Origin of the sequence: Pseudoalteromonas sp. FUC4 (genome assembly GCF_008370255.1) — a bacterium.
In the GTDB taxonomy this organism is placed as follows: Bacteria; Pseudomonadota; Gammaproteobacteria; order Enterobacterales; family Alteromonadaceae; genus Pseudoalteromonas.
Genome location: NZ_SEUI01000001.1, coordinates 1 through 57,671, shown reverse-complemented (window position 1 = coordinate 57,671; position 57,671 = coordinate 1). Strand labels below are relative to the sequence as shown.

Sequence of the window (57,671 nt, the reverse complement as noted above, 5' to 3'; positions counted from 1 at the left end):
CAGCTTCAAGTAAACGATCGCGCTCCAGCAGTAAATCAATTTCCAGTGTGTCACGTAGCTTTTGCTCTGAGCAGCCATCTACAAGTAAGCTTAGACCCTTTGCAGCATACGCATCTGGGTGAGCCAGCGCTTCATTTTCAAGTGCTAAATAACCTTCTTGACGCGCTTTATGAGACCATCGTTTAACTTGCTCTATTGCGTCTTCAATATCGTATTGTGGCGCAACAAAAACCCACGTGCTCATATTTAGCATTTTTTTAAAGGTACTTGCTGATGTTTGCAACATAACAGCACCAAGCGTGCCGCCTAATACAATTATAAGGGCTGGACCATTAAATAAAGCAGAAACCACGCCGCCTTCTAAAGAATACCCTAAACCTATTGCACCTAGTGCTACAAGTAGCCCAAATATTGAGAGTTTATCCACAACCTACCTCTCTTTTTATGCACGCTGCAACATCACTCAGTGCTAAGCTTTCACTTGAAAGCCCCGCATTAGTAATTGCTTGAGGCATACCATAAACAACGCAGCTTTTCTCATCCTGCGCCCAAATAGTTGCACCCGTTTGTTTCAACATTCTCGCACCATCGCGACCATCTGCGCCCATACCTGTTAAAACAATAGCAAGTACATCACCTTGATATGCCTTAGCTGCACTTGCAAAAGTTACATCTACGCTCGGTTTATAACTGATTCTCTCACTATGATCTTCAAATACGCGCAGAGTTCTATTACCGCCACGCCCTTCTACCATCATCTGCTGTCCACCGGGTGCTAAATAAGCAGTTCCTGGCTGTAGGCGGTCACCTTGTTGTGCTTCTTTAACTTTTATTTGGCACAGCCCATTTAAGCGCGCTGCAAATGCAGGTGTAAATGCAGCGGGCATATGCTGAATAAGTAAAATAGGATGAGGAAAATTAGCTGGCAATTGAGTCAGTATAGTTTGCAGTGCAACAGGGCCACCTGTAGAGGTACCAATAGCTAAAAGTTGATATTGTTTTCCACTCGCTCGCATTGAGGCCACATTTGTACTTGTCGATGCAACTGGCGTAGCTCTTTGAAAGCTTCTATCAGGCTGCCTGATTTGAGTTGTTGATGTGCTTGCTCTTTGCGAGAGTGAACTTACTGTTGGCTTGGTTGAAATGACTGGTTTAGCTGGTGTTGCAGCTCTAAATGTTCGCGGTAAACGTCTTCGCCCTATATCTTTTACTTTACTTTGCAAAAGCTTAATTGCGTCTTCGTTATTGCGTGCAATGTCTTCGAATTTTTTCGGTAAAAAATCCATCGCGCCAGCATCTAGCGCATCAAACGTTGCTGTTGCGCCATCACGTGTAAGTGATGAAAACATTAAGATGGGCGTTGGATTACTCGCCATTATCTCTTTAACTGCACTAATACCATCAAGCACAGGCATTTCGACATCCATAGTGATCATATCAGGACGTAGTTGAGCTGCTTTTTCAACAGCCTCTCTGCCATTCACAGCAAAGCCTATAACTTGTATGTCGCTATCTTGTTCAAGTATTTCGCTAACCCTACGACGAAAAAAGCTTGAATCATCAACAACTAAAACTTTAACGGCCATTTAACTCTCTTATTAAATTTATATGTAGGTATATATTTAATATACCTACTTTATTATCAGCCTGCGTAATGTTTTAACATGTTTGGAACGTCTAAAATCAGTGCAATGCCACCATCTGAAGTTATCGTAGCACCCGCCATACCTGGCGTGCCTTGAAGTAATGCATCAAGTGGTTTAATTACAACTTCTTCTTGACCAATTAATGAGTCAACAACAAAACCTATTTGCTTGGTACCAATTTGGACAATAACTACGTGGCCATTTGCTTTTCGCTGAGAGCGATCTGAGCCCTTTACTAACCAGTGCTCAAGGTAAAATAACGGTATTGCCTTTTTACGCACAATAATTGTTAATTGCCCATCAACGACATTTGTCTTAGTTAAATCTAAGTTGAATATTTCACTCACACCGGCAAGTGGTAACGCAAATGTTTGTGAGCCAACAATCACCATTAAGGTCGGTAATATAGCCAAGGTAAGTGGTACTTTTATTTCTAAAATAGTACCTACGCCTAACTCAGATTGAATACTTACTGAACCGTTCAATTGGGTGATTTTAGTTTTCACCACGTCCATACCTACACCACGACCTGAAATATCAGATATCTCTTCTTTTGTAGAAAAGCCGGGTGCAAAAATCAAGTTATACGCTTCGGTGTCAGAAAGTCGACTCGCTTGGTCATGATCGAGCACGCCTTTACTAATTGCTATTTTTTTCAGCTTTTCAGCATCCATACCAGCGCCATCATCTTTAATGGTTAGCAAGATATGATCGCCTTCTTGAGACGCTGATAGAGTAACATTACCTGTTCTAGACTTACCTGCTGCCTCACGAACAGCAGGCATTTCAATACCATGGTCAACTGAATTTCGAACTAAATGCACAAGCGGATCGGCAAGTGCTTCCACCAAATTTTTATCTAAATCGGTTTCTTCACCAACAAGTTGTAAATTAATATCTTTATTTAAGCTGCGCGCTAAATCACGTACCACGCGAGGGAAACGACCAAATACCTTTTTAATTGGCTGCATTCGTGTTTGCATAACTGCACCTTGAATATCAGCAGTTACTACATCAAGATTAGAGATAGCTTTACCCATCGCCTCGCTATCAGAGTTAGTCGCAAGACTCACTAAGCGGTTTCGCACAAGGACTAACTCACCGACCATATTCATAATCTGGTCAAGTCGTTTTGTATCTACACGAACGGTAGTTTCTGCTGCAGGCGGCGCTGATTTTTTTGCCGCTGCGGGCGCTGCTTTCACAACAGGCTTTTCTACCGGTTTAGAAACAGGTGCTTTGGCAGGCTCTGGTTTTTTTACAGGCTCACTAGCTTTAACAACTGGTGTTTCAGGAATACTGGGCTGATTCACAGCTGGCGTGCTTTCTATTGATTTAGGTGCAGTACCTTTACCATGAAGTTCATCAAGGAGTGCTTCAAACTCGTCATCACTAATTTCATCATCTGATGAATTAACCGTGTTTGAGACTGATTTTGCTGGTTCTACAGGTACTTTGCTAGCAACATCACCAAAACTGCCGACTCCATGTAACTCATCTAATAAGTTATCAAATTCATCATCAGTAATGTCACCATTAAAATCATTGCTGCTTGCTACTGGCTTCTCAATTACAGGACCTTGTCCTTTACCGTGTAGTTCATCCAGTAAGTTTTCAAATTCGTCTTCAGTTATTTCATCAATTTCAGCATCGCTAACCAAAGGCGTTCCGCTAAATAGTCCATCAAATGCAAACGGATCTTCGTCATCAACTATGGCCGTATCAACTACTTCGTTTTGAGGTTGTTCAACTTCATTGTTCGAAGATACACCGTTACGCCCATCTTCTGTTGGAGGTAGACCTAAAATATGAAGGGTATGAAGTAATTCAGGATCTGCAGGTTCTGGTTTATCCCTATTCTGGATAGTAGCGAACATTTCATTAATGGTGTCGAGCGCTTGTAAAATAACATCCATTAATTCTGAATTGACCGTCCTCACGCCTTGACGTAATAAATCAAATACGTTTTCAGCACCATGACAAGCATCAACAAGTTCTGTCATAGCTAAAAAGCCTGCACCACCTTTTACAGTGTGAAAGCCTCTAAATATAGCGTTTAGTAACTCTGTATCTTCTGGATTATTTTCCAGTTCAACCAACTGTTCAGATAAAAGCTCTAGGATTTCTCCTGCCTCTACGAGAAAGTCTTGTAAAATATCTTCATCGACTTCAAACATGCAGTTACTCTCCTCTTAGAAGCCCAAACTTGATAAAAGATCATCGACTTCATCTTGATCAGATACAACATCGTTACGCGATTCTTTATCAATAATAGGGCCTTCAGGACCTGCTAAAGTTTGTGTGGCAACTGGTTCTTTTATTTTTTGTTGTTCTACTTTATTCACTGTGCTGTCACTATCATCTTGTTCAGCAAACGCTGTTAAAAGATGAAGTAGGCTTTCTTCTACTTCCCTAACAAGTTCTATAACACGGCGAATAACTTGGCCTGTTAAGTCTTGATAGTCTTGAGCCATTAGTACATTTGTCATTAAGCTTTGAAGCTCATCTGTTTTATGATGAGAGTTATTCATAAATTTATCGATACTGTGACAAAGTTGTTTAAACTCACCCAACTCAATTTCGCGGCTCATTAAACGATCCCATGTCGGTTTGATATGAGATATTTCATCTGCTAATTGCTGGGCTATAGGAAGACTCGCTTCCACTGCATCCATTGTTTTATTAGCCGCGCTTTCTGTCATTTCTATAACATAATTAAGCCGCTTTTTAGCATCTGGAATAGCATCGGTTGTTAAATCAGTTAAACGAGTATCAAGATCAAAACTTTTAAGGGCTTCGTGCAATTGACGGGTCAACTTTCCAACTTCAGCAAATAATTCAGACTGCTCTTGCGAGGCAGTCTCTAAAATCAACTGATTTGCTTTATCTTGCTCATCATTTTCTAAAAAAACAACGAGCTGACGAGCTTGTTCTAACGTTATTTGAGGTGCAGCTGGTGCTGGCATAAGCCTCTCCCCCATCATTAGCCTAAGCGTTCAAATACTTTTTCTAACTTAGTTTTTAATGTTCCAGCCGTAAAAGGCTTAACAATATAACCATTAACACCAGCTTGCGCTGCAGCTATTATTTGTTCTTTTTTAGCTTCTGCCGTTACCATTAATACAGGGATATGTTTTAACTTATCATCTGCACGAATTGCCCTTAAAAGGTCAATACCTTGCATTCCAGGCATATTCCAATCCGTAACTACAAAATCAAACACTTGATTTTGTAGCATAGGCAAAGCCGTAGAGCCGTCATCAGCTTCTTGAACGTTAGTGAAACCTAAATCACGTAACAGGTTTTTTATAATGCGTCTCATCGTTGAAAAATCATCAACTACAAGAATTTTCATGTTTTTATCCAAAACATCCCCCAGTGAGGTATTAACCTTTGTTTACTTACTACTAATTTATCCAGTCATTGATTTTAGCTTTGAGCTTAATCATCGCCTGACCATGTATCTGACTTACACGCGATTCACTTACATCGAGTATATGTCCTATTTCTTTTAAATTCATTTCATCGTTATAGTACAAAGAAAGCACCATTGCATCACGCTCTGGTAATGATTTAATTGCACTTAGCAAAGACTCATTAAACCGATCATTTTTAACATTATTGAAAGGCTTATCTTGCGCTAAATCTTGGCCTACGGGAGTAATAACATCCTCATCAACACCAAGGTCTTCAATACCTAGTATTTTACTTGCATTCACATCATTTAAAATATGATGGTACTCATTGAGTGAAATTTCAAGTTTTTCAGCAACTTCTGTATCTGTTGGTTCGCGATTAAGACTACTTTCGAGCCCAGTAATTGCTTCTGCAACTTGCCGACTTTTACGGTGTACTGAACGAGGAGCCCAATCACCACGGCGCATTTCATCAAGCATAGCACCGCGAATACGAATGCCAGCAAAAGTTTCGAAGCTTGCGCCTTTTGTTGCATCAAAGTTTTTTGAAGCTTCTATTAAGCCTATCATTCCTGATTGAATTAAATCATCAAGCTGAACGCTAGGTGGTAATCGAGCAATTAGATGGCATGCCACTTTTTTGACAAGTGATGCATGCTTCTCAACAATCACATTTAAGTTTTGTGTTGATTGATATCCCATAGCTCTATTCACCAATATTGTCATAATTAGCCGTTTACTAGTTTCTCAATGAAAAACTCTAAATGCCCAGATGGTTGGTTTGGTATTGGCCATTTAACTGCTTTTGTTGCCAGCGTTTTAAACGCAAGAGCGGCTGGCGAATTAGGAAATAGCTCTACTATTACTTTTTGACGACGCGTTGCTTTGCGCATATTTTCGTCATAAGGAACCGTTGCTACTAGCTCCATTGACACATCTAAAAAGCGATCGGTAACCTTAGATAGCTTTGCAAATAATTCAGTGCCTTCACGCATACTGCGGACCATATTGGCAACAATTTTAAATTTATAAACGCCATGCTCACGGCTTAATACTTTAATAAGTGCGTAAGCATCCGTGATTGATGTTGGTTCATCGCACACTACAACCATTACATCTTGTGCTGCTCGAGAAAAGCTCAGCACCATGTCTGAAATACCAGCGGCCGTATCTACAATTAAAATATCAAATTCGGTATTCAATTCGCTAAACGCACGAATTAGTCCAGCATGCTCCGATGGTGATAACTCAACCATACTTTGCGAACCCGATGTAGCGGGTACAATTTTAATACCAGCAGGACCTTCAACTAAAATTTCGTCAAGCTCACATTCACCAGACAAAACATGTGACAAATTACGCTCTACACGTAAACCAAGCATCACATCACAATTAGCTAAACCTAAGTCAGCATCCAGTACTAGTACTCTATTACCTTGCTGCCCTAGTGCAATAGCGGTATTTAGAGAAACATTTGTTTTCCCCACCCCACCTTTACCACCGGTTACAGCGATAACTTTAACGCCGTTGTTATTGTTTTGACTCATTTTGCGCAGGCCGCTTGCTTGATCTAATACTGTGTTAATCATACATCCCTACTGTACTTGGCGCCACTGCTTGATGCCTTGAATGTTGTGCTTTTGTTCTTTTTAAATATAATTGCTCAGCCTTTTTTACTAGTTTTTCAGCATTTGCAACACGAATATCTTCTGGTACTCGTTGTCCGTTAGTAAGATACCCTATTGGAAGGCGATTTTGAATGGCAATACTAATAATCTCACCCAAACTTAATGATTCATCTAACTTGGTGAAAATACAACCACTTAAATGTACTTTTTTAAAGTGGCGTACAGTTTCTTGTAATACATTCATTTGCGCTGTGGCACTGAGTACCAGGTAGTTGCGAATGTCCACACGCTGGTTGCGCATCAATGTATTTAACTGCTCAGTTAAGCGTAAATCTCGTTGGCTCATACCTGCCGTATCAATTAACACTAGACGTTTATTTCGTAAATGATATAAAACTTCAGCTAACTCATTAGCATCTTTAACTTGTTTAACACCACAACCAATAATACGGCCGTAAGTTGCAAGCTGCTCATAAGCACCAATTCTGTATGTATCCGTGGTTATTAAGGCCACTTTATCAGCGCCATACTTTTGTGCACCTAACGCTGCAAGCTTAGCAACTGTCGTGGTTTTGCCCACACCTGTTGGACCCACTAACGCATATACACCACCTTGGCGAAGTATTTCGTTATTGGTTGTTTGCATTTGATCCTCAACCATTGTTAGCAATGCTTTCCAACCTTGTTGACGAGATACATCGTCAGGTACAAAACATGCCATTTGCTGCGCGACTTCTTTATCAATACCCATGCCAACCAAACGGTCAACCATACAAGCACGAGTTGGGTCGCGACGTGCCATGTCTTGCTGCATTAAACCCGATACTTGATGTTCTAATAATTGACGAATTGCGTTCATTTCTTCACGCATTGTTGTCATTTCTTCGCTTTCATTATTTTTATTTTGTGGGCGAGTAGTTACCGGGCTATCTAAATCATCAAAGTCACGGTCTAAATCATCAAAACCTAAGCTATCGGCTTGAGTTTGTGGACGTGTCTGGGCTTCATCATCACGTGCAAACATATTTTTAGTACGTGGCTGCGCAGCAGGTTCTTGATAGTTATCAGTAGTATCAATACCCGATTGTGAAAACATAGATGCTAGTTCAGGAGAACGTGGACGCGGTGATTGACGCTCTAATAATGCTTGTAAGCTGTCAGCCACTTTTGCTTGAGGCTCAGGTTTGGCACGCTGAGGCTCTGGTTTTATAAAATTATGCATGCTTTGCTGTGGCGCTTGAGCACGAGGCTCAGCAGTACGTTGTGGTTGCACTGCTACTTTAGGGGTTGCTTTGTCATAATCAACTGCCGCTACAATTTCTACACCGTTAGCTAGCTTTTTATTTGACATAATAACCGCATCAACACCTAACTCATCTTTAACTTCTTTAAGTGCTGTGCGCATATCTTTAGCAAAAAAACGTTTAATCTTCATGGTTTAACCCCTGTTAAAATCTTATTGTTGGCCTACCGAGCTTACAATCTTGATCTGTCTTTCATCTGGTACCTCTTGATAAGACATCACTCTCAATCCTGGAATGGTGTACTTAACAAAACGAGATAACACAGTGCGTAACATTCCTGACGTTAGCAATATAGAAGGTTCCCCGGCCATTTCTTGATTTTGATGCGCTTGTGTTAATGACACTTGAAGTCGCTCTGCAAGTCCTGGCTCAATACCGGCACCTTCATCGCCTGCATTTTGTAATGACTGATGCAACATCTGTTCCAACTCAGGCGCCAAGGTTATGACGGGGATTTCTGATGACATACCCACCGCATCTTGAACAATTAATCTACGCAGAGAAATACGCACTGCAGCGGTTAATACATCAGGGTCTTGGCTGCGCGGACCATATTCAACAAGGGTTTGAACAATTGAGCGCATGTCGCGAATAGCCACCCCTTCATTTAATAAATTTTGTAGTACTTTTACAATTGCAGTTAATGGTAATACATCGGGTACGAGTCCCTCGACTAAACGAGGGTGACTTTTAGCAAGCATATCAAGCAAGTTTTGAACTTCCTCATGCCCTAGTAATAACGCTGCACTGTTGGTTAATAACTGGCTAATATGGGTTGCAACAACAGTGGCAGAATCAACTACGGTATAACCGAGTGATTGCGCTTCATCTTTTTGATCGGGTTTTATCCATACTGCATCAAGGCCGAACGCAGGGTCTTTAGTGTCAACGCCTTTAATTGGACCAAATACTTGCCCTGGATTAATCGCTAGTTCGTCGCCATGTTTGAGCTCGCTCTCACCGGTTGAAACACCCATTAACGTTATTCTGTAAGCATTAGGGTCAAGCTCTAAATTATCGCGAATATGCACAGGCGGCACCAAAAAACCAAGCTCTTGAGAAAGCTTTTTACGTACTCCTTTAATACGATTAAGTAGCTCACCACCTTGTGATTGATCTACCAACGGAATTAATCTGTAACCGACTTCTAAGCCAATTACATCAACCTGTTGAACATCATCCCAACCAAGTTCTTTTTGCTCTTGTTTATTAGCAACACCCGTAGCTGCACTTCCACCATTAGCGGCCTCTTCAGCTTCTGCGGCAGCGGTTTTTAATTTACTTTGCTGTGTGTAGTAAGCTAAATAACCCAGTAATGCTCCTAAACTTAAAAAAGCTAAATGCGGCATACCTGGCACAATACCCATGATGATCAAAATACCTGAAGCAATAAAGAGTGACTTTTCGTTACCAAGTTGTTTCTTGAATTGGTCACCCATATTGAGCGATTCATTTTGGCGTGTTACAACAATTGCAGTACCAATAGAAAGCAATAAAGAAGGAAGTTGAGCAACTAAGCCATCACCAATGGTAAGTAATGTATATACTTCCATGGCATCGCCAAAGCTCATATTGTGCTGAATCATACCTACAAACAAACCACCAACAATATTGATGATTAATATAACAATGCCTGCAATAGCATCGCCTTTCACAAATTTACTCGCACCATCCATTGAGCCGTAAAAATCAGCCTCACGGGTTACTTCCTCGCGGCGGTCACGCGCTTGCTCAGCACTAATAAAGCCAGCGTTTAAATCGGCGTCAATGGCCATTTGTTTACCTGGCATTGCATCAAGGGTGAAACGCGCAGATACCTCCGATATACGCCCTGCACCTTTAGTAATTACAACAAAGTTAATGATAATAAGGATTAAAAATACAACCAAACCAACAGCATAGTTACCACCAATAACAACGGAGCCAAACGCTTCAATTACTTTACCAGCTGCATCACCACCATTATGACCTTCAAGTAATACAACACGAGTACTGGCAACGTTAAGCGCTAAACGCATAATCGTAGCGATTAATAATACTGAGGGGAATATACCAAATTCAACCGGTTTCATCGTGTAAACAGTCACGAGTAAAACCACTAACGCGAGGGCAATATTAAACGAGAAAAGGATATCGAGTAAAAATGGTGGTAACGGTAAAATCACCATTCCCAAGGCAGCAAGCACCAGCAAAGGAGTACCTACCCCTTTGGCATAGTCTTTTTTATCTTTGTTAAGTTGTTGTAATACCGCTTTAAAACTCATAATCCTACAATTTCAAAAAATTGACACTACGTAGAATTTGCAATAACTATTCCAAGTTACTCAGTTAACGGTTTAATACTTATAGTCGTCAGGGATTGGGAGCTTATTATTAAGTTTAGTTGGACGTTTTCCGCGCCCTTTATTAAAGCGTTTAAGCTGAAATACATACGCTAAAACTTGCGCTACAGCGGTAAATAGCTGATCAGGTATTTGCTCTCCTACTTCAGCTGTATGATAAAGCGCTCGGGTCAACATGGGGGATTCTAAAATAGGTACTTCGTTACCTATTGCTACTTTACGAATTTGCATCGCCATTTCATCAATACCTTTAGCAATTACAATAGGCGCTCCTGCGCGCTCTGTATCGTATTTTAATGCTACTGAGTAATGGGTTGGATTGGTAACGATAACATCAGCATCTGGGACATCTTGCATCATACGGTTTTGCGACATTTGCCGTTGTGTTTGTCTAATACGCGCTTTTATTTGTGGGTCACCTTCGGAATTTTTATACTCATCTTTGATTTCTTGCATTGTCATTTTAAGTTGTTTGTTATGGTTGTAACTTTGAAATGGCGCATCAATGGCGGCAATAACAATTAAAGTGCACGAAAGGCCTAAAAACATCCACCCTAAAATATCTAAGGCATGAATAATATTTCCCGGTGCACTTTCTAAACTTAAATGCAGTATTTCATCAAAATAAGTATTAATTAAAAATACTGCAAAACTTGCAACCAAGCCAAATTTTAAAAGTGACTTTACAAGCTCAATAGCCGCTTGCGGGCCAAACATCCGCTTAAAGCCCTTCATTGGTGACATTTTACTTGCTTTAGGTGCAGCAGCCTCCCAGCTAAAGTTAAAACCACCGAGTAATGTGTTACCAATAAATGCAGCTAACACTATAATTAACACAAACATAGCCATGGGAAACATTAACGCGTCTGCAACCTCTCCCCATACAGCAAACATTTTAGTCGTATCAAAGGCTTCGTTACGATTTAAGCTAAGTGTGCGGCCCATTACGTTGTATAAACCTTTACCAATTTCGGGGCCATACATTAAAAGCGATATAGCCGAAAAAATAAGTACAAACATAGTACCTAGCTCTTTTGAGCGCGCAATTTGGCCTTTCTTTTTAGATTCTTCAAGCTTTTTGGATGTGGGTTCTTCTGTTTTTTCTTGTCCTGAGTCTTCAGACATACCTTTCTCCTAAGGTGAACAACCAACTAAAGTACACATAAGCTCAACCATTTTTAACCACTGAAACTCAAATTGAGTAACAAAGTTACCTAGTGTTGCCCAAATAATAATAAGCCCAGCCACTAAGGTAAACGGAAAACCAATAGAGAAAATATTTAATTGCGGTGCCGCGCGCGTCATAATGCCAAACGACATATTAATCACGAGCATAGCTGTAAGCGGAGCAAGGGAGAGTACTAATGCTGTAGTAAACATCCAGCCACCCCACGTCACTATGTCCCAGTAATGGTCTACAGACCACCACGTGCCATCAATAGGTAGCACTTGGAAACTATGCACCACCATTTGAATCATCATTAAATGACCATTAAAAGCAAAAAATAAAAGAGTCGCTAAAATAAGAAAAAACTGACCCACGGCGGGTACACTTGCACCATTAGAGGGGTCAATAACCGAAGCAAAACCTAAACCGGTTTGCATAGCGAGTATTTGACCTGCCAACACAAAGGTATTTAATAAAAGTACAGATGCAAACCCAATGGCAACACCAATCATCATTTGTTGGATAACAACTAAAATCATCTCAAACGAAAACAAATTAGTGAAGGTAGCAGGCGGCAGAACAGGCACAACAACAAGGGTTACCACAACCGATAAACCCATTTTTATTCGCGTAGGCACATTTTTAGCACCTAAACCTGCCATAATCATAATCATTGAGCTAATGCGTACCAGCGGCAACAAAAAATCGCTCAACCATTGAATAACGACAGCAAAGGGGTATTCCACATTTAACCTGCAATTTCAGGAATAAGTAATACTAGACGAGTAAAAAAGTCCATTAGCTCTTGAGTTAGCCAATGCCCACCAACAATAAGCGCACTTATGGTAATCAATAAACGAGGTAAAAAACTTAATGTTTGTTCATTGATTGACGTAGCAGCCTGAAACACCGCAACCACTAAGCCAATAATTAAGCCTGGTACTACAATTGCAGACACCAATTTAATAACTAAAAATAGTGCGTCACTAAGAATATCAACAAAAATTTCCGGTTCCATGTTGTACTCCTATTGTTGAATCATATTGATGCATTGCATACTAAGTCCCTAAACCAAAGCTTTTAGCTAGAGTCCCCATCACTAAGCTCCAACCATCAACAAGTACAAATAGCATTATTTTAAACGGCAAGGACACTATCATGGGGGAAAGCATCATCATACCCATCGCCATTAAGACCGAAGCGACCACTAAATCAACAATTAAAAATGGGATAAAAAACATAAACCCGATTATAAATGCCGTTTGCAGTTCGCTAGTTACAAAGGCCGGTATTAACACTATTAATGGCGTATCTTGTGGCGAATCGAGCTGATCGTAACCTGCGATTTTAGCGAACGTTTCTAAATCTTTTAAACGCACCTGTGAAAGCATAAATGCTTTCATTGGCTCTTTAGCCAGCTCTAAAGCTTGTACTGAAGTAACCTGCTCATTTAAGTAAGGCTCTATAGCTTGCTCATTTACCTGCTGGTAAATAGGCGACATTATAAAAATACTTAAAAAAAGCGACATACCTAATAACACTTGGTTTGACGGTGTTTGCTGCAAACCTATTGCTTGGCGCAAAATGGCGAGCACAACAATTATACGGGTAAAAGAGGTCATCATAATTATGGCAGCCGGTATAAAGCTCAACGCCGTCATAATTGCTAAAACTTGCAACGTTACTGAGTAATCTTGTGTGCCATCAGCGTTTGTTGTAATAGTAAGCGCATCAATTCCTTCTGCACTTACATTTGGTACAAACACCATAGCAAAAATAATAAGCAGCCACTTTGTCATAGGTTTAATTCTTTTTATTTTGGTTTGATTGCGGGTTTAAAAGTTTACCAAATCGTTTAGCGAGTTCAGGTAGTTCTTTTTCACTTAATGGGGTTTCTAACTTGTGTAAGTAATTAATACTGTGGGGAGTTACACCAAGTAAATGCTGAGCATTATCTATCTCAACAACCATCAGACGCTCGCGAGAACCTAAAGGTAGGCTTCTGACTACTTTAAATTCATCGCTGTTGGCTAAATTTGGATTGAGCTTTTTAACAAAAAATGCCAACACAATAATAAGTACTAGCACCATAACAAGCGACAGCACCATAGAGAGTATATCTCCAGTGGGTGTTGCCACATCTGCTTTTGAAAAAACGGCACTCGTTAAAGCAACTAATAAGCTCATCGTAATTTTTTGATCCGCTCTACTTGGCTTATCACATCAGTTAAGCGAATACCAAACTTGTCGTTTACTACAACTACTTCGCCATGAGCGATTAAAGTACCATTAACTAGCACGTCTAGAGGCTCACCAGCAACACGGTCAAGTTCAACAACAGAGCCTTGGTTGAGTTGCAGTAAGTTACGAATATTAATTTTAGAGCGCCCTACCTCCATTGAAATAGTAACGGGAATATCTAAAATAGTGTCGAGTTTTCGTTTTTCATCGCCACTCATTTCGTGCTTTGAATCACTTAACTCATCAAGCTCTGCAACGTGTGCTTCGCCACTATCATCCGGACCTTCAGCTTCTGCTAATGCTGCTGCCCATTCGTCCATTGTGTCTTGATCATCGCTCATACTTTTAACCTTTTAATCAATTACCAGTCTAAGTCTACACCGTCAGAGAGGTGCAAATCATCTTCTAGTTCTGCTAATTCTGCATCTGAGTCAATTTTCTTGCCGCCTTTGGTAAATACATGCAGCTCAGATTTAACTGAATCAGGTCGTTTAATTTTTTCACTAATTTGCAGCGCAACATTATCGCGAGAGCGACCCATTTTAGCTCTAAATGTAGGTAGTTCTTCAACAAATACGGTTATATGCTCAGGCATTTCAACCGGGATGATATCACCAGTTTTGAGTTCCATAATTTGCTTTAAGCTTAAATCAACTTCAAGTAACTGAGTTGATATTTCAACCTCTACATCCATTATTTCATCACGAAGTGCTTTGCTCCAACGCAAATCAGTATCTTCAGTATCAGATTGAACACCCGCATCTAACAGTTCTCGAATCGGCTCAAGCATTGAGTAAGGTAAAGCGATATGAAAATCCCCACCGCCACCATCAAGCTCGATATGAAAAGAGCTAATAACCACAACCTCGGTTGGGCTTACAATGTTTGCCATTGCTGGGTTTACTTCAGAATCGAGATATTCAAATGATACATCCATAACCGGTGCCCATGCTTCTTTGTAATCTTCAAAGATTATTTTAAGGAGCATTTGTACAATTCGACGTTCTGTAGGAGTAAATTCTCGGCCTTCTATTTTTGCATGGTAACGCCCGTCACCACCAAAAAAGTTATCTACCAAAATAAACACAAGTCGTGCTTCCATGGTAATCAGGCCAGTGCCTTTTAAAGGTCTAAAACGCACCATATTCAAACTGGTAGGAACAAATAGAGTATGAATATACTCGCCAAATTTAATCATTTGTACGCCGTTAATAGACACCTCGGCGGTGCGACGCATCATGTTAAATAGGCTAATTCGCATATGGCGAGCAAAGCGTTCGTTAACAATTTCCAGCGTCGGCATACGACCACGCACGATCCGATCTTGCGAAGAAAAATCGTACTGGAGCGTACTTCCCCCGCCATCTTCACCTTCGTGTATATCTTCCTCTTCAACGTCATCAACGCCATGTAATAGCGCATCAATTTCGTCTTGGGATAATAAATCGCTCACGCTAGCCCCTTATTGCATTACAAAGCCGGTAAACAATACCCGCTCAATTACTTTACTGCCTTCAACATCCATTAAGGCTTTTTGTACCTTTTCAAGTGCAGAGAAACGAAGTGTTTCTTTACCACTACTTGTACTTAACTCATCAGCTGTTGTAGTAGAAAACACGCTTAGTAGCGTCCCTTCTATAAGCGGAATATGTTTCTTGGCTGTTTCTTCATTTACTTCACCGCGTACTAATAACTGCACTTTAATTTGCACAATTCTGTCGCGGCTTGAGCCAGGTACGTTAAAGACAAATGGGCGTGGCATAGCAACATATAAAGCACTGCCCATTTCTGCTGAATCACCCGCTGCAGCAGAAGGAGCATACGTAGACATTGCAGTCTCTGCATCTAAGGTTTCAACTAGCGTATCCGAACCCGATATAAAAAAGTAACCCGCAGCCCCACCTATAATAAGTAGTACCGCTACTATAATTATTATTAGTTTCTTTTTACTTTTACCGGTTTCTTCAATTTCTAAACTTGCTTCTTCAGCCATCATGATTCCTTTAATTGCAAAGGTACTTGCTTGTTTTAACTATTATAATAGCAGCACTTAGGCATAGTAATCTATTGATGATGAAGTTTGTTGTCGAGAACTTTGTGCAGTATTATTTGCTTGCTCGTTATTTTCATCATTAACCGACTTATTATTAGCCAAATTACTTTGAGTTCCACCCTCACTTTGATCAGAGGTTTCACTACCTGATTGCCCATAAGAGATAGTGCTTTCACCAAGCTCTAGCCCCTGTTGCGCTAACATTTCACGCAAACGCGGCATTGATTGCTCAAGTGCCTCTTTAGCTTGTTGGCTTTGTACTACAAAGTTTATGTGTGCCTGTTCTGCATCGCTACGAATACGAATTTGCATGCTACCCATTTCAGGTGGATCAAGGCGAATTTCTGCTTCTTTATTATTAATGCTCAGCATTGAGCTAACGCGATCCTGTAGTAATTTAGCTGCATCACTTTTAACAATATTAATTGCCTGCATAACACCTGGGTCAATACTTACCTGCTTTACTTGTGATGTACTTTGTAATTGTTGAGTTTGTATTATTTGGGTATCAAGTAAGCTTTGATCATAACCCAATGAATCGTATTGGCTTAATGTACTCGGTTGCTGAGTATTTAAAGCGGCTGTAATTTGTGTAAATACTTGTGCTACGCGCGCCGTTGTTTGCTCTGCAGTAATATTTTTCAGCCCATCTTTTTGCATCAGCTCAGATGACTTTGCTACGCTTTCATCCTTTATAGAAGCTGTAGCAACCTTACTTAGTACAAAGTTTTCACTTGTCGATATTTTTGAGCTAACTTTTTGCGTGTCATTTACAGTACTTTGAGTGTCAGGCGCTACAAACGTTTTTGAGTCTGATTTTGCTGTATCAGCCAAACCTATTTCAATTGAAGCTTTTAATTCATTAACTGTTTGCTTAAGCACTGACAACTGCTCGCCTTTAGGCTGCTCAGCTTTAATATAAGCGTTTAATTGTGTTAACAAGCTTTGCTTTTCAGTGGTATTAAGCGTATCAATCTCAGAACTAAAAGACTGTTTAACTACGTTACCCTGTGCTTCTTCATTATCAGTAATAAATTGCGCAAGCATTTGTTTAAGGTTGGCAGTGCGATCAGTAGTCGCACTATTAGTCGAGCCGGCATTGTCTAATGTCTTAATTTGCGCATTAAGTTGCGAGCGCTGCTCAGGCGTTAAACTAGTAATAACGTTATTAGCTTTAATTAAGCTCGTATCCTTATTCATTAAAGTATCTATTGCAGCAATTTCTTCACTTTCAGATGTCTGTGAACTTGCTTGTATCATTTCTGCTTCAGCTAATAGGGAGGTCGCTGAAGATGGGGTTACTGGCGTAGGTACTGGTGTTGGCAACCCTATATTTTTTGAGTTTTTATCAACGGGTTTGCCTTGAGCTAATTGATTTTTTATATCCATTGAAATTAATTCAGCATCATCAACTATAGGGCCAATACTGTCATCAGGCTTTTTATTTATAGGATTTAATGGCTGTTCAATAGCTTCGGCAACACCACTTTTATGATACTTGCCTTCATTTAATGGTAACGAGTTCAAAGGTAGTGAGTTTGAGCTATCAATTTTTGGCCCCTTTAAGTCCGCTGTTTTAGAGTCAGCATTATCTAACTCTGTACTTTCAGTTGCTTCAAAAGGCTTATTAATCGAAGTGCTCATTGCTTGTGCTGAATTAATCTGGTTAAGCATCTCAACAGATACAAAAGTAACGTCGTCTGCTGTGTCTTCATCTCGCTTTGCACTCAGATTATCATTTTCTTCTTTTTGTTTATGCTTTGGAATGGCAATCGAATTTTCGGCTTTAGAATTTTTATTGCCTTTTAACAAAGGCTCCATAGAACTATGCGCTTCGTTTAGTTGGCTTAAAAAATCATCGCCTAAATTTCCTTCGCCATTAGCTAAGCTATTGTCTTTAAAAGCTAACAGTGAATCTTTTTCAGAAGAAACTAAAAACGAAATGTTATTCATCGCCATAAATCACCTAATACCATTACGGCAATATGCCACCGCATATCGCCAAAAGTTAAATCCCACTAAGTAATAAAGCAATTAACGTGCCTGAATTACAAAGCTTTACGACGTTGAAAAAACTGATTAGCTGAAAATTCATCTAACATTTTTTGCTCATTTTTTGCCATTAACGCATTTGCTTTGAGTTTTTGATTTTCGATTAATTTGGCGACTGCTTTAGCTTTAATTTGCTGCTTAAGCCACAGCGTTTTACGTTGAGTAACAACTTGTTTAGCGGTATTTACTGTACTTGCTTGTTGGCGAATTGCCTCTTCAATTTTAGCTATAAAAGCATGGTACTGCCCAAACCCTGCACTAGATAAACCCGACTTACCTTTTAGGTGTAACTGTTGAGAGTATTCAAGTCTAAAATCATTTAACCCTTGTAACTTTTGTTGATTTGCTTGCAAGTTTTGATTGGCTTGCAAGTAACTCATACGTAAGTTTTCTTCTTTATCATTTTCAATTTTGAGTAATAAATCGAGTTTGTTTTTAGCCATTATGCTTGTCCTAGTAACAGAGCAAGACCTTGCAGGCCATCATCGTAACTAATGACATCTCGCATACCTTGTTGTAAAAATGCATTTACTCTTGGCATCATGTTTATAGCTTGGTCGAGCATTTGATCGGTCCCTTTTTGATAGGCACCTAAAGTAATCATGTCTTTGTTTTGTTGATACATTGAATACACTTGCTTAAGCACTCGGGCTTGTTGCATGTGTGGCTCAGAAACAACTTGAGGCATAACACGCGAAATCGATTTTTCTATATCTATAGCGGGATAGTGCCCGCTGTCTGCTAAATCACGCGATAGTACAATGTGGCCATCTAATATCGCTCGCGCTGCATCAGCAATCGGATCTTGCATATCATCGCCTTCACTCAACACCGTAAAAAAGGCAGTAATTGAACCTTGCCCTTCACCGCCATTACCAGCACGCTCCACCAGCGCAGGCAATTTAGCAAACACCGAAGGCGGATAACCTTTTGTAGCGGGCGGCTCACCAACAGCAAGTGCTATTTCACGTTGCGCCATTGCGTAACGTGTTACCGAATCGAGTAACAATAATACGTTTAAACCCTGATCTCTAAAATACTCTGCAATAGTTACAGCGCTCTCACAGCCTTTTAAACGCATTAGCGGTGATGAATCAGCTGGGGCTGCAACAACAACTGAACGTTTGCGTCCTTCTACACCGAGGATTTCTTCAATAAATTCTTTTACTTCGCGGCCACGTTCACCGACTAAGCCAACCACAATTACATCGGCTTCGCTACCTCGGGTCATCATACCGAGAAGTACTGATTTACCCACACCTGAACCTGCAAACAAACCCATACGTTGGCCTTGCCCTACTGTAATTACCGAGTTAATAGCACGTACACCTACGTCCATAGGCTTAGTGATTGGTCTTCTTGAAAGCGGGTTTATAGTGTTTTGCGCAAACTTTAAATGATGCTCAGCATTAATTTTACCAAGGCCATCTAGCGGTCGACCTAAGCCATCCACCACGCGGCCTAATAAGCTCATCCCTACAGGCAAACCTAAGTTATTAACTTGGGGAATAACACGTGCACCAGGAAGCACACCAGAAATGTGGTCGTTAGGCATTAAGTACAAAGTTTGATCGTTAAAACCGACTATTTCGGCATCTACAAAGCCGTTCATGGTTTCTATTTTACATTGGCTACCAACGGGTGCACGTAAACCTCTAGCCTCAAGGGTAAGGCCAACAACACGCGTTAAAATACCGGCCACAGCAGGCGCTGGGGTTTTAATATGTTGTTGATATTGAGATAAGCGTTCGCTTAAAGGTACACGTTGAGTTGACATAACACGCCAATAAAATAGTTAGATACCACTATTATGCAAAAAACTATCCAACGTTTCTTTGACACGTGTTTTAAGGGTCATGTCGAGTGACGATTGCGCTGTTTTAACTTCACAACCACCGCGCTCAAGAGTGGGCTCTGCCATTAACTGCCAGTTATTATCAATAATGGTTTGTTCGCCGTAGCTCTCTTTTATGAGTTCTAAGTCTTCGGGGTTTAAATGGATTCGTACTTTTTCTTGCTCCGCATTAAGTGAATCAATACTTTGTTTTAACGTATGTAAAATCACATCAGGCGATGTTTTTACTTCTTGATAAATAACAGCTTCCGCTAACATGCTAGCAAGTTGTACTAATTGCTTCTCGGCTTGTTCGTCTACTTTATCTAGCGGCGTAGTTAGCCCCTCTAAAATGTTTTTTAAACTTGTTAACTGCTCTTCAATTAAAGGTTTTACATCTTCAAGGCCTTGTTTTTTACCTTGCTCTAGCCCTTCTTTGTAGCCAGCTTCTTTACCTTCACCAACGCCTTTTTCAAAGCCATCTATGTAGCCTTGCTCATGACCTTGTTTAAGGCCCTCTTCGTACGCGTCTTGTCTAATGCGTTCAAGCTCAACCATGGTAAGCGCAGGGAGTTCTGGTTCTTGTGGCTCATCAACTGGCATTTCTTCGGCTAATTCTTTTTTGTACAACTCACTAAGCGGTGTGCCGTAAGCTGTAGAGCGATTACCAAAGCTGCTTTCATCTGGTGCTACATCTGGAATAGCCCAATTTTTTAATAATTCATCTGCTTCATCAGCCCGAAGTGTGCGTCCTTTGAGTTTGCTCATAGTTTACAGGAACTCCTCGCCACCGCCGCCGCCCAGCTGAATTTCACCCGAGTCAGACAAACGACGCGCTGTTGATAAAATCTCTTTTTGCGCCGCTTCTACTTCGCTTATACGTACCGGTGCCATAGCTTCTAAGTCATCAGCAAGCATTTCGGCTGCACGCTTAGACATATTACCCAGTATTTTATCTTTAAGTGCATCATCAGCACCCTTAATTGCTTTCATTAGTACGTCTTGTTGTACTTCTCGTAGGATTGCTTGAATACCACGGTCTTCAACATCCATTAAGTTTTCAAACACAAACATTAAGTCTTGAATTTGCTGCGACATCTCTTCATCATGTTCACGAATAGAGTCCATTAACTGCCCTTCAACGTTAGTATCAAGGTAATTCAAAATATCTGCGGCAGCCTTCAACCCACCCATTTTAGCAGCTTGCGCACCTGCTTGGCCGGCAAATTGTTTTTCCATTATTTCGTTTAGCTCTTGCAGTGCTGCTGGCTGAACTTCTTCAAGGTTTGCAATACGCATGGTTAAATCTAAGCGTACTTTTTCAGGAAACTGAGAAATAATTTCTGCTGACTGCTCTGGTTCTAAATATGATAATACAATGGTTTGAATTTGCGGATGCTCATTGCGAATAATACTAGCGACCTGCTTAGAGTCCATCCATTTTAATGAATCCAAGCCTTTAGCACCTGAGCCCATAACAATTTGGTCAATAAGACTAGCGGCTTTGTCTTCACCAAGTGCTGCTGTAAGCGCTTTTTTAATAAAGTCTTCCGACTGAAAACCAATGGTACTAAAGCTTTGAATTTGTTCTATAAACAAGTTGTGTACAGCGCTAATTTTAGCTTGAGATAAATCCTGTAGCCCAGCCATTGCCATACCCACTTTTTGCACCTGTTTAGGCTCTAAGTGTTTAAGGATTTGCGCGGCATCTTCTTCTGATAAACTCAAAAGTAATATAGCGGCTTTATCTACCCCATCTAGCTTATCAACATCAAAAGCTGCTGGGAGTTGTTTTTGTTCTTGATCAGTCATCTTCTGTTAACCACGCTTTCACTACTTGTGATGATAGTTCTGGTTCGTTAGCTACAAGGGCACGAATTGCTTTAAGTAAATCTTCGTCGCCATGTAAATCTGGTAACTGCAGTGTACCATCACTTGAGAAACCAACCGAAGCAGAATCAAAGTCTTTATTTAGCATATCAAGTGTATTGTCGCCAATATCTACGCCCGAGCTTAATGCATCGTCATCGTACTCTTCTAGTGTATCGTCTGGGTAAATTAAGCGTTTAAGCATTGGTTTAACTACTGCCATTATCAATACAATGATAACTAAGGCTCCCAATACAAGGCGGGCTATTTTCATAAACCAATCTTGTTCCCACAGCGGCACTTCTATGGCTAAATCTGTTGCTTCGCGTACAAACGGCACTGTAACTACTTCAAGCGCATCGCCACGTTGCATATCAAAACCCACACCACCTTGTAGTAAGCGACGAATATTTGACAATGCCTCTACCGAGCGCGGAGTCATGGTTGTTTCGCCGTTTTCTCCCACTTTAGGAATGTAGTCAACAGCAACCGATACACTTATTCTGCGTATTACACCACTTTGCTGGCGCTTATGCGAAATGGTTGTATCGAGTTCATAATTACGTGTTGCTTCTTTGTGGCTACGTGTTGGTGACGTAGCAGTACCTGCGCCGCCTTGTCCTGCAACTTCAGGAATATTTGAGTTAAGCGGTGGCTGATTTGTAAGCGCACCAGGAATACCAACAGCTAGGCCGCCAATGTTATTTTCTTCAAATGTGGTTTCGCTTCTAACCGCTGGTAGATCTGGGTTATAACGCTTTTGAGTTTCCTCAACTGAGCTAAAGTCCATGCTCAAATCAACTTGGGCCGTGTAGTTTGCAAGCCCAACAACCGGTATTAAAATACTATCTATTTTTTCAAGGTACTCTTGTTCGCGCTTACGCTCTAAATCGTATTCTTTACGAGAGCGTGCTGCTAATGAGCTTTGCGAACCTGAATTTAATAGTCGACCGTTTTGGTCGGTAACCGTAACGCGTGCTGGCTCTAAACCTTGCACTGCTGAGGCAATCATATCAACAACAGAGTCTACTTCTTCACGGTCAAGTGAGCGACCACGCTTAAGCGTCAATACAACGGTAGCTGATGGTTTTTTCTCTCTACGGGCAAATACATTTTCTTTAGGAATGGCTAACAATACTTTGGCGCGAGTAATGTTATTTAGCTCTTCAATAGTGCGTGCTAATTGCTGTTCACGACCATGCTTTAAGCGTTCACGCTCTAAGCGTTGGCTTACACCAAAGCCCATATCTTGCATAATTATATCGGAACCCGACGCAGGACCTTGCTCTAACCCTTCGCGGGTCATTAACAGTTTAATATTTTGGTATTCACTTTCGTCAACCGATACAACGTTGCCATCGAGTTGATATTCAATTTGTTGTGCATCTAAAAAGTCTAATGTTTGAATAAGCTCTTCTGTTTGCATTTTGCCTAACGGGCGCATATCTGGCTGACGAGCCCAAATAATAATGAAAATCGCGATGGCTAAACAAATAGCCAATGCTATAACCAATGTTACTTGGCGCAATACATCAACGCCATTTAAAGCACTTAAATAGCCTGATTTTTGTTCTTGTTGATCATCACCACCACTTTGGTCGATACCGCCACCAGCAAGTGCTAGGTCTGTAGATTGGTTAGATTGCGCCACAATAATTCTCCACTACCTAATTAAACAGGCATGTTCATGATTTCTTTATAAGCTTCAACAAGTTTATTACGAACCTGTACTGTAGCCTCAAAAGCAACTGACGATTTTTGAGAAGCAATCATCGCCTCAGCAAGCGATACACTTCGGTCCCCCATTTCAACCGCTTTTACTTTTTGACCCGCATCTTGCTGTAAACCATGCACTGTATTTAGTGCATCACTTAGCATGTCGCCAAACTGGGAAGTAGAAGTAGGCTGAATTTGAGTCGGCAACTTTTCAATTTGATTATTACGGCCGGCTTCTAAAGCCATTGATTGCATTTCTTGAAATGCAGCACTGTTTTGAATTTTCATAATTTATCTCTGACACGCAGTGAACTCTTATAAGTAATAAAGCACAAAGCGTGCCAAGTAATTAATCATTTAAATACAAAGAGTTAACTTGTTTTTTTGTGAGTCAGAGTTTTGACAACCCTAAGTTTGCGGTGCAAACTTAGGGTTTATAGGAGGTTATGCAGGGAGTGAAATACCTAAGTCGCGCATTTGCGCTAATTTATAACGTAAAGTTCGTGGGCTTATTCCCAACGTTTCGGCAACGTCTTTACGTTTACCTTGGCAACGTGCAAGGGTTTCTAAAATAATACGATGCTCTTTGTCTTTAAGCTCATCTTTATAGCTACCAGTATCTGCTGCTAGTAAGCCTGGCTTAGATTCAACCTCAGCTGATGATTTTTCATCGTAGTAAGCAGAGCTTAACGCGCTTTTCTCAATGTCTTGAGCTTCGTGAGCTAATTCTGTTGGCGATACTGTTTGCGCCGGTGCCAATGATGGCTCCATAACAAAGTTACTAGGCGCTAAATTTTCGATAAAAATAGCATGCTCGTTTATTGTATCGCCACTTCGCAGTATAAGTGCACGCTGTATAACGTTATCAAGCTCGCGTACATTACCAGGCCACGCATGAGCCAATAACTTTTGCTCAGCAGCTTTATCTAAATATGCCATGGGCTCTTTGCTTTTACTTATATGGCGCTCAATTAAATGCTTAGCCAATACAATAATATCGCCAGGGCGTTGGCTCAATGGTCGCCACATAAGTGGAAAAACATTAAGCCTGTAATATAAATCTTCTCTAAACTGGTTTATAGCAACCGCTTCTTTCAAATCACGATTACTTGTTGCCAAAATACGTACATTGAGCTGAATTGTTTTACGGCCACCTAAACGCTCTACTTCCCGCTCTTGCAGTACGCGTAACAGTTTAGCTTGTAGCCCTAAGTCCATCTCAGTAATTTCATCAAGTAAAATAGTGCCGCCTTGTGCTTGCTCAAACTTACCCGGACATGCTTGAATCGCGCCCGTAAAGGCCCCTTTTTCGTAACCAAATAACGTGGCTTCGAGCATATTTTCAGGAATAGCCGCGCAGTTAATCGCCACAAATGGCTCATTACATCGGCTCGACTTATCATGAATATAACGCGCAAGTACTTCCTTACCCGAACCACTTGGGCCAAGTACCATTACACTTGCATCAGAGCGTGCTACTTTACTTGCAAGCTCCAATAATTGAATACTAGTTGGGTCAGCAACAACGGGGCCGTCGGTTTCTTTTGCTTTTTCAGGCAAATAACGGCTCACCATATTTAACAGCACTTCAGGTGCAAATGGTTTTGCCATGTAGTCAATTGCACCTAGGCGCATGGCCTCTACCGCATCGTCAATTGTGGCATACGCAGTCATCATCAATACAGGTAAATCAGGGTGGTTTAATTTAATACTACGTAGTAAATCAAGTCCACTCATTGCGCCCATTTGCACGTCGCTTACAACAAGCGAAAATTGATCTTTTTTAAGCAGTAACATTGCTTGCTCAGCACTGCTCGCTGCAACACATTCAATACCTGACATTTCAAGAGTATCTATTAAGGCTTCACGAAGCCCTGCGTCATCTTCGACAACTAAAATAGTGTTACTCATAATGACCCCTCTAATTTAGTTGTTGCCTTAATAGGCAGTAACAAGCTAAAGCAGGCACCACCCTGCGTATTATTAGTCACATCAACACAGCCTTGGTGCGCACTAGCCACCGAACTTACTACCGCAAGCCCTAAACCTGTGCCCTGACTTTTTGTAGTAAAAAATGGTTCAAAAATTTTATCGCTTTGGCTTAAATCAACACCTGGGCCATTGTCGCTCACACTAATACGAACCATATCTAAATCTTTTAAATCCCTTTGTGCGCTAATTTTTACTTTTGCGCCGCTGCCAATAACTTGAATACTATTGTGCACAAGATTTTGAATAGCACTGGCCAATGCCGTTTTATTACCGACTATTTGTATATCTGGCTCTGGTAAGCTTACATCCAGCTCACTTTCATTAAGTGCGACCATCGCATCAGCGCCCGCTTTAACTTCTGTTAAAAGCTGCTGCATTGAAACTTGCTCAACAACTTGCTGATCGCCACTTTTAGCAAATAACAGCATGTCGTTAACTTGGGTTTCTAAGTCTTTTAAGCGCGACATTAACTTTGTTTGAAAATTATCACGAGATGCTTCGGGTAAGCGTTTTGAGCCTAAATTAGCAGCGTATAACATAGCCGCAGAAAGAGGCGTACGAACTTGATGCGCCAATGATGCAACCATTTTACCCAGCGCGCTTAATCGCTGCATATGTGCAACACGTTTTTGTAAGCGGCGGGTTTCGGTTAAGTCCGTCATTAAAATAAGTTGCCCAGGCTCTGGTGCTAAAGCAGTAATATCAAGCTTTATTAGGCGTCCGTCTTTTAAAGACACTTCATGGCCATCATCTTGATGTGGCCTAAAAGAGCGCTGAATAACATTAAACCAGCGTTCGCCTTCAAGTGGCTCGCCAAGCATATCAATCGCTATTTGATTCGCTTTTGCAACCAACCCTTTGCCATCAAGTACAACCACACCTGCAGGCATGGTATCAACCAAGTGCGAAAGCCAACTTGCTTGCTTGCGCAGATCGCTTAATTCACCAATGTACTCCTCTTGAAGTAAACATGGGTTATACTGATTTGCAGAAAAAAACTGTGGTTTTAGCACGCTAGCCAGGGCCATAATCAAATCTCGAATTGATGTAGATATATGTCTAAATGCACGATTTATACCAAAATTTATTTACATACTTATCATTAAGTTACATCAATAATTTGAGCGACATAAAAATGACGCACACAAAAAGGAATAACAATGAGTGAGCAAATAAAGTGCCGTTGCCCGTGGCTCGATACCACTAAACCCGACTACGTTATTTACCATGATGAAGAATGGGGCGACCCCCTTTATGATGATACAAAGCTATTTGAATTTATCACGCTCGAATCCGCGCAAGCGGGCTTAAGTTGGTACACTATTTTAAAAAAACGCAGCGGTTATAAAAAAGCATTTGCTAATTTTGATGTGCACAAAGTAGCTAAATATACAGCACAGGACATTGAGCGACTCATGCTTGATGAAGGTATTGTGCGTAACCGCTTAAAAATTGCGGCAACCGTCAACAACGCAAAGCGCTTTATAGAAATACAAAAAGAATTTGGAAGTTTTAGTAACTACCAATGGCAGTTTGTGGGTAATAAACCGATTATAAGTAATTTAAATAACGCTGAGGACTACCCTGCAATTACAGAGGCATCAACTGCATTTGCGAAAGATTTAAAAAAGCGGGGTTTTAAGTTTTTAGGCCCCACAACGGTATACGCACATATGCAGGCATGCGGTATGGTTAACGATCATAGTAATGATTGTTTTAGAAAAGAAGAAATTATTAAGGCTTTTAGTAGTAAGTGATTAAAAGCCATAAAAGTGCTCTGTTCACAAAGAGGGTAAGAGACGCTTCGCTTTAGAGAAGTAACGCGTAAGTTAACTATGGTTTCTCATTTGCCCTCGTGTTTAAGTAATTAAAAGCTGCGCTTTTCACTCGAGCAAGCTCAGCGTAACAACAAAAGTAAAAACCGTGTAGGTGCGAATTTACTTCGCGCTTTTGCTAATATTTTTTAAGTAAAGTGCGGTATAAAACCGCACCTACAACGAGGGGTTATTTATCTACTGTATTTGGCCAATTTATAACTAAACACTGACAGCTGCTTTTAAACCTTAATCTCGTGAAAGATTATACTTTTTCATTTTCTCAACGAGTGTTGTTCTGCGTACACCTAGTATTTCTGCAGCGCGCGCTACAACGTAATCATAGCGCTCTAACGCTTGGGTTATTAAGCTAATTTCAAGTTCGGCTAAGTAGTCTTTAAGTTCAATACCATCATCAGGCAATAGCCCACTACCCGTTTGGCTAAACTCAGCGTCTGGCTCACTTTCGTAATCACTAAAGCCTGTGCTAAATATGTCGTTAAAGGCGTCTTTTTCCATTAACTCTTCAGGGTATTCTGGCTCGTAGGCTTCAACTTCAATGTAACGATATTTGTTAGGTAAATCAGGAATATCAACCACTTTGTCAGGGAACATAATAACCATACGCTCCACCAAATTAGCAAGCTCACGAATATTACCAGGCCAAGCATGTTCTTTTAAACTCTCAACTGCGCGCTCGGTAAACTTAGCGGTAGAACCTGTTTGGTCGTTAACACGGCGCATTAACTCTTTTAAAAGCAGCGGAATGTCATCAGCTCGCTCACTCAGCGATGGATTTTCGATAGGAAATACATTTAAGCGGTAATATAAATCTTCCCTAAAACTACCCTCTTCAATCATTGTTTCAAGATTACGATGCGTGGCTGCAATAACGCGTACATCAGCTTGGATAGCCTTTGTACCACCAACACGTTCGTAGCTGCGTTCTTGCAATACTCGCAGCAACTTAACTTGCATTTGTAGTGGCATATCGCCTATTTCATCTAAAAATAGTGTTCCACCTTGAGCTAGTTCAAACCGCCCTTTACGAGCCGATATAGCACCCGTAAATGCGCCTTTTTCGTGGCCAAATAGTTCGCTTTCGAGCAGCTCTGCCGGAATAGCACCACAGTTAACAGGCACAAATGGCCCGGTATTACGCTTAGACAATAAATGCACATTGCGCGCTACAACCTCTTTACCTGTGCCTGATTCACCTAAAATTAAAACATTGGCATCGGTTTTTGCCACTTGTTCAATTAAAAAGCGAACACCTTTAACCGCATCGGTTTCACCAACAAGACCATCAAACGTTTTGTGTGGTTTACTGTGCTTATGCTCATTTGGCAACATGCGCTGATACTGCTGGCAATCGTGAAGTAACTGCGTTGTCACTTCGTGATTAAATGGCTCGCAAATAAGCCCCACCACATTAGCTATGCTTAATAGTGGTTTTAGCGTTTCGCCAATTAATAAAAACGGTAGAGTTGGATAGCGTTTAATTAAGCTTTCATGGTCAAGTGATTGCAACGCTCCTAAAATAATCATGCATTCTTGCTGCTGATATTTTTTGCATTCTTGTTCAAAGCAGTCTTCGCTTAATAGTTGTACAGCTTCACCAATAAAGCCAAGTGAAGCATTTAATCCTATTGCGCGGTTGTTATTATTATCTAAAATCAAGATCATATTTAGCGAGCCGTACTTTCACTAATTTGTATAATTAGTTAAATTGTAAGCCAGTTCAGCATGGATGCAAGCAATAGCGGCAGTTTTTTGACATAAACGCCAAAAAACAGACGGACTAGTTAAGTCAATCATACTTAATAGTTAATCATTAAGTATGGGTTGTAGTTTTAACTTAGTTATTACTTAACGATTACCTAAATACAACCTAGCTCTGAAAATTAATTTACTCGGCAATAAAAATGCTATTGTTAGTAAATAAACTCAATTATAAATTTAAGTTGAAGTTACAAATGCCGATACATACATAAGTAAAAATGCTTGGCATTAATATTGCTTTGTTTTTATAAAAGTTTTATTAAAGTTTTTATATTAGCTTTCACATAATTTTATTGTTTTAAATTTTAGGATTTTCCATGGTTCATGTCTCAGTAAAAAAATACGGTCAAGTTCGTGCTAGTAGTATTGCCGAAATGACTCCTTACGAACAAATAAACCTTATATTTAGTAATATTATCGGCCGTTTAGCAGCTACAAAAGGGTTTATTGAGCGCAAAGAAATAGCTAAAAAAGGTGAGAACATTTCAGCCTGTGTTTTATTATTTGGTGCCCTACAAGACGCACTTAATTTAGAAGTAGAGCAAGACCCTAGTATTTCTAACAATTTATTGGCACTTTACGACTACTGCCAACGCCGTTTAACGCAAGCAAACATAAACAACGATATTGAAGCAATTATGGAAGTATCAAGTATTGTTAAAGAAATTAAAGAAGGTTGGAATAATATTCCGCTAGATCAACGCAGCCCTGCGGTTTAATTTAAACTATGGACTCGCCAACATCTTCGCAGCAACTAACAAGCCATGCAGAGCAAATACAAACACTGCTTAGTAACATTGAAGTATTAGTAAATGATAATAATGCAGACGAAGCTCCGCCTTTTTTAAATACTTTAAACACTAAACTAAAACAATGGTGCGAAAACAGTGAAGGCCCAAGCGCAGAGCAATTAGAATTAATTCAGCTTCGTATAAATACTATTTTAGTAAAAGCAAATAGCGCTAAAAACGAGTCATCTAAAGCCATTATTAAACAAAAAAAATCTGGTAAGGCAATTAAAGCTTATAAAGCAGCCAATTAAAATTAACCTCAAACAGTAAATATAAAAAACCGTTGTAAATAACGGTTTTTTTATGTTTTTATTTAGCTATTAAAACTATATGCTATTTATATATTAAGAGTTATCTCGTACAACCCCAGGCATATTTTCTAGCTGAGCTTGAACATAACTACTGGTGTTATTAAGGCTCGCTACTAATAAGTCCATCGCATTGTATTGAGCGTACAACCTATCAGATAAAGACTCCATTTTACTAGCAAGGTCCAAGCGCTGGTCATCTATGTCATCAAGTTGATTTGTTTTGCTGTCTATTCGGTTTTGAATAATACCGTCGGAGTCTGTATAAAAGCTTAACTTTTCGTCAAACGACTGTGCAAAACCATCATCGCCATTACCTATAAAAAACTGTTGAACTAAATCTACATCTGCATCTATTTGCTCGTCGAGTGTTTCTGTATTTAGGGTTAAAACACCGTAGCGGTCTGTTTCTACACCTAACTGCGAAAGCGATAACGAGTTACCATCGCCTAAATCAACGGGATTTGTTATTTCGCTACGAAGCTTTGACATAACGCCACGAAGCAGTGAAYCCCCCGCCATAACGCCTGCGCCACCTTCGCCGGAGGCACCCAAGTTATTACTAAGCTCTAACAGTTCGTTATAACTTGAAATAAAACTATTTAAACCTGTTTTAATATTATTGTTATTCTCAGTAACTGATATATCGCTTAAATCGTCAGTGGCGTGCAATTTTTTTGCGGTGATATCCACGCCATCAATTACATTACTAAATTCATTGGTATTGCTTGATACAGTTAACGTGCCATCAATCGTTATTTGCGCATTTTGTGCAGCATTAACTTGCGTTAAATTAGTTGTGTGGTTAGCAGGGTCTGCGTCTGATACATCGTAAGCTAATCGAGAAAGTCCGTCTGTATCAGTATTATTACCGTCATCGTCTTGTACGGTAATTGTTATAGCGTTGTCTTCGCCGGTTTCTTTACTAGTAAGTACTAAATGCTGACCGGTATCACTGGTTATTATAGTGGCGACAACCGAATCATTACTATCACTGCCAGTAAAAGGGCCGTTATTAATTTGGTCGCGTAAATCTTCTAACGTGTTTGTAGCCGATAAAACCGTAGAAAAACTATTGTCTCCCGAGCCTATTGTAATAACACCCGCGCCAATGGTTTCGTCTGCTGCAAATGCAGGGGAAGATAATTTATGAGCCTGGGCTAATGCATCCACTTTTACGTTGTAGCTACCTGGTTGAGCGTCTTTGTCTGAACTAATAGATATAAAATCATCATTACCCGAAGCGGTGCGCTTTTGATAATTATCACTATCACCTAAAGCTTCCATTGAGGTTTGTACTTTCTCAAGCGCAGACTTAAGTGCACCAACGGCTGAAATATCCGTTGTTAATTTGCCTTCAGTAGTATTTAAACGAGCTTCAGCAGGGGCTTGCTCAGCATTAACTAGCGCATCAACAATGTCTGCTACCGCCAATCCTGAGCCTAAGCCATTAAATGTAATAGACATACTTTACCTCTTTAAATACTCAAAAATAAACTAACTCAGTATTAGTAATTCAAACTACCGACTAAACTGTTTGGTCAATTAAAATACCTGCCGATTCCGACAATTTAGAAACCAAGCTTAATACTTCCTCAGAAGGGTATTGCTTAATAACCTCACCACTGGTTTTATCGAGTACTTTAATTACATCGCGACCTGAATCTTCATCTACTTTAAATTGCAAACTACGGTTCATTTCGCCCATGAAGTCCTGCAATTGTTGCGCCATTTTCTCTAACTGTTCACGCTCTAGCGGCTGAGCTTTTTCATCTTGGTTATTATTGTTATATTGGTTTTGCTGTAACTTTTGTTGATTTTGTGCATCCACCTGCTTTACATCATCAACCGCTCGCTCAGTTAAAGAGTGAGCAGCTTGCCCTACTTGCTTATTATCACCAGCAGTAGGAGTCGGTGATATTGTAACCTCTGCGTTTGAAGTAATTGTATTCATAACAGATTCCTATTTATTAGTTAATTAAACTATAGCTCAATTAAAACCCTTAAACCACAAAAGGAGGTAGCTAAAGCCACCTCCTTTTTTGTAAAACTAATACTGACTTTATGTACTAGCTAGCTAACCATTAAGCTATTACTTTAACTTATTAACCTAATAAGCTAAGTGCTGCTTGTGGTAACTGATTCGCTTGCGACAATATTGACGTACCTGCTTGTTGCAATATTTGGTTCTTCGTCATGTTAGCTGTTTCTGTTGCAAAGTCAGTGTCTTGAATACGACTACGTGATGCAGATACATTCTCTTGAATATTCGCAAGGTTACTGATTGTATGGCCAAAACGGTTTTGAACCGCACCTAAATCAGCACGCTGACTATCTATTTGTGCAAGTGCATCATCAATTACATCAATTGCACTTTGTGAACCTAGTTCTGTTGTTAAATCAATATCTTTAACAGAATCGCCTGTGGCTACAACAGCAACATCACCAGCAGAGTTATCATTTACAGTAAAATCAGCTTTTGAAGATAAAGTAACAACTTCCGTTGTAACTGAAGCTGTCGCTGTAGTTACTGGAGTTCCTGTTTCATTCAAGTTGGTCGCATTTGGAGTCGAAGCGCTATCAGTAAATGTTGCTGCAGCATCAGTACCTGTACCTGTACCTGAAAAAGCAGTCAGTGCAATAGGAGCCCCTGCAGCATTTGCGATTGTGATTGTACCTGAATCATTAACTGCTGTGTAACCATCTATATCATTTATTGAAGCTGCAAGTGTATCAGCATCAGTACCAGTTACATCATTAGACCCGTCCAATGTAAATTCAATTGTGCCGCCATCAAAGTTCATAGCTGAAAGAGTTGCAGTTGTAACATCAGCAACTTCTGCCGTAACGCCATGGTCACCTGTTGTTGCATTAATCGCTGCCGCTTTACCGGCTGCGTCTGATGCACCTGAAGCATCTACATCGTAAGTTTCACCACCTACTGAGAATGAAACGCTTGCAGGTGTAGCAGTGATGTTTGTAGTTGCTTCTAATGAACCAATTTTATCTGCTGCTGTGCTACTTAAGCTAATAGAGATAGTTTCATTGGCATTTGAGCCAATTTGGAAATTTCTTGAACCAAACTCTCCATTTAATAACTGCTGACCACCAAAAGAGGTGGTCTCAGAAATTCGTGTTAACTCGTCTTGTAAAGCGGTTACTTCTTTTTGTAGAGAGGCTCTGTCATCATCAGAGTTTGAACCATTCGCTGATTGTAACGCTAGTTCACGCATACGCTGTAAAATACTAGTAGATTCTTGCATTGAACCTTCAGCAGTTTGCGCCATAGAAATACCATCGTTAGCATTACGCTGCGCTACACCTAAACCGTTTATTTGTGATGTTAAACGGTTTGAAATTTGTAGGCCTGCCGCATCATCTTTTGCGCTATTGATACGCATACCTGATGATAGACGTTCCATAGAAGTTGCTAAGTCAGAACCTGATTGCGATAGGTTACGTTGCGCGTTTAGTGAAGATACATTTGTGTTTACTGAAATCATAATAAAACTCCTGATTACTTTCGTAATGTTGCTATTTTAATTTAACCAAGAGCTGTCACAAATGTATGCTCAGCTCCGTACTGATTAAGTTAACGGCAGGAGGTAAATTATCTTTAGGAGTATTTTAAAAATAAATTAGTTTATTTGCTTAATAAAACATAACAGTCTGTTTCTAAATAAAAAATAGTTATTTCTTGCTTTTTATAACGCATAAATTTATGTTCCAAATAGTTTTTACTATTTCAAAAAACAAAAACGCACTTCAAATTGAAGTGCGTTTATATAAACAGTGACTAGTAAACTAAATAATTAGCCACCTAACAAACTAATTGCAGCTTGTGGTATTTGGTTTGCTTGCGAGAGTATTGACGTACCCGCTTGTTGTAATATTTGGTTTTTAGTCATTTCTGCCGTTTCGGTCGCAAAATCTGTATCTTGGATACGGCTACGTGATGCAGATACATTCTCTTGAATATTCGCAAGGTTACTGATTGTATGGCCAAAACGGTTTTGAACCGCACCTAAATCAGCACGCTGACTATCTATCTGTGCAAGTGCATCATCAATTACATCAATTGCACTTTGTGAACCTAGCTCTGTTGTTAAATCAATATCTTTGACAGTATCGCCTGTAGCTGCAACAGTAACAGGACCAGCAGCGCCATCAGTTACAGTAAAATCAGCTTTTGAAGATAAAGTAACAACTTCCGTTGTAACTGAAGCTGTCGCTGCAGTTACTGGAGTTCCTGTTTCATTCAAGTTGGTCACATTTGGAGTCGAAGCGCTATCAGTAAATGTTGCTGCAGCATCAGTACCTGTACCTGTACCTGAAAAAGCAGTCAGTGCAATAGGAGCCCCTGCAGCATTTGCGATTGTGATTGTACCTGAATCATTAACTGCTGTGTAACCATCTATATCATTTATTGAAGCTGCAAGTGAATCAGCATCAGTACCAGTTACATTATTAGACCCATCCAATGTAAAATCGATTGTGCCGCCATCAAAGTTCATAGCTGAAAGAGTTGCAGTTGTAACATCAGCAACTGCTGCTGTTACACCATGGTCACCTGTTGTTGCATTAATCTCAGCCGCTTTACCTGCTGCGTCTGATGCACCTGAAGCATCTACATCGTAAGTTTCACCATTTACTGCAAATGAAACGATTCCACCTACAGTAGTGATGTTAGTAGTTGCTTCTAATGAACCAATTTTATCTGCGGCTGTGCTACTTAAGCTAATTGAGATGGTTTCGTTAGCATTCGCGCCAACCTGAAAATTTCGAGTCCCGTATGAGCCGTCTAATAATTGCTGTCCTCCGAACGATGTAGTGTCGGAGATTCGCGTCAGCTCTTCTTGTAAGGCAGACACTTCTTTTTGCAATGCATCACGGTCTTCGCTTGAATTTGAACCATTGGCAGACTGCAAGGCAAGCTCTCGCATACGCTGTAGTATATTAGTCGATTCTTGCATAGCGCCTTCTGCGGTTTGCGCCATTGAAATACCATCATTGGCATTACGCTGAGCAACGGCTAGGCCATTTATTTGCGATGTTAATCTGTTTGAAATTTGCAGGCCGGCGGCATCATCTTTCGCGCTATTAATACGCATACCTGATGATAAACGCTCCATTGACGTTGCTAAGCCTTCGCCAGATCTTGTTAGATTACGTTGTGCGTTTAGTGACGACACATTAGTATTTACTGTTAATGCCATTTTACCATCTCCTAGGTTTAAACAGAGTGTGGTTCAACACGATTTAACAGGAACCACTGTTCGATAATTTCTTACACTAAGAAAAGCATTTACTGTGCCAACTTTAACACTTACTTAACTTGTTGTTTTTTATTAATTTTAATGAGTTTTAGTATAGGTAGTATATTTATTCGTAGGAATGACAATTTATTGCCGCTTTTTGAAGAAGATTATTGCCGCTTTGTATTAGCTAAAGCGGCAAGGTATTTCTGCTTATAATGTGTTTATAAGTAATCGAATAACGAAAGGTTAGTTAAACGCCCAAAAGTTGCTTGCGATGCTTGCAGTGCCGTTTCTTGTTTGGTTAGTTCGCTAATAGCTTCTGCCATATCAACTTCAACTAAGTTAGAGCGATTACTTTTATTTTGAATATCGAGCGCTAAGTTTGAATCGCTTACTCTTTCAAGTGCGTTCATACGTCCACCTAAACTTGCTTGCGTAAACACAACTTGTTCGCTGGCATTTTGTAATTGCACTAAGCCATCAGCAAGTACTTGCTGAAAGTCATCACCTTCAAGTGCACCATTGTTAAGGCCGGTAATAAGTGATTGCAGTGTATTAAGTACGTTTTCTTTATGTGGTTTTTCAAGACTAAAATCGAGTTGGCCAGGCGCACTACCCTCAAATTGAATTTTCATACCTGCAAATTCAATTGTATCATCTGTAACTTCACCAGTTTGAGGCGGGGTAAGCGACACACCATCTTGTAAAATTTCATATGTATCTGGATCGTTTGTTGTCGCACCAGCGGTTGTAACTACACTAAAAGTATTTGCTGTAGGTGAAACTGGAGTCGTTGGATCAGCATTGTATTGAGCTTGATGGAACTTATCGAACTCGGCTTGGCCATCAACATAAACAGTGCCTTTAGTAATATTATTTGCAGGTGTTGTTGTTGGTATTTCTGCTTTATTATCGAGTACATTTAATCTGGCATCTGTTTTTTCAAACGTATCAAAGCCGTTATCACTCGCTTTAATTGATACACCTTCAGCTATTGTAATTTGGTGCTGACCTTGGTCGCCTTTATAGCTATATTCACCCACTGCAGAATCAAACTGATATGGCTGCGTGCTGTCTTGGTACCCTGAAAATATAAATTTTCCGTCTTCTGATCGGGTGTTCATTAAGTTAGCTAACGTTTGTTGAATGCCACTAAGCTCTGATGCAAACGTTTTTAAATCGTCTTTAGTGTACACACCATTACCAGCTTGAATAGTGAGCTCTTGCGCTTGTTGAATATTGCTATTGATGCTTTGTAATACGCTTTCTTCAGTTTCAAGGCGGCCATTTAGCTGGTTAATATTTTTAGTGTATTGCTCATTAGTTTGTATTTTATTTGAATACAACATAGCTTGCGAAATAGCAGCTGGCGCTTCTGAGGTGGTTAAATACTTTTCACCGGTTGTTACTCGCTCTTGAGCGCTGGCAACACCTTGTTGGTTGTCGAGTATTTTATTTATGTTGTTTTGGTACATTAAATTATTTGATAAACGCATAATTACCTCGCCGCATTTAATAAGGTGTCAAAAGTTTCTTGAGCTGCTGCTAAAACTTGTGCTGATGCTGAATATGATTGTTGAAAACGCAGTAAATTTGCGGCCTCTTCATCTAGGTTTACTCCAGATAGTGATTCATACCATGCCTCAGATTGCTGTGCTAGAGCGTCAAATGCAGCCCCACTTGTGATTGCTTGGCCAGTTACAACACCTATATCACTCACTAATCCTGAATAAGCTTGGTTAAAGGTTTTATGGTTGTCGGCCGTTGCTGTTGTTTCTACATTTAAGCGTACTAACTCGCCATTCTGTAAGTCAGCTAATTTTAAACCATTACGGTTATCATCAAAGCCGCCTTCGTTAAACTCAAGTGTAAAGGTGTCGCCTGTTGCTGGTGTACCTTCTATATCAAAGTCAAAACCATAATCGCTGTATGGCGTTCCTGCTTGAGATAAAACATTATTACCTGGCGGTGGAATAATAATTGTTGTTGCCGTATTATTTTCATCAGAAATTTGATATTCGTTTGCAGTGCCTGTTTTAACTAGGGTAATAACGCCATTGGTCAAACCGGGAGCTGTGCTAAAACCACCCGATGTTACACTTGTAACTTCTCCTGCTGAAATAGTAGCGGTACCGGTATTATCTATACTGTTAGCTGTACGAATAGGGGATGCGAGTGCTAGGTCTTCTGCGCGCCCTGTTGCAAGTGTGATACTTGAAGCGGAATCTGAATTAAGCTTTATTTGAAATTGATCACCCACGTTACCTGTTTTGCTTGTATCTATATTTAATTGGAGTCCGAAGGAGTCTTTTACCGTTGCTAACACTTCTGGTGTTGTAGCTGTTGCCGCTTGATATGGGACTGCATTTCGAATATCGTCTGCATTTATGATCCCATCAGCTGGGATATCTGCAACTGATGGATCACCTAGCGGCTCGCCTTTATTATCTACTGGTTGAATAGAAACCGATGTCGCACTGGTATAAGTAATAATAAAATCACTGGCAGGTAATTCACTGCCTTTACCGGGCTCTACCGTGGCAGTCATACCGGCAGTACCTGTGTTAGCTTGATACGCATAAGCGCCAACGGTAGGAATATTAAAAATATTACCACCTAGCTGACCTGTTGCATCCATACCCAATTTGTTTTGTTCGTTAAATGCATCAGCTATCGCTAAACCCATTTGACCAATTTGGTTTTGCGCAGGGACTAATATGTCATCTCTAAAAGCAAGTAAGCCGCCAATTTTGCCTTTAAGTTTACTTGCATCAACTTCAAGCGGCACAGCTTTGCCACCATTAACGTCAAGCGTGAATTCTTTAAAATTAGGATCAGGATCCCCTGTCATCGAAAATAAGTTAAATGCGCCATTTTGCATAACCACCGCTTCGCCAGTGCCCATAAAAACGAGTTTTTCGCCATTTGGACCATCAAGCGTTTCTATGTCTATCAGCTCTGATAAGTCGCGTATTGCTTTATCGCGTTCGTTATAGGTAGAGCTGGCATCTGCGGCGTTATTAGTGCCATTAACTGCTGCAATATCTTGATTTAGCGTACTAATACTTTGAATGAGTGAGTTTGCTTCATCTGAAAATATTTCGAGCTGCTCGTTTACTATACTTTTTTGATCAAGCACGATGCCCGAAAGCCTATCCATTTGATCAATTAAGCTTTGCGCATCTGTCATTACTAATGAGCGAGCAACAGTAGAGGAAGGCTGATTTAGCGCCTCTTGCACGTTATTAAATAAAGAGTTAATACCAGTCGAAAGGTTGTTCGACTCTTCAGAAAAAATAGTATCAACCCGATTAGCCTCAGTAATAAACTGATCGAAAAACGATTTATTAGAGGTATCACGATTTAGCTGTGACTGAGCAAACTCGTTTAATAATCGGTATGTTTCGCCTCGCCCCACCTGGTTATCAACCATAGTGGTAAACTCTGTACGCTCACGCACATAGCCTTCGGTATTTACATTGGCGATATTTTTACTTGTCGTTTGCAGTAGCTCCGAGCTTGCTCTAACCCCAGAACTGGCAATATTTAATAAATTAAACGACATGTTACTCTACTCCTTGGCGGATCACGTTTGCCGCAATGTCTTTTAGCTCGCTGCTATTGAGCACTTTTTTTATTTTGCTGGCATAATTTGGATCGGTTGCATAACCTGCTTTTTGTAATGAATCTAAAAAGTCGTTTGGTTTAGCTGTATTTTGTAATGCTTCTTTGTAGCGTGGGTTTTGCGTTAAAAAATCAACGAAGTCGTTCACGCTGTCTTTAATTGAATCGTAGGCTCTAAAGCTGGCTTGTTTTTTAACGGGTGTGCCTTGTTCAAACTCAAGCGTTACTTTGCTTGCTTTATCGCCTTCCCAGCTTTTATCTGACTTAATATTAAACAAGTTATTTGAGCTGCCACCGTCACTTTTATTAATAATGTGCTTACCCCAACCGGTTTCAAGTGCCGCTTGTGCAACCATTACCGCAGGATTTAAACCAATTTTTTGCGCTGCAGTTTTAGCGTGTTCCCACACTGAACTTACAAACTCTTCTGCATTTTTAAATGTTGGGCTATCGGTTTTAGACTCTGTAGTATTAACCTTAGGCTCAGCAATATCGGCTTTAGTGTTATTAACAATAAGATCGGGTTGCTTATTTTTTTGCTCATGAGGGAGAACGGAACCGACTTGCGTATTGCTAAAAATATCGTTGGTTGTTCTAAGCACCGAGCCTGGCATAAAGTTTTTAGACTCAGGCGATAACTGCTGAACAATTAAATCGGCAAGGCCTAACGAGCCATTTGATGAAAGCTCTGTTGAAAGTTGCTGATCGTGCATTTCTTCAAAAAACTTTACGCCACTTGAATTAAATGGACTGTCTTTATCTTCAAACGCTTCGTTAGCTTTGCGCATTCCTTTGAGCAGCATTTGCGTAAAAATAGCTTCAAATTGTGCGGCCGCTTTTTTGAGCGCAGCTTTAGAGGCATCAGTTGATGCATTCCCACTGGTTAAGGCTTCTTTACGAAGTGAATCTAAATTGCCTAAATCAAAAAAGTTTTGTTTATCGAGGTGATTAGTTTCCATCGGCTTTTTGACACAAAGTGAATAATGCAGTTAAAAATGCAAAAATTGAGCCACTACCGATAAAACGAGGAAGATAAAAATAACAAACTTAAGTTGCTGTAAATAAAAAGCCCTAATTTCAAAACATAGGGCTAGGGCGTGTTGATCTTTGGTGGGTGAATTTGCAGCAGTATGTTTGGTTTTTAGGCAAGGCAGAGCCTATGTAGTGTGGTTGTTCCCCATGAATAGGCGATAACGCAGCATAAATACCAAACATGCGCTGCCCTTTGGGTTCTTTCTAGGGACGATTAACTCTTTGTTGCTCGGTTTTTACTTAGCCCACTAGGTTACAAACCTCGCGCCGCGATTTAATCGCCCCTAGATTGAACAAATTTCAATCCACAAAGATCAACACGCCCTAAAGTAGTACGTTATTTATTGGCTTGGGTTATTTATATAACAACTAATTGTCCGTTAATTGCGCCGGCTTCTTTTAGTGCTTCTAAAATAGCCATTAAGTCACCAGGTGCTGCGCCTACTTCGTTAATTGCGCGAACTAAATCGTCAAGGCTTACACCTGGGTTAAATACAAAGGCGCGCGAGTCATCTTGGTTTACATCAATAATACTTTGCTGGGTAACAACGGTTTCACCGTTTGCTAGCGGATTTGGTTGCGACACATTTTGTTGTTCTGCAATTGTTACGGTTAAGCCACCATGCGTAATAGCAGCTGGCTGAAGCTTAACGTTCTTGCCAATTACAATTGTACCGGTGCGCGAGTTAACGATAATTTTAGCAGCCATGTCAGCTGGCTTAAATTCTAAGTTCTCGAGTGTTGATAAGTACGATACACGCTGGGATGCATCGCGTGGTGCTATAACACGAATGGAAACTGAATCAATTGCTTGTGCGCTATTTGGGCCAACTAAGTCATTAATTGTTTTTTCTAGGCGTTTTGCCGTTGTAAAGTCTGGGCGGTTTAAGTTGAAGGTAATGTAATCACCTTGCATAAATGGGCTTTCTACTGCACGTTCGACTGTTGCACCATTAGGTATACGACCAACGGTAGGGGTATTAATTACAACCTTACTACCATCAAGACCTTGTGCGCCTAAGCCACCGACAATTAAGCTACCTTGTGCAATAGCGTACACGTTACCATCTACACCCTTTAAAAAAGTTTGTAGTAAAGTACCGCCACGTAAGCTGCCTGCACTACCAATAGAAGAGACCGTAATATCGATTGCTTGCCCAGGCTTTCTAAATGCAGGTAGTTCTGCATGCACCGCCACAGCGGCAACATTTTTAATTTTAGGACTTTGAGTTGAAGGTAGCGTAATACCAAAGCTGTTCAACATGCCTCTAAAACTTTGTTGTGTATATGAGTTTTGCTCGCCAGTACCTGGTAAACCAACCACTAAGCCATAACCGACTAATTGGTTAGAGCGCACGCCTTCAACCATAGACACATCTTTTATGCGCTCGGCACTGGCAGTAAACTGCCAACCTAATAACACAACTAAACATAAAGCTTTAAAGCTATTCATGTTGTTACCCTCTAAAATGGAAACAGCGAACTGCTAAAGAAACGTGTAAGCCAACCAGGACTTTGCGCTTCTTGCGTTTGCCCTTTACCTGAGTATTGAATACGTGCATTAGCAATACGGTTTGATTCTACTGTGTTATCGGCGCTAACGTCTTGAGGGCGTACTAGCCCTTCTAAACGAATAAACTCTTCGCCAGTATTAAGCGTTAGCCATTTTTCGCCGCGAATAACTAAGTTACCATTAGGTAAAACGCGCATCACATTAACCGAAATATCGCCCACTAAGCTGTTTGACTGGTTTGATTTTGAATCGCCCGTAAATGACGAATCGCTACCAATACCAAACTGAATGCTATCGCCACCTATATTTACAGGTAGGCCACCTAATCCAATCACTGGGTCTAAGCTTGCGTCAGTTTCTTTGTCTGTTTCTGTTTTAGCAGCTTTTGTTGCTTGAGTAGACTCTTGCAATTTAACCGTAATTATATCGCCAGTACGTAGCGCTTTTTTATCAGAATATAAGTCGTTTGATGTATGAGTATTAAACAATGAACCTGTGGCTACCAGCGGCTCTAAAATAGGCTCGGGGTACATAGGTGCGTAGTAAGGGTCATCCTGCACTACCTCACTATTTTGCGTAGACATACAGCCACTTAAAAATAATGTGCCCGCTGCAAATAAAATAATATTACGCATAATTCCCCCTACTCTATTAAAGCTGTTGATTGATATAACTCATCATTTCGTCAACGGCCGAAATTACTTTTGAGTTCATTTCGTAAATACGCTGAGTTTCGATTAGATTTACTAGCTCTTCAGTTACATTTACGTTTGATGTTTCGAGTGAGCCTTGAATAATGCTACCTAATCCTTCAACACCCGGGTTACCTTGTACCGGCGCACCACTTACAGCGGTTTCGGTATAAAGGTTTTGACCAATTGGCTCAAGGCCCGATGGATTAATAAAGTCACTAATAGTCAGCTGACCAATGACTACGTTATCGGCTTGGCCTGCAACACGTACAGATACTTCGCCATCTTGCGACACCGTAATTGATTGCGCGTCATCTGGCACATTCATTTCTGGCTGAATCACATAACCTGCGCCCGATGTTACAATTCGTCCATCGCCATCGGTAGTAAACTGGCCGTTGCGCGAGTAAGCAATATTGCCATCTGGTTGCAGTACTTCAAAAAAACCTTCGCCAGAAATCATCCAATCTAGTGAGTTTTCAGTGGTTAACATGTTGCCTTGCGTAAACTCTTTTTGGTTAGCTACAACTTTAGCACCCGCACCTAACATTAGGCCTGAGGGCATTTCGGTATCTTGCGATGAACGACCACCCGGTTGATTAATATTTTGATAAAGTAAATCTTCAAATATAGCGCGGCTTTTTTTGTAACCTACGGTACTCGCATTCGCTAAGTTATTTGAGATAACCGATATATCGGTTTGTTGAGCGTCTAGCCCCGTTTTACTGATCCACAATGCTGGATTCATAATCGTGTCCTCACTTTAAAGTTAAACTATGCGTAATAACTGATCTTGACGCTCGTCAATTTCTTCAGCTGTTTTCATTAATTTCACTTGTAATTCAAATTGGCGCTGGTGGCTTATCATGTCAACCATTTCGTGAACCGGATTCACATTCGACATTTCAAGCGAACCACTTAAAACTTTTACATTGGCAGAGGTATCTACTGTTACATTTGCTTTTGGTCTAAATAAACCGTCGTTACCTTTTTCGAGCTGTGAGCTATTTGCTTCTACCACTCTAAGCGTATCGATTTCTTCTAAAAAATTAGCGGGAGCGCCTTGTGGTCGAACTTGAATAGCGCCATCTTGGCTAAACCCTATTTTTTCGACCGGGACAGGTAAAATAACAGGGCCGCCTTCGCCAATTACTTGACGACCACCGCTCGTTACTAACATGCCTTGCGCAGTAATATTGAGCGTACCTACTTTGGTATAAGCTTCGTTGCCTGAGGCATCTTGCACGGCAAGCCACGCGTTATCGCTCATTGCAATATCTAAATCGCGCCCGGTTTGAACAATGCCACCCGATACCATGTTAGAACCCGGACGCTCTTGCATTGCAAATACACGTGTAGGCAAACCTTCGCCAAACGCTTGCATAGAACGCGCCTGTGCAAAGTCGGCTTTAAAACCTGTTGTATTTGCATTCGCCAAATTATTGGCTTTAAGCGCAAGCCCCTGCAGGCTTTGCTTAGCGCCAGAGGCCGCAATGTAGACCATTTTGTCCATAGTATCGACTCACATAAAAAACTATGAACTTACAAATGCAAAATAGATGCCAGATTAAATTTGACGCAACATTGAGAGGTATTTAGAAGAGCTTGCAAAGAGGGCTTATAAAAAAGGCTGCAAAAATGCAGCCTAATATATTCAATTGAGTGTAACTTATCGAATCTGCAAAATACTCTGCTGAATTGTTGAGTTAACTTCAAGCGCACGTGAGTTTGCTTGGTAATTACGCTGTGCAGTAATTAAGTCTACTAGTTCAGTAGTTAAATTGGTGTTTGATTGCTCAAGTGCAGATGAATTTATTGATCCTAAAGTACCCGATCCTGGCTCACCTGCAATAGGCTCACCCGATGTTAAGCTTTTTTTCCACGCAGTATCGCCGACTTGCTGTAAACCTTGCGAGTTTGAGAAGCGCACCATAGCTACCTGGCCTAAAAATGATGTATCACCATTACTGTATGACGCTACAATTTTACCATCAGTACCAATATCAATGCCGGCTAAACGGCCAACCGTTGCTCCATCTTGCTCAAGCGCTTTTACCTCAAAATTACTAGCATATTGAGTAGGCACTTTATTTGCTGTACCAGTTTCATCACGCCAATTAACTTCGATATCTGCAGGAAAGCTTGCACCATTCGTTAATAAATCAGAAAGGCCTGCTGTACCGGAGGCTGCATCACCTCCAATTATCGAAATAGGTTTAAAAGTATTCGCTACATTATCTTCAGCTGGATCACCTGTTGTTGACGGTACGCCACTCGAGTCAAAGCCTAGGGTTGTTAAAGGTACATAAGGCGTACTCCCATCTTGAAGCACGCCATCCTCTCCAAAACTATCACCATCAAGGGTAGTATAAACATCCCATTTATTTGCGTCAGTCGCAGTTGCGGTATCATCACGTTTTACAAAAAATAACTGTAAAACATGTGGCTCACCTAATGAGTCATAAACTGTAGTTGATGTTGATGAATTATAAGTAGCACTTTCATCTGGATTAAATGGAAGCGTTGGTGACTCAACTCGCGAATCTAAATTGAATGAGCTATACACACTTGTTGTTGCACGCGGAGAGCCTGATGAATCAGGAATTTGCAAAGCTGATGAAGTGCTTAGGCTTACTGATGTTGTATTACCTGTTGCTTCGTCAACAGGGAAACCTTGTAAAAAATTACCTTTAGCATCAACTATGAAATTATCTTGGTTTAATTTAAATGCACCTGCTCGTGTGTATGTTAAGTCTTGCGAAGATAAGTCATCTGTCATCGCGAAGTAACCTTCACCAGTAATCGCTAAATCAAGCGAATTATTAGTGAATTGTAATGACCCTTGGTGAAACTGTTGTGCAACCATTGTCGCTTGTACACCGTCACCATTTTTAGTTTTACCAGAGCTAAATACTGATGAAGCGTACACATCAGCAAACTCAGCGCGTGACTCTTTAAAACCTGTTGTATTTACGTTTGCAATATTATTTGCAGTTACGTCTAAATCTTTTTGTGCGGCAGCTAGGCCGGTTAATGCAATATTGAAGCTCATAATTCACCTCTAACCTGTTAGTCTGTGGCCTGCTGGCAGGCAAGAAATATTAAATTTATTACGCGATCTCTGCAATGTCGGTTAATCTAACCGCACCTTCTTTAGTGTTAACAATGATGCCGCTTGATCCGTTAATGTTTACACTTTCAATATTTTTGAAAGTTGCAATAGGCAAGCTAGAAAACTGACCATTTGTACTACCTTGTGCCGATAACGTGTATTCCCCTTCAGGTAAACGCTCACCGCTTTCATTATTGCCATCCCAGGCGAAGCGAACAGCGCCCGCAGGCTGAGAACCCATATCAATTGTTCTCACTAGCTGTCCTGAAGCATCAGTTACACTAAGTGTTAAACTTTCAACTGCACTTTCAGCAACGATAGACCCTTTAGCATCACCTGATTCATTTAAATCAACAGTATTTGACTCTAGTAAAGCCTGCTTGCCAACAAGCGTTGAAGCTTGCAGGGCTGAGTTTGATGTCATCGAAGTAGCCAACGTATCAAAATTTGAATTCAAATCGCTAATACCCTGCGCCATCGTAAAGCTAGTCATTTGAGCAATCATTTGATCATTATCCGCAGGATTACTGGGATCTTGATACGATAATTGCTGAGTTAACAAAGAAAAAAAGTCTTCTTGCGTTAACGCATCGCTTTCACCATCGCTGGTCGCTACTTGCGATTCTTGCCAACGCAAAGAGTCTAAATAGGATGAAGATGTACTAATATCGTTACTCATAACCTACCCTCGGTTACCGCTGCCCTAGCAACAGTGTTTTACTTAGCATTTGCTTTGCTGCATCAGCAACTTGCACGTTTGTCTGGTAAGAACGAGAGGCAGAAATCATGTTTGCCATCTCCTCTACAACATTAACGTTGGGTTTATAGATATAGCCATTTTCATCCGCACTTGGATGATTTGGGTTATATTCAATTTGTAATGGTGCATCGCTTTCAACAATGCCCAAAACTTTAACACCAACTGCGGAGCCCTGTTGATTACTTGCTGATGCTGAAGCTTTTGTTAGCTCAGCAGCAAATACAGGTTGGCGCGCTCGGTACGTTTTGTCTTGAGATGAACTAATGGTATTAGCATTAGAAATATTACTAGCTGTAGTATTTAAGCGAACGTTTTGTGCGCTCATACCCGAACCTGCAATATCGAAAACATTATATAAACTCATAATTTTTATCCTTGACTACCGAGAGCTTTATTCAGGCCTTTAAATTTGCCGCTTAAAAATTGCAAGCTGGCCTGATACTCCATAGCATTCTGTGTATACAAGTTTCGTTCCACTTGTATATCAACCGAGTTACCATCACCCGTATCTGATTGATTTGGCATACGAAATGATTCTGAACTGCCCATACTATGAGTACCTCCACCAATGTGTTTATCATTAGTTCTTACCATAGTATTGCCGCTTTGCTGGGTTGACCTTGCCGCTTTTAAAGCAGAGGCAAAGTCTATATCTTTTGCTTTATAGCCAGGCGTATCAGCGTTAGCTATATTAGTCGCAATTAATTCTGCTCGCTGTGAACGGATCAACATGGCTTGCGGATGCACACCTAATGCTTTATCAAAACTGATAGCCATAACCTTCTCCAAAAAATTGACTTACCCATTAATAAAGCAAAAAATAAGCCATTAATGTTAGGGCATGCTACATTTTTATAAGGTCATGTATCTAAATAGAAAAACGACGCTGAGTGCGTCGTTTTAGGGAAGGGAGTTAACTTAATTATTTCTTTTGGTAAATTATACCCGGGTTGCATCTAACCATATCGAACTCAGTACTTAAGCCAGTCAAAGACTCTGATGCACCTAAAAACAAGTACCCTTTTGGATTTAACGCTTGTGCAAACTGATTAATAATTTTAGCTTTTATTTCAGGTGCAAAGTAAATAAGTACATTACGGCAAAAAATAATATCAAACTTGCCCATTAACGCGTACGAATCAAGCAAATTTAAATGCCTAAAACTAACTTGTTTTTTTATTGTATCGTTTACTTGTGCCATACCGTTGCCGCTATCTTTAAAAAACTTTTTACGGCGTTCTGCCGATAAGCCTCTGGCAAGTGCAAGCGCGTCGTACTCTGCATTTTTACACATATCGAGCATGGTATTAGATATATCTGTACCAATAATTTGCGCGCCCATACGAAGTACGCCAGGTTGCTTAGCTTGAAACTCGGCAACCGACATAGCTATCGAGTAGGGTTCTTGCCCTGAGGAGCTGGCAGCAGACCAAATTTTTAATGGTCTTCTTAACTCTTTAAATTCAGGAAATAATTTATTTTGAAGTAATTCAAATGGGTATTGATCTCTAAACCATAACGTTTCGTTTGTGGTCATTGCATCAACAACAGCGGCTCTTAATTGCCGCTCATGAAGGCCAAGTGTTTTACTTACTAATTGTGATAAAGATTCCACATTAAATCGAGCCATGAGTGGAGCAAGTCGACTTTTAACTAAGTATTGCTTATTTTCACCTAAAACAATACCGCATTGCTGCTCTAAAAACGAACGAAACTGGTCGTATTCACTTTGCTGCAAATCTTTATTATTCAAATCAATAACACCTATTTTTATTGGTCACTATTAACCCATTTTTTAACCGCAGTTGCTAACTCATCAGGGTTAAATTTGGCGATAAAGTCGTCAGCACCTACTTTTTCTATCATCGCTTGGTTAAACACACCACTCAATGATGTATGTAAAATAACATGTAATGGTGCAAGCTTAGGATCTGCTTTTATTTCGGCTGTTAATGTATAACCGTCCATTTCTGGCATTTCAACATCAGAAATAAGTAATGCTACTCGTTCAGTAATGTCGTTTTTACAATCAAGCTCTGCTATTTCTTTAAGCCTAATTAAAGCTTCTTTACCATTTTTAGCAAGCTCTGTTTGCACACCTAGCGGTTCTAAAGCACGTTTAACTTGATTACGCGCAACAGCGGAGTCGTCTGCAATAAATACGATACGCTCGCCTAAGTCTTTTTGAATGTCGCCACTTTGTGCAACTTCAGCACTTACTTCTGTATTTACTGGGCAAATTTCGTTGAGAATTTTTTCTACGTCTAAAATTTCTACTAATTCATTTTCGATTTCGGTCACTGCTGTTAAATATGAATAACGCCCAGCACCTGATGGCGGTGGCATTATTTTTTCCCAATTCATATTTACAATACGCTCCACGCCACCAACTAAAAAGCCCTGAACAGAGCGATTGTATTCGGCAATGATAATAAAGCTGTCTTTAATATTTTCTATTGGCCGCCCACCTACAGCCATTGATAAATCAATTACTGAGATAGTTTGACCACGAATATGAGCAACACCACGAATATAAGCATTCGATTTTGGCATGCTTGTAAGTGGAGGACATTGCAATACTTCTCTCACTTTAAATACATTAATGCCAAAACGCTGACGCCCTCTGAGCTTAAATAAAAGTAATTCTAGGCGGTTCTGCCCAACCAACTGTGTGCGTTGGTTTACTGAGTCTAAAATGCCTGCCATTCAAATCTCCTAAAGAAAACAAATAATGCGGAACGATAATTGCTTTCTATTAATAAAGCTACATAACATCGCGGGAGCGTCTACTTTTTGACGCAAAATATTTATACCCTGTTTGAAACCATAAGCATAGTCGAAACATTATGAGTTTGTTAAAAAAAGTCAGAAGATACAGTGTTTTTTATTTTGTTGCTAGCCTCTGCTTTGCATTACCTTTGAAGGCCAAAGTATTTAGCAAAGATTTATTACAAGAGATGGCTGTTGCTTATATAACTGAGCAGATTGGTACATTAAAAAATACTAATATGCAATTAAGTGCACTGCCTTTAGACAGTCGTATTCCTGATCGTATTTGTAATTCTGACCTTGAATTATCAACTTCCGATGAACCACCATTTAACCGCCAAGTGACTTTACAAGCTAAATGTAATGATGCTCAAACATGGGCTCAATATGTTCATGTAAGAGTTGTTGAAATGGCGCCCGTTGTTGTAGCAATTGCTAACTTAGCTCGTGGTGAGGTGATAACTAAATCGCATTTGAGTGTTGAAATGAAACCAACTCACTTTGTAAGGGTGCAATATTTAGATGATCCCACAATTTTAATAGGTAGCAGAAGTAAACGAAACATTAGAAGCGGGATGCCCGTTTTACTAAACCAAATTTGTATGGTTTGTAAGGGGGATTCTGTTAATATTTACGCAAACCTCAGAGGCCTTAGAATTAAAACAACAGGTATTGCTTTAGAAGACGGTACTTTGGGGGATCAAATACAAATTAAAAACAAAAAATCAGGTAAAATTTTAAATGCACGAGTAGATGGTGTAGAGTCTGTTCAAGTAAATATTTAATTTAGATTTATACTAAAGTATCCTACGTATATGCCGATAACTTGGCATAAGTTGGGCAATATACAGGTTTATTATTATGGTTAGTCAAGTTAATGGTAGTAATCAACAAGCTAATGCGTTAACAAATGCAAAGCAGCAACAAGTTGATTTAAAAAAAGATAACGCAAATACACAAGCTGCTCAGGCCCCTTCGCCTAAAGCTGCAAGTGATTCTGTAAGTTTAACGCCGCAAGCGCAGCAATTAAAAACGCTTCAAGATAAAGCACAGCAATCGCCTGGCTTTGACAGCGATAAAGTTGCTGAGCTAAAAAAAGCAATAACTGAAGGTAAATACCAAGTGGACAGTGAAAAGCTTGCTAAAAACTTAGCTGATTTTGAGTTTAACGTGTATGGCTGATCATAATAGTTTAATTAGCGTAAAGCTAAACCAACAAGTAAGTTGTTTAGACTCTTTACACACGCTATTAAACGATGAGCTTACTGCTATTGCCTCACGACGTGGTGCTGGTTTAAAAGAAATTGCCCAACAAAAAATGTCTTTTCTAGCTAAGCTAACGAAACTCGACAAAGAGTTAAATAAACTTTTTATAGCTAATGATGAAAACTCAGCAGAAGTTAATGAGCTTGTCTCTACAGTTAAATCTCAACTAGCCCAATGTCAGAAACTCAATAAAGTTAATTCTCACGCAGCTCGCCAAGCTCACTTAAGCATTAAACAGCTTAAAGAGATTTTAATTGGTGCTCCAACAAGTATAACTTACGACCAAGGCGGCAGTGTTGTTCAGGGTAATAGTAAAATTGTTCATAATTTAAAAGCATAGCTAGTTTCAAGTTTCTCAAAGCAAATTTTTTAGCAACTTGTCTTGCCAAACTTCATTATTTACCAAAACCTTACGTTGCATCTCTAAACTCAAGCAATTAATCAGAGCTTAAATCCTTTTCTGTTTATTTATAAATTATGAAGATTTGTCACAAGAAAAAGTGATCTATATAGAAAAGCGCGAAATCGATTTCGCGCTTTTAAACCTCCCGAGGCTAACTCACTTACATATCAATCTGGTTATTACCGCTTTCGATTAAACTCTTAATCAACTCCTCAGATTGAATTTGCACATCTGCCGCAGGCTCTGCATTAAACACCTGTTGTTGATCAAACGCCAAGCTTTGCTGTTCACTATTCTCAACGAGAGCTAATAGTTTCTCTCCCTCATCATCACTTAATACATCCTCAATAGTTAAACTAACTTCATTGTTAGCTGTTGGCTCATTCGTGGTAGCAGCAATGATGTTGCTTAAATCAACACTCTCACCCAACAAAGAATCACCCAATTGTTGACCTTCCTCGTTAACAAGCGTATTTGGTTCATTACTTACAAGTAAATCAGCCATTGCAATTTCATTATCAACCGATTCTGGTGCTGCCTCAGAGTCATACTCCTCATACATGATAAGATTTTGATTTTCATCTATAACAATTAAATGACCATCTTCAATGGTAGCAAAATAAAGACTGCTATCACCTAAAAGATCTAAATCAATAAGCGAGGTGTCAGACTCCCAATAACCATTGTTATCAGCTATTACAGAATATGAGTTTGTTAGTATGTCTAAATCCAGTCCAAGTGCACCTAAACTTATTAAGCCATCACCAATAACAAACACTTCAGCACCAGCTTCTGAGCTGCCATAAACTGTTGGGAGTAATAAACCTAAACCCAATAGTGATTTATTTCCTAAAACTTGGAATTCTGAATCTAGATCAGATGAAAGAGTCATGCTAGTTGAATCAGTTCCTGTATTGCCAAATTCATCTGTTAATGTGGCGGTGAAGTTATAGTTATCGTCATAGAGCAACTCCTCTGACAATTCTATAGACCATTCGCCATTTTCATCTGTTGTTGTAGTGTAGCTTTCGTAATAAAAGCCTTTTTCACCCCAAGAACTAAATGGGTTAATAACTGAAATAGTGATAGTGGTATTTCCATCACTCGACGTTCCATAAAGAGTCGGTGTCGAATCATATATGGTGGTTAAGCTATTTAAGATCTCAACTGTAGCAATAGAGTCAAGTAAAGTGGAAGATGTTGCAATACTAGTATTATCAACATCATCAGTAATCTCGACTGAGTAGCTAAACTCACCTTGTGCTAAACTCTGATTCGCTTCTACCGACCAAGTGCCGTCATTTTCGACAAACCCAGTTGCCGAATGAACAACGCCTTGTTGATCTGTAAATTGTACAGTTACCAAAGCATTAGCAGCATGACCCGAGACTGTGCCAGACACCGTAGGTGTAACGTCAAGGCTATTTGGTTGTTCGCTAATATTGATCACAGGCCCTGTATAATCAGTGGATGAAGCTGCAATGGTATTTGCCTCATTACCAGCTGTATCTGTGATAGAAGCATTTACAAAATAATCTCCTTCAGCTAACGCTTGTGATGCTGATACCTCCCAATTACCTTCATTATCAACATTGGTTTGCACTGAGTGGTCGACTAAAGCCGCATCTAAAAATGTGAGTATGATTAGCGTACCAGCATCTGCATTTGATGAGCCTGAAATCAAGGGGGTATTATCATTTGTTGCAGCAAGCTCATTGATTACAATACTTGGCGCTGTAATATCTATTTCACCATTGGTGGTAACTTCATTAGATAAGCCTAACCAGCTCACCGATGCAGATACGCTAAAGTCTCCTTCACTTAAAGTGTCAGTAACATCTATTGACCAGTTACCTAATAAATCTGATGTTGTAGAGTAATTAAACTCGTTACCCAGTTCATCAGTTACCACCACAGACACAAGGCTATTAATAGCAACTGTGTTCCCAGTTATTGTAGGCATTTGGTCATTCGTCACGCCTAACGGGTCAATTGTTAAACCTGGTAAGGTAGTATTAACGGTCGCATTATCTGTAGCCGTTGTTATATTACCTGCTGCATCAGTTATACTCGCAATAATATCAATTGCCCCTTCAAGTAACGCAGTAGGCACCATTGTAGTCCAACTTCCATCACCTAATACGGCTGTACTAAACTCATACCGATTATTACCACTGTCAGTAACTACCAGGTTCACAATACTCCCAACAGCCTCATTAGTTGTACCTGAGATTGTTGGTAATAGTGTATTGATCACACCCAAATCGTTGAGTATTAGATCTGGTGCTAATGTGTCAATCACACCGTCAAGAGTTTCGCTTGTGGTGTTACCTACCTCATCTGCCATAGTTAACACAACATCGAAAGCACCGTCTGGCAGACCATCAGTTAATATACTCCAGCTTCCATCTGGCTGAATCAGCGCGGTATAATTGTGCTCAACCAAGTTGCTATCAATTACACTAACTTGTATTTCTGAACCTGCATCTTCTGTTGATGTACCGGATAAAGTCAATACATCTAAATTGCCCACTGTTAATGGCAATACATCAAATACAGGAGCAATTGTATCGACAATAAACACGAGAGTTTCACTGGTTGTATTTCCTGCATCATCGGTGATTGTTAGTTCGGCAACATGTTCGCCATCTTCTAATACACTCGCTTCCACTGACCAGTTACCCAGTGCATTGACAGTCGCATTGAGTAACTCGTCTTCCAAGCTAACTGTCACTACTGCATTAATTAAATCGCTCGTCCCTTGTATAAGAGGTGTAGCATCAGATGTTGTCTCTATAGCATTAACAGTAAGAGAAGGTGGTATCGTGTCGACCACATCAGATAAGAGTTGCGTAGTAATTAAACCTACATCGTTAACAACTGTAACAACAATATTAAACTCTCCCTCAGCTAACGCTTGGGTGACAGTAACAGCCCATTGAGAATCTCCATCAACAACAGCATTTAACGTTTGCTCTACGCCATCACCGTCCGTAATAACAACGAGCACTTCTTCGCCTGCTGCAAGATCAGTAGTACCACTGATTGTTGGTGTATTATCTCCACTATCAAAACTAAAATCAGCCGTCAATAACGCTGGAGTATTATCAACTTCTCCTGTACTGACGGTGGTTTGGTTTCCAGCTTCATCTGAAGCGCTAGCAGTTACATAAGCTAAGTTTAATAAATTTAAGCTTACCCCTAGTAATTCCCAATCACCATTAGCATCAGTTTGTACTTCATACGTAGCACCAACTAAACCACTGAGCAAATAATTTGTAACCGTAACTATTTGGTCAGCGCCCAAATCGGATGTGCCAGATAAAGTAACTAATCCACCCAATAAGTAAGACGGCACAATAGTAAGCTCTGGACCCACTGTATCAACCTCTCCACCGGTTTTACTATCAGTAGAAGTATTGCCTGCATCATCGCTAATAGTTGCACTTACACTGTAAACACCGTCAGCCAAAATATTATCAGCAGCCGCTTGCCAATCACCATTAGCATCGGTTTGAACGGTCATTTGATGAGAAGCGCCAGCAGAATCAGTAAAGGTAACAATCACATTAGTGTTGGCCTCGTTTGATGTGCCTGAAATCAGAGGTGTGTTGTCTTGTGTAAGTACTAATGAGCTTTGATCAATACTAATCTCTGGTGCGATAGTATCTATAGTCGCGCTTACAAGTGCATCACCGGTATTTCCTGCATTGTCGGTAATAAACACCTCAACAGAATAATCTCCTTGTGAAAGGCTATTACTGGCCTCAACAGTCCAAGTACCGCCAGCTTGCACAGTTGTGTTTACAGAGTGCTCGTTACCTTGTGCATCAATAAATACGACAACAACGCTATCGCCTACTGTTGCTCCAGTAACACTACCTGAAACACTTGGTGTTAAATCGATACTTCCAACAATATCGTTAATAGTTACGATTGGTGCGGTTATATCAAGCGTACCTGTTGCGCTCGTACTTACAGGGTTGCCTGCGGTATCTGTTGTTGATGCATTTACACTAAATACCCCTTCACTAAGCGCACTAGGTGCAGCAACTGACCAAGTGCCATTGGCTCCCACTGTGGCATTAACTGTTTGCTCAACCCCTAAGCTATCAGTAATTAAAATTACAACTATTGCGCCTTGCGGTGCCGTTGTTGTGCCCAAAATAGTAGGGGTTGTATCGTTTGCTGTAATAAGCGTATTGATACTAAGCGCTGGTGCTGTTAAATCGATAACACCCTCGCCCGCTGCATTACTCGTTAAGCCACCTTCAGTAACACTAGCTGAAACAGTAAATTCTCCTTCTGGGAGAATATTTGTAGCATCAACACTCCACACCCCGCCTACCACAGTTGTAGTTATAGTTTGTGAAGCGTTATTAACGTCAGTTATAACGACCGTGATCTCTGTGTTATCTGCCGCGCTACTTGTACCTGATATTGCAGGTGTTTGATCGTTCGTATCAACAATGGTGTTAATATTAATGGTAGGTGCGTTAGTATTAAGCGTTGCAGTCGCCTCTGCTGATGAAGTATTTCCTGCCGTATCAGTAATACTTGCTGAAACAGTAACTTGTCCATCAGTTAATGGGGTCGTTACATCAAGGCTCCATCCTCCGCCTGCAGCAACAGCTGTTGTATATGTGTCAGTGCTATCACCATCAGTAATTGTCACTGTAACTAAGGTGCCCTCAGCCTCGTTAGAGGACCCTGTAATTGTTGGTGTGCTGTTATTAATTGTACCTAGGGCATCAATTGTAATACTAGGCGCTTGGGTATCCACAAGACTTGACCCAGAATCAGAGCCTGTATTGCCAGCATCATCAGTAATACTTACTACAACATCGTAATTACCATCTGGTAAACTTGGTGCCGTAGTCTGCCAGTTTCCACTTGCATCAACCGTTGCTAATAGCGTGTGGGTATCACCATTACTATCTGTAATAACAATATCTACATTTGTGCCAGTAGGCTCTGTTGATGTACCACTTATAATTGGAGTATCTGTATTAAATACTGTTATATCATCAAGTACTACAACTGGGATTTGAGTATCAATAACTAAATCTATTGTTGTGTTAGTGATATTATTAGCTTCATCAGCAACATTTATTTGCGCTGTATAACTACCATCAGTAAGTGCTGTAGGAACCTCTACTTGCCAGTTACCCTCTGCACCAACTACAGCAAAGAACGTTTGTCCATCAATGTTAACTATTACATCTGCACCAATTGCATCACTGGTACCTGAAATAATTGGCGTCGTATCTGCTGTAGTATCAATAGGATTAACACTAAGGGTTGGTGCAATACTGTCTATTTCACCTTGTGCTTGCTCACTAGTTAAATTACCAACTTCATCACTTACCTCTGCAGTTACAGTGTACTGACCTTGTGATAGTTCTGTTGGTACTTCAACAGACCAACCTCCATTTGCTTGAACAATAGCCGTAAATTCTTGACTCTGCTCTGCACTATCAACAACGGTAAGTTGTATCGCTGTTCCCTCCTCCATATCAGTGACACCAGAAATTACAGGCGTAGCATCGTTCGATAAGGCATCAACAGTCACTGTGAGCGTTGGTGCTTCGCTATCAAAATCAAGCGAGTTAACAGTAACAACGTTACCAGCGGCGTCACTTGCACTGGCTGTTACATAAGCAAGACCAAGTAAGGGGACTGTTATATTTGCAACAACCCACGAGCCGTCTGCATCAGTCGTCGCAGTGTATGTAACTCCTAAAAGTCCACCTACTAAATGCTCTGTGATAGTAACCACTGACCCTTCAGGTAAATCAGATGTACCCGATAGGGAAACCAAATTACCCGTTGCAAATGCTGGAATAATTCTCAAATCTGGTGGAGTAATATCCACTTCGCCACTGTCAGTACCGGTGCCTGTGTTACCTGCGGCATCGGTGATGCTGGCGCTGACGCTATAACTCCCTTCGGCTAAATCAGTCGTTGGTGTCGCACTCCAGTTACCATTGGCATCGGTTTGTACATCAATGCTTTGAGTGGCATTTGCTGCATCAGTAAACGTCACCGTGATGGTGCTGTTTGGTGCATCACTGGTGCCTATCACTGTGGGCGTGCTGTCGTTGGTGAGTACTGGCGCATCCACGCTCACACTTGGTGCGGTGGTATCAATGGTGCCGGTGCCGGTAATCTCGGTGCTGTTACCTGCCACATCGCTAATACTTGCTTCGATGCTGTACGGCCCTTCAGCCAATGCAGTCGGTACTTCTATAGAGAAGTTGCCATCAGCATCAACCGTGGTGGTAAAGGTTTGTGTATTGCCTTGATCGTCCACAACCGTGAAGTTAATAACGGTGCCTTCAACCGCATCACTTGTTCCATTGAGTGTCGGGGTGATGTCATTACTAGAGCCTGGGCTGGTTAACTCAAGCGTTGGTGCAATGGTATCTATTTCACCTGCGCCTGTGGCGGTGGCTTCGTTGCCTGCGGCATCGCTCACACTAGCGCTCACTGTAAAGGTGCCTTCAGCTAGTACTTGCGTGGCTGCTACGCTCCATGTGCCATTAACCCCTAATGTGGTCGTTACGGTATGACTAATATTATTACTGTCGGTGATTTCAACGCTCACAGTGCTGCCTTGTGGCGCATTCGCTGTGCCAGTGATCGTAGGTGTTGTGTCATCAGTCACGGTTACATCATTCACGGCAATATTAGGAATGGTCGTATCCACTACGCCATTTTCTGTTGCTGTGCTTGTATTGCCGCTTCCATCAGTAACACTCGCTTCAACTTCATAACTGCCTTCAGCTAAGTCAACAGGGGCTTCAACACTCCAGATACCGTCTGCAACGGTTGTTTGTACCGTGTTTGTTATGTCATTACTGTCTGTGAAACTGACGGTGATAATAGTGCCATTTGCTGCACTGCTGGTACCGCTCACATTTGGCGTTGTATCATTTGTATCCATTAATGCATCAATATTAATACTCGGTGCATTGGTATCCAATGTTGCGCCTTCACTTAACGTGGTGGTGTTGCCTGCGCTATCGCTCACGCTGGCTTCAATAGTAAGCTCACCATCAGTCAGTGCGTTTGGTACATCCGCTGACCAGCTGCCATCGGCTTGCACTGTCGCGGTGAACGTTTCTGTATTCTCTGCATCCGTGACGTTAATCGTTATAACCGTGCCTGCTGGCGCGTTCGATGTCCCGCTAATTGTTGGCGTGCTGTTGTTCGTGGCGCCCACGGTATCCAGTGTCAATGTCGGTGCTAAGGTATCAAGGGTGCCTGATTGAACGGCGCCGCCG

51 protein-coding genes and 1 pseudogene (1 of these 52 running past the window's edge) are annotated in these 57,671 nt (G+C 40.5%); 6 read left to right on the top strand and 46 right to left on the bottom strand.

Translation table 11 applies throughout. From position 1 onward, the window contains the following. From EU510_RS00255 to EU510_RS00130, 26 genes are all read right to left on the bottom strand, one after another. A protein-coding gene (locus tag EU510_RS00255) for a flagellar motor protein (RefSeq protein ID WP_149591768.1) crosses the window boundary here: on the bottom strand, positions 1-427 show its 5' portion. The gene continues 338 nt to the left of window position 1, outside the view; only the first 427 of its 765 coding nucleotides appear in the window; it begins with the start codon at positions 425-427; its stop codon lies beyond the left edge, outside the window. Further along, entirely contained in the window at positions 420-1,586 is a 1,167-nt protein-coding gene (locus tag EU510_RS00250; protein ID WP_149591767.1) for a chemotaxis response regulator protein-glutamate methylesterase, read from the bottom strand. The genes EU510_RS00255 and EU510_RS00250 overlap by 8 nt, the downstream gene beginning before the upstream one ends. Positions 1,587-1,642: 56 nt before the next feature. Next, positions 1,643-3,823 carry a chemotaxis protein CheA gene (locus EU510_RS00245; protein WP_149591766.1) on the bottom strand — a complete coding sequence of 727 codons (2,181 nt, stop codon included), beginning with the start codon at positions 3,821-3,823 and terminating at the stop codon, positions 1,643-1,645. Between the two features lie 15 nt (positions 3,824-3,838). Then, positions 3,839-4,612, bottom strand: a complete 774-nt coding sequence (locus tag EU510_RS00240; RefSeq protein ID WP_149591765.1) for a protein phosphatase CheZ — start codon at positions 4,610-4,612, stop codon at positions 3,839-3,841. 17 nt (positions 4,613-4,629) lie between these two features. After that, positions 4,630-5,013: a chemotaxis response regulator CheY gene (cheY, locus tag EU510_RS00235; RefSeq protein ID WP_008132609.1), complete on the bottom strand. Its 384-nt coding sequence runs from the start codon at positions 5,011-5,013 to the stop codon at positions 4,630-4,632. Between the two features lie 40 nt (positions 5,014-5,053). Then, positions 5,054-5,764, bottom strand: coding sequence for an RNA polymerase sigma factor FliA (locus EU510_RS00230; protein ID WP_033012732.1), 711 nt, complete (start codon positions 5,762-5,764; stop codon positions 5,054-5,056). Positions 5,765-5,790: 26 nt separating this feature from the next. Then, positions 5,791-6,651 carry a MinD/ParA family protein gene (locus EU510_RS00225; RefSeq protein WP_002959312.1) on the bottom strand — a complete coding sequence of 287 codons (861 nt, stop codon included), beginning with the start codon at positions 6,649-6,651 and terminating at the stop codon, positions 5,791-5,793. Next, the gene (gene flhF, locus EU510_RS00220; protein ID WP_149591764.1) at positions 6,644-8,125 is read right to left on the bottom strand and encodes a flagellar biosynthesis protein FlhF; all 1,482 of its coding nucleotides are present in this window, start codon (positions 8,123-8,125) and stop codon (positions 6,644-6,646) included. Before flhF ends, EU510_RS00225 begins: the two co-directional genes overlap by 8 nt. Before the next feature lie 21 nt (positions 8,126-8,146). Next, positions 8,147-10,258, bottom strand: coding sequence for a flagellar biosynthesis protein FlhA (flhA, locus tag EU510_RS00215; RefSeq protein WP_149591763.1), 2,112 nt, complete (start codon positions 10,256-10,258; stop codon positions 8,147-8,149). A gap of 72 nt (positions 10,259-10,330) precedes the next feature. Further along, complete coding sequence (gene flhB / locus EU510_RS00210) at positions 10,331-11,461, bottom strand: flagellar biosynthesis protein FlhB (protein ID WP_149591762.1); 1,131 nt, start codon at positions 11,459-11,461, stop codon at positions 10,331-10,333. A gap of 9 nt (positions 11,462-11,470) precedes the next feature. Beyond that, positions 11,471-12,250 carry a flagellar biosynthetic protein FliR gene (gene fliR / locus EU510_RS00205; RefSeq protein ID WP_149591761.1) on the bottom strand — a complete coding sequence of 260 codons (780 nt, stop codon included), beginning with the start codon at positions 12,248-12,250 and terminating at the stop codon, positions 11,471-11,473. 2 nt (positions 12,251-12,252) lie between these two features. Next, positions 12,253-12,522 carry a flagellar biosynthesis protein FliQ gene (gene fliQ, locus EU510_RS00200; protein WP_002959325.1) on the bottom strand — a complete coding sequence of 90 codons (270 nt, stop codon included), beginning with the start codon at positions 12,520-12,522 and terminating at the stop codon, positions 12,253-12,255. Positions 12,523-12,562: 40 nt separating this feature from the next. Beyond that, a complete protein-coding gene (gene fliP / locus EU510_RS00195) occupies positions 12,563-13,303 on the bottom strand; it encodes a flagellar type III secretion system pore protein FliP (protein ID WP_149591760.1) in 741 nt (246 codons plus the stop codon). Between the two features lie 4 nt (positions 13,304-13,307). Continuing rightward, positions 13,308-13,691, bottom strand: a complete 384-nt coding sequence (gene fliO, locus EU510_RS00190) for a flagellar biosynthetic protein FliO (protein ID WP_149591759.1) — start codon at positions 13,689-13,691, stop codon at positions 13,308-13,310. Next, positions 13,688-14,086, bottom strand: coding sequence for a flagellar motor switch protein FliN (gene fliN, locus EU510_RS00185; protein WP_002959332.1), 399 nt, complete (start codon positions 14,084-14,086; stop codon positions 13,688-13,690). Before fliN ends, fliO begins: the two co-directional genes overlap by 4 nt. 20 nt (positions 14,087-14,106) lie before the next feature. After that, positions 14,107-15,198 (bottom strand): flagellar motor switch protein FliM, encoded by a 1,092-nt coding sequence (gene fliM / locus EU510_RS00180; RefSeq protein WP_149591758.1) that lies wholly within the window; start codon positions 15,196-15,198, stop codon positions 14,107-14,109. A 9-nt stretch (positions 15,199-15,207) separates the two neighbouring features. Beyond that, positions 15,208-15,738 (bottom strand): flagellar basal body-associated protein FliL, encoded by a 531-nt coding sequence (gene fliL, locus EU510_RS00175; protein WP_149591757.1) that lies wholly within the window; start codon positions 15,736-15,738, stop codon positions 15,208-15,210. Between the two features lie 57 nt (positions 15,739-15,795). Beyond that, positions 15,796-17,757, bottom strand: coding sequence for a flagellar hook-length control protein FliK (locus EU510_RS00170; RefSeq protein ID WP_149591756.1), 1,962 nt, complete (start codon positions 17,755-17,757; stop codon positions 15,796-15,798). Positions 17,758-17,846: 89 nt separating this feature from the next. Next, entirely contained in the window at positions 17,847-18,293 is a 447-nt protein-coding gene (gene fliJ, locus EU510_RS00165; RefSeq protein ID WP_149591755.1) for a flagellar export protein FliJ, read from the bottom strand. Continuing rightward, a complete protein-coding gene (gene fliI / locus EU510_RS00160) occupies positions 18,293-19,627 on the bottom strand; it encodes a flagellar protein export ATPase FliI (protein ID WP_149591754.1) in 1,335 nt (444 codons plus the stop codon). The genes fliJ and fliI overlap by 1 nt, the downstream gene beginning before the upstream one ends. A gap of 18 nt (positions 19,628-19,645) precedes the next feature. Beyond that, positions 19,646-20,452 carry a flagellar assembly protein FliH gene (fliH, locus tag EU510_RS00155; protein ID WP_149591753.1) on the bottom strand — a complete coding sequence of 269 codons (807 nt, stop codon included), beginning with the start codon at positions 20,450-20,452 and terminating at the stop codon, positions 19,646-19,648. Between the two features lie 3 nt (positions 20,453-20,455). Beyond that, a complete protein-coding gene (gene fliG / locus EU510_RS00150; RefSeq protein ID WP_149591752.1) occupies positions 20,456-21,496 on the bottom strand; it encodes a flagellar motor switch protein FliG in 1,041 nt (346 codons plus the stop codon). After that, positions 21,489-23,204 carry a flagellar basal-body MS-ring/collar protein FliF gene (fliF, locus tag EU510_RS00145; protein WP_149591751.1) on the bottom strand — a complete coding sequence of 572 codons (1,716 nt, stop codon included), beginning with the start codon at positions 23,202-23,204 and terminating at the stop codon, positions 21,489-21,491. The genes fliG and fliF overlap by 8 nt, the downstream gene beginning before the upstream one ends. Positions 23,205-23,224: 20 nt before the next feature. Beyond that, positions 23,225-23,557, bottom strand: a complete 333-nt coding sequence (gene fliE, locus EU510_RS00140; protein ID WP_149591750.1) for a flagellar hook-basal body complex protein FliE — start codon at positions 23,555-23,557, stop codon at positions 23,225-23,227. Between the two features lie 156 nt (positions 23,558-23,713). Beyond that, positions 23,714-25,180, bottom strand: coding sequence for a sigma-54-dependent transcriptional regulator (locus EU510_RS00135; protein WP_149591749.1), 1,467 nt, complete (start codon positions 25,178-25,180; stop codon positions 23,714-23,716). Next, complete coding sequence (locus tag EU510_RS00130) at positions 25,177-26,289, bottom strand: sensor histidine kinase (RefSeq protein ID WP_149591748.1); 1,113 nt, start codon at positions 26,287-26,289, stop codon at positions 25,177-25,179. The genes EU510_RS00135 and EU510_RS00130 overlap by 4 nt, the downstream gene beginning before the upstream one ends. A gap of 132 nt (positions 26,290-26,421) precedes the next feature. Between EU510_RS00130 and EU510_RS00125 the strand changes: the two genes are divergently transcribed. Continuing rightward, on the top strand, positions 26,422-27,018 hold the full coding sequence (locus EU510_RS00125; protein ID WP_149591747.1) for a DNA-3-methyladenine glycosylase I: 597 nt from the start codon (positions 26,422-26,424) through the stop codon (positions 27,016-27,018). 306 nt (positions 27,019-27,324) lie between these two features. On the opposite strand, the gene EU510_RS00120 is transcribed toward EU510_RS00125, so the two are convergent. Further along, a complete protein-coding gene (locus EU510_RS00120; protein WP_149591746.1) occupies positions 27,325-28,761 on the bottom strand; it encodes a sigma-54 dependent transcriptional regulator in 1,437 nt (478 codons plus the stop codon). Positions 28,762-29,174: 413 nt separating this feature from the next. Between EU510_RS00120 and fliS the strand changes: the two genes are divergently transcribed. Both fliS and EU510_RS00110 read left to right on the top strand, forming a co-directional pair. Continuing rightward, positions 29,175-29,576, top strand: coding sequence for a flagellar export chaperone FliS (fliS, locus tag EU510_RS00115; protein ID WP_149591745.1), 402 nt, complete (start codon positions 29,175-29,177; stop codon positions 29,574-29,576). A gap of 8 nt (positions 29,577-29,584) precedes the next feature. Further along, positions 29,585-29,899, top strand: coding sequence for a hypothetical protein (locus EU510_RS00110; protein WP_149591744.1), 315 nt, complete (start codon positions 29,585-29,587; stop codon positions 29,897-29,899). A gap of 93 nt (positions 29,900-29,992) precedes the next feature. Here the strand turns inward: EU510_RS00110 and fliD are convergent, their stop codons facing one another. From fliD to EU510_RS00025, 18 genes and pseudogenes are all read right to left on the bottom strand, one after another. Beyond that, positions 29,993-31,423 carry a flagellar filament capping protein FliD gene (gene fliD, locus EU510_RS00105; protein ID WP_149591743.1) on the bottom strand — a complete coding sequence of 477 codons (1,431 nt, stop codon included), beginning with the start codon at positions 31,421-31,423 and terminating at the stop codon, positions 29,993-29,995. Positions 31,424-31,484: 61 nt separating this feature from the next. Continuing rightward, the gene (locus tag EU510_RS00100) at positions 31,485-31,910 is read right to left on the bottom strand and encodes a flagellar protein FlaG (RefSeq protein ID WP_149591742.1); all 426 of its coding nucleotides are present in this window, start codon (positions 31,908-31,910) and stop codon (positions 31,485-31,487) included. Positions 31,911-32,061: 151 nt separating this feature from the next. Next, the gene (locus EU510_RS20150) at positions 32,062-32,760 is read right to left on the bottom strand and encodes a flagellin (RefSeq protein WP_410477401.1); all 699 of its coding nucleotides are present in this window, start codon (positions 32,758-32,760) and stop codon (positions 32,062-32,064) included. Positions 32,761-33,099: 339 nt separating this feature from the next. Further along, positions 33,100-33,459, bottom strand: a pseudogene (locus tag EU510_RS20145) (flagellin); the annotation flags it as partial. A gap of 309 nt (positions 33,460-33,768) precedes the next feature. Further along, on the bottom strand, positions 33,769-35,172 hold the full coding sequence (locus EU510_RS00090; protein ID WP_149591740.1) for a flagellin: 1,404 nt from the start codon (positions 35,170-35,172) through the stop codon (positions 33,769-33,771). Positions 35,173-35,435: 263 nt separating this feature from the next. Then, entirely contained in the window at positions 35,436-36,710 is a 1,275-nt protein-coding gene (gene flgL / locus EU510_RS00085) for a flagellar hook-associated protein FlgL (protein WP_149591739.1), read from the bottom strand. Between the two features lie 2 nt (positions 36,711-36,712). Then, positions 36,713-38,779 carry a flagellar hook-associated protein FlgK gene (gene flgK, locus EU510_RS00080; protein WP_149591738.1) on the bottom strand — a complete coding sequence of 689 codons (2,067 nt, stop codon included), beginning with the start codon at positions 38,777-38,779 and terminating at the stop codon, positions 36,713-36,715. Position 38,780: 1 nt separating this feature from the next. After that, positions 38,781-39,797 (bottom strand): flagellar assembly peptidoglycan hydrolase FlgJ, encoded by a 1,017-nt coding sequence (gene flgJ, locus EU510_RS00075; RefSeq protein ID WP_149591737.1) that lies wholly within the window; start codon positions 39,795-39,797, stop codon positions 38,781-38,783. Between the two features lie 431 nt (positions 39,798-40,228). Next, positions 40,229-41,323: a flagellar basal body P-ring protein FlgI gene (locus EU510_RS00070; RefSeq protein ID WP_149591736.1), complete on the bottom strand. Its 1,095-nt coding sequence runs from the start codon at positions 41,321-41,323 to the stop codon at positions 40,229-40,231. Between the two features lie 11 nt (positions 41,324-41,334). Then, positions 41,335-42,018 carry a flagellar basal body L-ring protein FlgH gene (gene flgH / locus EU510_RS00065; protein ID WP_002959418.1) on the bottom strand — a complete coding sequence of 228 codons (684 nt, stop codon included), beginning with the start codon at positions 42,016-42,018 and terminating at the stop codon, positions 41,335-41,337. A gap of 16 nt (positions 42,019-42,034) precedes the next feature. Next, the gene (gene flgG, locus EU510_RS00060) at positions 42,035-42,823 is read right to left on the bottom strand and encodes a flagellar basal-body rod protein FlgG (RefSeq protein ID WP_002959420.1); all 789 of its coding nucleotides are present in this window, start codon (positions 42,821-42,823) and stop codon (positions 42,035-42,037) included. Positions 42,824-42,844: 21 nt separating this feature from the next. Next, positions 42,845-43,588, bottom strand: coding sequence for a flagellar basal body rod protein FlgF (locus EU510_RS00055; protein ID WP_149591735.1), 744 nt, complete (start codon positions 43,586-43,588; stop codon positions 42,845-42,847). A gap of 156 nt (positions 43,589-43,744) precedes the next feature. Continuing rightward, positions 43,745-45,127 carry a flagellar hook protein FlgE gene (gene flgE / locus EU510_RS00050; protein WP_149591734.1) on the bottom strand — a complete coding sequence of 461 codons (1,383 nt, stop codon included), beginning with the start codon at positions 45,125-45,127 and terminating at the stop codon, positions 43,745-43,747. A gap of 58 nt (positions 45,128-45,185) precedes the next feature. Next, complete coding sequence (locus EU510_RS00045) at positions 45,186-45,866, bottom strand: flagellar hook assembly protein FlgD (protein ID WP_149591733.1); 681 nt, start codon at positions 45,864-45,866, stop codon at positions 45,186-45,188. A 13-nt stretch (positions 45,867-45,879) separates the two neighbouring features. Then, positions 45,880-46,311: a flagellar basal body rod protein FlgC gene (flgC, locus tag EU510_RS00040; RefSeq protein WP_010553247.1), complete on the bottom strand. Its 432-nt coding sequence runs from the start codon at positions 46,309-46,311 to the stop codon at positions 45,880-45,882. Positions 46,312-46,316: 5 nt separating this feature from the next. After that, entirely contained in the window at positions 46,317-46,724 is a 408-nt protein-coding gene (flgB, locus tag EU510_RS00035) for a flagellar basal body rod protein FlgB (protein WP_149591732.1), read from the bottom strand. 145 nt (positions 46,725-46,869) lie between these two features. Next, entirely contained in the window at positions 46,870-47,700 is an 831-nt protein-coding gene (locus EU510_RS00030; RefSeq protein WP_010553245.1) for a CheR family methyltransferase, read from the bottom strand. 17 nt (positions 47,701-47,717) lie between these two features. Then, positions 47,718-48,653, bottom strand: a complete 936-nt coding sequence (locus EU510_RS00025; protein WP_149591731.1) for a chemotaxis protein CheV — start codon at positions 48,651-48,653, stop codon at positions 47,718-47,720. A gap of 140 nt (positions 48,654-48,793) precedes the next feature. On the opposite strand from EU510_RS00025, the gene flgA reads away from it, so the two are divergent. The 3 genes from flgA (at position 48,794) to flgN (ending at position 50,322) form a co-directional block, all read left to right on the top strand. Next, a complete protein-coding gene (flgA, locus tag EU510_RS00020) occupies positions 48,794-49,501 on the top strand; it encodes a flagellar basal body P-ring formation chaperone FlgA (protein WP_149591730.1) in 708 nt (235 codons plus the stop codon). A 76-nt stretch (positions 49,502-49,577) separates the two neighbouring features. Next, the gene (gene flgM, locus EU510_RS00015) at positions 49,578-49,898 is read left to right on the top strand and encodes a flagellar biosynthesis anti-sigma factor FlgM (protein WP_024606233.1); all 321 of its coding nucleotides are present in this window, start codon (positions 49,578-49,580) and stop codon (positions 49,896-49,898) included. Continuing rightward, positions 49,891-50,322 carry a flagellar protein FlgN gene (flgN, locus tag EU510_RS00010; RefSeq protein ID WP_149591729.1) on the top strand — a complete coding sequence of 144 codons (432 nt, stop codon included), beginning with the start codon at positions 49,891-49,893 and terminating at the stop codon, positions 50,320-50,322. Before flgM ends, flgN begins: the two co-directional genes overlap by 8 nt. 223 nt (positions 50,323-50,545) lie before the next feature. Here flgN and EU510_RS00005 read toward each other — a convergent pair. Further along, on the bottom strand, positions 50,546-57,671 hold a 7,126-nt coding region (locus EU510_RS00005; protein ID WP_188085379.1), incomplete at its 5' end, for an Ig-like domain-containing protein.

Excerpts from the sequence above, each read along its gene's own strand:
- flhF (WP_149591764.1), bottom strand. The coding sequence starts at position 8,125 with ATGAAGATTAAACGTTTTTTTGCTAAAGATATGCGCACAGCACTTAAA.
- fliS (WP_149591745.1), top strand. The coding sequence starts at position 29,175 with ATGGTTCATGTCTCAGTAAAAAAATACGGTCAAGTTCGTGCTAGTAGT.
- flgN (WP_149591729.1), top strand. The coding sequence starts at position 49,891 with ATGGCTGATCATAATAGTTTAATTAGCGTAAAGCTAAACCAACAAGTA.
- EU510_RS00055 (WP_149591735.1), bottom strand. The coding sequence starts at position 43,588 with ATGGACAAAATGGTCTACATTGCGGCCTCTGGCGCTAAGCAAAGCCTG.
- EU510_RS00240 (WP_149591765.1), bottom strand. The coding sequence starts at position 4,612 with ATGCCAGCACCAGCTGCACCTCAAATAACGTTAGAACAAGCTCGTCAG.
- flgK (WP_149591738.1), bottom strand. The coding sequence starts at position 38,779 with ATGTCGTTTAATTTATTAAATATTGCCAGTTCTGGGGTTAGAGCAAGC.
- fliI (WP_149591754.1), bottom strand. The coding sequence starts at position 19,627 with ATGTCAACTCAACGTGTACCTTTAAGCGAACGCTTATCTCAATATCAA.
- EU510_RS00225 (WP_002959312.1), bottom strand. The coding sequence starts at position 6,651 with ATGATTAACACAGTATTAGATCAAGCAAGCGGCCTGCGCAAAATGAGT.
- flgG (WP_002959420.1), bottom strand. The coding sequence starts at position 42,823 with ATGAATCCAGCATTGTGGATCAGTAAAACGGGGCTAGACGCTCAACAA.
- fliN (WP_002959332.1), bottom strand. The coding sequence starts at position 14,086 with ATGAGCGATGATCAAGACACAATGGACGAATGGGCAGCAGCATTAGCA.
- fliQ (WP_002959325.1), bottom strand. The coding sequence starts at position 12,522 with ATGGAACCGGAAATTTTTGTTGATATTCTTAGTGACGCACTATTTTTA.
- flgE (WP_149591734.1), bottom strand. The coding sequence starts at position 45,127 with ATGAGCTTCAATATTGCATTAACCGGCCTAGCTGCCGCACAAAAAGAT.
- EU510_RS00090 (WP_149591740.1), bottom strand. The coding sequence starts at position 35,172 with ATGGCATTAACAGTAAATACTAATGTGTCGTCACTAAACGCACAACGT.
- EU510_RS00070 (WP_149591736.1), bottom strand. The coding sequence starts at position 41,323 with ATGAATAGCTTTAAAGCTTTATGTTTAGTTGTGTTATTAGGTTGGCAG.
- flgA (WP_149591730.1), top strand. The coding sequence starts at position 48,794 with ATGAGTTTGTTAAAAAAAGTCAGAAGATACAGTGTTTTTTATTTTGTT.
- flhA (WP_149591763.1), bottom strand. The coding sequence starts at position 10,258 with ATGAGTTTTAAAGCGGTATTACAACAACTTAACAAAGATAAAAAAGAC.
- fliE (WP_149591750.1), bottom strand. The coding sequence starts at position 23,557 with ATGAAAATTCAAAACAGTGCTGCATTTCAAGAAATGCAATCAATGGCT.
- flgL (WP_149591739.1), bottom strand. The coding sequence starts at position 36,710 with ATGCGTTTATCAAATAATTTAATGTACCAAAACAACATAAATAAAATA.
- flgH (WP_002959418.1), bottom strand. The coding sequence starts at position 42,018 with ATGCGTAATATTATTTTATTTGCAGCGGGCACATTATTTTTAAGTGGC.
- EU510_RS00110 (WP_149591744.1), top strand. The coding sequence starts at position 29,585 with ATGGACTCGCCAACATCTTCGCAGCAACTAACAAGCCATGCAGAGCAA.
- EU510_RS00025 (WP_149591731.1), bottom strand. The coding sequence starts at position 48,653 with ATGGCAGGCATTTTAGACTCAGTAAACCAACGCACACAGTTGGTTGGG.
- EU510_RS00230 (WP_033012732.1), bottom strand. The coding sequence starts at position 5,764 with ATGGGATATCAATCAACACAAAACTTAAATGTGATTGTTGAGAAGCAT.
- fliO (WP_149591759.1), bottom strand. The coding sequence starts at position 13,691 with ATGAGCTTATTAGTTGCTTTAACGAGTGCCGTTTTTTCAAAAGCAGAT.
- EU510_RS20150 (WP_410477401.1), bottom strand. The coding sequence starts at position 32,760 with ATGAACTTTGATGGCGGCACAATTGAATTTACATTGGACGGGTCTAAT.
- flgC (WP_010553247.1), bottom strand. The coding sequence starts at position 46,311 with ATGAGTTTATATAATGTTTTCGATATTGCAGGTTCGGGTATGAGCGCA.
- EU510_RS00045 (WP_149591733.1), bottom strand. The coding sequence starts at position 45,866 with ATGAGTAACGATATTAGTACATCTTCATCCTATTTAGACTCTTTGCGT.
- EU510_RS00250 (WP_149591767.1), bottom strand. The coding sequence starts at position 1,586 with ATGGCCGTTAAAGTTTTAGTTGTTGATGATTCAAGCTTTTTTCGTCGT.
- fliJ (WP_149591755.1), bottom strand. The coding sequence starts at position 18,293 with ATGGCTAAAAACAAACTCGATTTATTACTCAAAATTGAAAATGATAAA.
- flhB (WP_149591762.1), bottom strand. The coding sequence starts at position 11,461 with ATGTCTGAAGACTCAGGACAAGAAAAAACAGAAGAACCCACATCCAAA.
- fliL (WP_149591757.1), bottom strand. The coding sequence starts at position 15,738 with ATGGCTGAAGAAGCAAGTTTAGAAATTGAAGAAACCGGTAAAAGTAAA.
- fliG (WP_149591752.1), bottom strand. The coding sequence starts at position 21,496 with ATGACTGATCAAGAACAAAAACAACTCCCAGCAGCTTTTGATGTTGAT.
- EU510_RS00130 (WP_149591748.1), bottom strand. The coding sequence starts at position 26,289 with ATGGCCCTGGCTAGCGTGCTAAAACCACAGTTTTTTTCTGCAAATCAG.
- fliH (WP_149591753.1), bottom strand. The coding sequence starts at position 20,452 with ATGAGCAAACTCAAAGGACGCACACTTCGGGCTGATGAAGCAGATGAA.
- flgJ (WP_149591737.1), bottom strand. The coding sequence starts at position 39,797 with ATGGAAACTAATCACCTCGATAAACAAAACTTTTTTGATTTAGGCAAT.
- flgM (WP_024606233.1), top strand. The coding sequence starts at position 49,578 with ATGGTTAGTCAAGTTAATGGTAGTAATCAACAAGCTAATGCGTTAACA.
- EU510_RS00170 (WP_149591756.1), bottom strand. The coding sequence starts at position 17,757 with ATGGCGATGAATAACATTTCGTTTTTAGTTTCTTCTGAAAAAGATTCA.
- fliP (WP_149591760.1), bottom strand. The coding sequence starts at position 13,303 with ATGACAAAGTGGCTGCTTATTATTTTTGCTATGGTGTTTGTACCAAAT.
- EU510_RS00245 (WP_149591766.1), bottom strand. The coding sequence starts at position 3,823 with ATGTTTGAAGTCGATGAAGATATTTTACAAGACTTTCTCGTAGAGGCA.
- EU510_RS00100 (WP_149591742.1), bottom strand. The coding sequence starts at position 31,910 with ATGAATACAATTACTTCAAACGCAGAGGTTACAATATCACCGACTCCT.
- EU510_RS00135 (WP_149591749.1), bottom strand. The coding sequence starts at position 25,180 with ATGAGTAACACTATTTTAGTTGTCGAAGATGACGCAGGGCTTCGTGAA.
- flgB (WP_149591732.1), bottom strand. The coding sequence starts at position 46,724 with ATGGCTATCAGTTTTGATAAAGCATTAGGTGTGCATCCGCAAGCCATG.
- EU510_RS00125 (WP_149591747.1), top strand. The coding sequence starts at position 26,422 with ATGAGTGAGCAAATAAAGTGCCGTTGCCCGTGGCTCGATACCACTAAA.
- EU510_RS00120 (WP_149591746.1), bottom strand. The coding sequence starts at position 28,761 with ATGATCTTGATTTTAGATAATAATAACAACCGCGCAATAGGATTAAAT.